The organism is Streptomyces griseorubiginosus (genome assembly GCF_017614965.1).
In the GTDB taxonomy this organism is placed as follows: Bacteria; Actinomycetota; Actinomycetes; order Streptomycetales; family Streptomycetaceae; genus Streptomyces; species Streptomyces griseorubiginosus_B.
This window is the reverse complement of record NZ_WVUG01000020.1, coordinates 1-53,679: the sequence shown is the minus strand read 5'-3', so window position 1 is coordinate 53,679 and position 53,679 is coordinate 1. Positions and strand designations below refer to the sequence as shown.

The following is a 53,679-nucleotide window of genomic DNA, read 5'->3' as shown; positions in this document are numbered from 1 at the left end:
ACCCCGCCCAACCCGCACAACGCCGGCCTGCCCGACCTGAAGCTGCCCGAGGCGGGCGTGCTGACCCCGGTCCTGCAGACGGTCCCCGGCGCGAACCTGGGCCTCGGCCCCGGCCTGTAGCCGAACGCCGCACCCACCGGGCCCGGACCACCACGACAGCTCCGGGCCCGCTCGCGTTCCCGCGCCGGGACCGGTGGCCTCCGCATCCCGTGTCCATCTGTTGGCCCCTCGACGGTGACCGCACGGGGTGGCGGTCGGTTAGCGCTTCGGAGAACCGAGCGAACCGGATCGGACGAGGAGCGAGTCATGGTTGTGAGTGCAGGCGGGGTGGCGGTGGGCGCGGAGGGGGAGCCGACGAGAGCCGGGACGCGGCGGGAGATGCTGCGGGGGCTGCTGGCGCCCGCGATGGCGCTGGCCCTCGCGCCCGTCGTCGCCGCCTCGCGGCCCGCGAGCGTGGAGCCCAGGCCCGGCGAGGAGGCCTTCGACGAGACGTATCACGGCCGGCGCATCCAGGGCTTCAAGACCGCCACCACCGCGATGGCGGCGCACGGCGCCGTCGGCGAGCACTGGCAGGTCACCGTCGACGGACGCCCGCTGCATCTGATGCGCCGGGCCGACGGCACCTGGCTGAGCATGGTCGACCACTACCGCTCGTACCCGACCCCCCTGGCGGCCGCCCGCGCGGCCGTCGACGAGATGGGACCCGGGGAGCACCTGCGGGACATGGCACCGGGGCCGGTGAGCGGCGAACAGACGGACATGGGGGGACATCTGCACATGGGGGGAGACCATGGCGTATACGCGTAAGGACGTCAGCAGGCTGACGAGCGCCGAGAAGCGGCGGTTCGTGAACGCGATGCTGGAGGTCAAACGGCGGGGGCAGTACGACGAGTTCGTGCGGCTGCACATCGAGTACTACACCTCCGACGGGGAGGACGGGCTGCGCGCCGCCCATATGACGCCCTCCTTCCTGCCCTGGCACCGCCGCTTCCTGCTGGAGCTGGAGAAGGCGCTGCGCAGGGTCGACTCCTCGGTGAGCGTGCCGTACTGGGACTGGACCCGCGACCGCACCGCGGCTTCGGCGCCCTGGACCGCGGATCTGCTCGGCGGCAACGGGCGCATCACGGACCACCGGGTGACGACCGGGCCGTTCGCGTACGCGGCCGGCCACTGGACCATCAAGGAGGGCGTCACCGACGGGAAGTTCCTGACCCGGGACCTCGGGCGGGCCCGTGACCCGATCGCACTGCCGACGCGCGGCGAACTTGAGTCGGCGCTCGCCGAGCGGGTCTACGACGTCTCGCCCTGGGACTCCACCGTCACCAGGGGCTTCCGCAACAAGCTGGAGGGGTGGGGGACCGGCCGGGGGAGTGTCGCCTGGCGCAATCACAACCGGGTGCACCGCTGGGTCGGCGGCGCGATGCTCGGCGGCGCCTCCGTCAACGACCCGGTGTTCTGGCTCCACCACGCCTTCGTCGATCTGCAGTGGACCCGCTGGCAGGCCCGGCACAAGGGCGCCCGCTACCTGCCGGCCAAGCCACCCGGCGTGGGCGACGAGCAGCACGGGCGGATCGTCGCCCGGCACGAGAAGATGCCGCCCTGGGACGTGACACCGGACCAGATGGAGGACGTCAGCCGCATCTACCGGTACGTCTGAGCCGGCCTCGGACAGCGGCCCCGGACAAGCGGCCCGGGGCACGGGAAGAGCCCCGGCGCTCGAGGTGCCGGGGCTCTTCCGTGGGTGCGCAGGGACGTCAGTTGCCGTACCCGTAGCCGCCGCTCTTGTCGTGGCCGTGGTCGCTGACGTTGGCGCAGCTGTTGCCGAAGGCCGGGTTCAGCAGGCCGATCACGTTGACGGTGTTCCCGCACACGTTGACCGGGATGTGGACCGGGACCTGGACGACGTTGCCCGACAGCACGCCCGGCGAGCCCACGGCCGCGCCCTGGGCACCGGCGTCGGCCATGGCCAGGCCGGCGCCGCTGACGACGACGGCACCGGTGCCGAGCGCGACGGCGGCCACCTTCGCGATGCGAGACATCACGTTCTCCTTCTGAATAGGCGAGTGCGCCGGCACCACTCGCCGTCGCACTCCCCCTTCAACGCCGAGCCTCGCGCAGAGTCACGGCGTTCATCGGTGCATCACCCTTTTTGAACACCCGCTCGCACGCCGTCGCTCCCCTCATCGGCCCAGCCGCCGCACCGGCTCCCCGTCCAGGAAGGCCCGGATGTCCTCGACGGCCTGCCCGTAGTACGTCTCGTAGTTCGCCCGCGACACATAGCCGAGGTGGGGCGTGGCCAGCAGCCGGGGCGCGGTGCGCAGGGGGTGGTCGGCGGGCAGGGGTTCGACGTCGAACACGTCCACGCCCGCGCCGGCGATACGGCCCTCGCGCAGGGCGGCCAGCAGGGCGTCCTGGTCGACGATGGCGGCGCGGGAGGTGTTCACCAGATAGGCGGTGGGCTTCAGCAGGGCGAGTTCGGCGGGGCCGAGCAGTCCGCGGGTGCGGTCGCTCAGGGCCAGGTGGACGGAGACGAAGTCGCTGTCGGCGAGCAACTCCTCCTTGGACGGGGCGAGTTCGACGCCCACCTCGTCGGCGTGTTCCTTGGTGAGGTGCTGGCTCCAGGCGCTGACGTGCATCCCGAAGGCGAGGCCCACCTGCGCGACCCGGCTGCCGATCTTCCCGAGGCCCAGCAGGCCGAGCCGGTGGCCGTGCAGGTCGGCGCCGACCGTCTGCTGCCAGGGGCCGCCGGAGCGCAGGGCGTTGTTCTCCGCGACGATCCCGCGGGCCAGGCCCAGCAGCAGGGCCCAGGTCAGTTCGACGGGCGGGGTCGAGGAGCTCGCCGTGCCGCACACGGTGACGCCCCGCGCCTCGGCGGCGGCGTAGTCGATGACGCTGTTGCGCATGCCGGAGGCGACGAGAAGTTTCAAGCGCGGCAGGCGGGTGAGCAGAGAGGCGGGGAAGGGAACGCGTTCGCGCAGGGTGACGACGATGTCGAACTCGGCGAGCGCGGAAACCAGTTCGTCCTCGGAGGCGAAGTGCTCGGAGAAGGAGACGGTCTCCACCCGGTCGGCCACGGACGACCAGTCGGCGATCTCGGTCGCCACCTGCTGGAAGTCGTCGAGCACGGCGCAGCGCAGGCGCACGGGGAATCCTTTCGTCGGTATGCCGGATACGGGTCGCTTTGTCGAGTACAGGTCAGTTTTAAGGTTGCGCAAACCGAGAACCGTTACACTCGCCAGCCCGTACAGCCCATCCATCGAACCATCCAACCGGGGAGAGACATGGCGGGTCGGTTCCTGTCCGTACGGGCGCTGCTCGTGCCCGGTGTCCCGGCCGCCCTCGCGGTCGTGCTGCTGACCCTCGGGGTCGCCCTGTCCTTCTTCGACGGACGTCCGTACGTCGGCGGGGGACTGATCACCGCCGGACTGATCGCCGGGGCCGCGGCGGTCGGAGCGGCGGTCGGCGATGTCGCCTGGTGCCTGTTGGTGGGCGACCGGGAGCTCCCCCGGCAGCAGGAGAAGTCCGTCGAGAGCGGTTCCGGCTGACGGCATGGCGACCGGTGGATGCCGGACCCCCTGCGGGAGATCAGCCCGTCCGTTCGTCGGCCGCCCGGTCCAGCAGGGCGCGCAGCACCTGCTCGTCGTCGGCGGGCAGCGCGGTGACGAAGCGGGCCAGTACCGCGCGGCGGTCCCGCTCGCGGTCCAGCACCTTGCGCATCCTCAGCGCGGCGAGCCCCGCCTCGTCCCCGGCCGCCTCCCAGACGAAGGAGCGGCCCTCCCGGCGACGGCTCACGGCCTGCTTGTCCAGCAGCCGGCTCAGCACGGTCATCACCGTCGTGTAGGCGAGGTCGTCGCCCAGGCGCTCCCGCACCCAGGCCGCGGTCACCGGGGCGTCGGCCGTCCGCAACACGGCGAGCACCTGCGTCTCCAACTCGCCCTGCGCCCGGCGCGGGCGGCGCTGCTCCGGTTTCGCCATGGTCGCATCGTATAGAGGGGAGGGGGCCCGGGGCCCGTGCCTTCTACTCTCCTGTAGAGGTGAGCGCGGCCCCTAGACTGGGACGGCTTGTCGGCTTGGGTGGGACGGGAGAGGGCTGTGGCAGCGGACATCGGTGGCTTCGAGGATCCCTCCGCCGAGGTACTGGCGGAGGCGGCCGCCGCCTTCGGGCTGCTCGCGTCCTCGGCCCGGCTGCACATCGTGTGGGCGCTGGCACAGGGCGAGAGCGACGTCACCCACCTCGCGGACCGGGTCGGCGGCGCGCTGCCCGCCGTCAGCCAGCACCTGGCCAAGCTGAAGCTCGCCGGGCTCGTGCGCTCCCGGCGGGAGGGGCGGCGGCAGATCTACTTCGTCGACGATCCCGACGTGGTGACCGTGGTGCGGGTGATGGTGGGTCAGCTGTCCGCGCGTGCCGAGGGCGACTTCGGGAGTCGAGGCCCCGTACGCAGGCTGCGCGGGGCCGGTGGCTGAGAGCACGGCGGCCCCGGAACCGGATCCGGGGGCGGGATCTCCGGGAGCCGGACCGGGTGCGGAGGGCACGCCGGCCGGACCGGACGTCGAGAGCAGGTCGGCCGGACCGGACGTCGAGCGCGCGCCGGTCGGGTCCTGGGCGGAGTGCGGCCCGGGTGACGACACCGAGGCGGGAGATCCGTACCGCGAGGTCGTGCGAAGGCGGCGTGCCCCGGACGACGACGGCGGCGGTGCCGTCACCGTTCTGCAGACCCTCCGGCGTCTCGAGAGCGGCCCGCGAGGGCTGACCGAGGCGCAGGCCGAGGAACGGCAGGGGCGGTTCGGGGCGAACACCTTGCCCGTGTACCGGGAGGCCTCCTGGGCGGCGACGGTGCTGCGCAGCACACGGGACCCCTTCACCGTCGTCCTGCTCTGCCTCGGGCTGGTGTCCGCGGTCGTCGCGTCGTGGGGCACCGCCTGTGTGATTCTGCTGCTGGTCGCGGTGAGCTGTGTGCTGCGGGCCTCCGGGGAGCACCGGGCCGACCGCTCGATGGCCGGGCTGCGCGGACTGGTGGCCAGCACCGCCACCGTCCTGCGCCGCCCCGAGGAGGACCTGCCGCCGGACGACCGGGAGATCCCGGTGGAGGAACTGGTGCCGGGGGACGTGATCCGGCTCGGCCCCGGCGACCTCGTACCGGCCGACGTACGGCTGCTGCGGGCGCAGGGGCTGACCGTCCACCAGGCCGCGCTCACCGGGGAGTCGGCGCCGGTCGCCAAGGACGCCGGCGACCCGGCCGCGGGCGAGGGCGGTGTCTTCGACCGGCCCGAGCTCTGCTTCCAGGGCAGCAGCGTCGCCGGCGGCAGCGCGACGGCGGTGGTCGTGGCGACCGGCGCGCGGACCAGGTTCGCCGCGGCCCACGGGCACACGGACGGAGGCCGGGAGGCCAGCGCCTTCGACCGGTCGGTGCACGGCATCTCCTGGATCCTCATCCGGTTCATGCTGCTGACCCCGCCGCTGGTCCTCATGGCCAACGCCGCCCTGCGCGACCGCGGCCTGGAGACCCTGCCCTTCGCCGTCGCCGTGGCGGTGGGGCTGACGCCGGAGATGCTGCCGGTCATCGTCACCATGTGCCTGGCGCGCGGCGCCGCGTTGCTGGCCCGCGCCCACGGGGTGATCGTCAAGCGGCTGCCCGCGCTGCACGACCTCGGCGCCGTCGACGTGCTGTGCCTCGACAAGACCGGCACCCTCACGCAGGACCGCCCCGTCCTCGAGGGCACCCTCGGCCCGGACGGCCACGACGACCCCGAGGTGCTGCGCTGGGCGGCGGTGAACGCCTGGTGGACCCTGCAACTCGCCGACCTGCCCGCCCCGGACGCCCTCGACGACGCCGTCCTGGACACGGCCGACGAGGACGCGGTCATGGCGTACGACGGGGTGGCGGCCCTGCCCTTCGATCCCGTACGGCGCCTCGCGACCGCCGTCGTGCGCACTCCCGGCCGGCTCGGCACGCACACCCTCGTGGTCAAGGGCGCCGTCGAGACCGTCCTCGCGCGCTGCGCGCTGGCGGACGAGGAGCGGGCGCGACTGCTCGCGCGTGCCGCACGGCAGGCGGACGACGGGCTGCGGGTGCTCGCGGTCGCCACCGCCGAACGCCCCGCCCGGGCCCGCGAGTACACCCCCGCCGACGAACGCGGCCTGGAGTTCCGGGGCTTCGTCACGCTCAAGGACGCCCTCGCGCCCACCGCGGCCGCCGCCCTGCGGGGCCTCGCCGAGCAGGGCGTCACCGTCAGGATCCTCACCGGCGACCACCCCGGCACCGCCGTACGCGCCTGCCGCGACCTGGGCGTCCCGGTGCCGGCCGACGGCGTCCTCACCGCCGACCAGGTCGACCGCCTCACCGACCCCGAACTCACCGAGGCCGCCGAGCGCACCGTCGTCTTCGCCCGCTGCGCCCCCGAGCACAAGGCCCGCGTCGCCGCCGCCCTGCGCGCGGGCGGACACACCGTTGGCTACCTCGGCGACGGCGTCAACGACCTGCCCGCCCTGCGCGCCGCCGACGTCGGCATCGCCCCGCGCGACGCGGTGGCCGTCGCCCGGGAGAGCGCGGAGGTGGTCCTCGCCGAGAAGGACCTCACCGCGATCGGGCACAGCATCGCCGCCGGCCGCTACTCCGGCGGCAACATCGCCACGTATCTGCGCATCACGCTCTCCTCCAACCTGGGCAACGTCATCGCGATGCTCGCGGCCGGTCTGCTGCTGCCCTTCCTGCCGATGCTGCCGGCCCAGGTGCTGGCGCAGAACCTGTTCTTCGACGCCGCCCAGCTGGCCTTCGCGCACGACCGGCCGCACCCCTCGGTGCTGCGCCGCCCGATCCTGCTGCGCCCACGCGACCTGCTGCGGTTCATCACCGGCTTCGGCGTCCTCAACGCGGTCGCCGACCTCGCCACCTTCGGCGTGCTCACGCTCACCCTGCACGGGCCGGGCGGCCTGGACGACTCGGCGGTGTTCCACTCCGGCTGGTTCACCGAGAACCTCATCACCCAGGCCCTGGTGATGGTGCTGCTGCGCGCCGGGCGCGACACGGCGGGGCGGTTGCCGGGGCCGGTCGGATGGGCGGCCGGCGCGCTGGCCGCCGTAGGACTCCTGTTGCCGGTGACCCCACTGGGCTCGCTGCTCGGACTGACCCCGCTGCCACCCCTTTATTACCTGCTCCTGGCCGCCGTCCTCGCGCTCTACACCGCCGGGCTGGTGGCTGTCAGGAAGCTGCCATGGTTGTACAGTTGCGCAACGTAGCAACCATGGCGAAGAGATTGAAGAGAATGGGGTGGGTGGGATGCTCCGGAACGGGCTCGAGCCCTGGCACCTGCTGATCGTGGCGATCATGATCATTCTGCTGTTCGGGTCGAAGAAGCTGCCCGAGGCCGCCCGCGGACTGGGCAAGTCGATGCGCATCCTCAAGAGCGAGGCCAAGGCCATGAAGGAGGAGAGCGCCCCGCAGGCCGCTGCCTCCGCCGTGCCGACCGCGGCCGCCGAGCCGGTGGTGACACCGGGAACCGCCGTGCCGGGTCCCGGCGTTGGTGACAAGTGACGACTTGAGGCTGGGAGCGGGGAGGAAGAGCCGTGGGAGTTTCCCTGGGCAAGGGCGGGAACGTTTCGCTGAGCAAGGAGGCGCCGGGGCTGAGCGCGGTCCTGGTCGGTCTGGGATGGGACGTGCGCACCACGACCGGCGCGGACTACGACCTGGACGCGTCGGCGCTGCTGCTGAACGCCTCCGGGAAGGTCGCCTCCGACCAGCACTTCGTCTTCTACAACAACCTGACCAGCCCGGACGGTTCGGTCGAGCACACCGGCGACAACCTCACCGGTGAGGGCGAGGGCGACGACGAGAGCATCAAGGTCAACCTCGCGGCGGTACCCGCGGAGATCGACCGGATCGTCTTCCCGGTCTCCATCCACGAGGCGGACGTGCGCGGCCAGAGCTTCGGCCAGGTCCGCAACGCCTTCATCCGGGTGGTCAACCAGGCCAACGGCCAGGAGATCGCGCGCTACGACCTCTCCGAGGACGCCTCCTCGGAGACGGCGATGCTCTTCGGGGAGCTGTACCGGCACGGCGGCGAGTGGAAGTTCCGCGCGGTCGGACAGGGCTACGCCTCCGGACTGCGCGGTATCGCCTCCGACTTCGGCGTCAACGTCTGACGCGGGCGGCACCGGATCCGGCGGGGGACCCACGGGCGGCGCGGGTCCCCCGACGACCAGGTGAGCAACGGGTGTGGCGTAGACCACCTGCCATCTCAGCAACAGTTGCTATATTGCGCAATCATCCGAGCCCAGGGCTCCGCCCTGACGTACGCCGCAGCGTAGGGAGTGGGAGTTGAGCGACCCCTGGGGCGAAACCCGCGGCCGATCGGCCACCCGTGACCGCTCGGCCGGCGTTCCCCGCCAACGTGGAGAGACATCCGGGCGGCGGGGCGGGACGGACGGCGGACCTCCGCAGCCGCCGTACGGCGGCCGGGCGGCCGCCCGCCAGGCGGCCCGGTCCCGCGGGCGCGGAGCGGGGCGGCGCGCCAAGCCGGTGGCCCGGCGCAAACGCGTCGCACGCATAGCCCTGCTCACGGTCTCGGCGCTGATCCTGGTCACCGCGGGCGCCGGCGCCTGGCTGTACGAGCACCTCAACGGCAACATCAACAGCGTCTCGCTCGACGGCAAGGGCGGCTCGGAGAAGGCGGACGCCTTCGGCCGCACCCCGATCAACATCCTGGTCATCGGCTCGGACGGCCGGAACAACGCGGCCGACTGCAAACTCGGCGGCGGCTGCGGCTCGGCCGGCTCCACCGTCGGCCACAACGCGGACGTGGAGATGGTGGTGCACGTCTCCGCCGACCGCTCCAACGCCACCGTGATGAGTGTGCCGCGCGACACGATGACCCAGGTCCCCGCCTGCAAGGACCCGGACAGCAACCAGTCCACGCCCGGCTACTACGGCCAGATCAACAGCGCCCTGCAGTACGGCCCGGCCTGCCAGGTCGCCACCGTCCACCAGCTCACCGGCATCACCATCGACCACTTCGTGATGCTCGACTTCGCGGGTGTGGTGAAGATGTCCGACGCGGTGGGCGGCGTCTCGGTGTGCGTCAGCGACAACGTCTACGACACCTACTCCCACCTCAAGCTCGCCAAGGGCACCCACACCCTCAAGGGCGACGCGGCCCTGGAGTTCGTCCGCTCCCGGCACGGCTTCGGCGACGGCAGCGACCTGGGCCGTACCGTCTCCCAGCATCTCTTCCTGTCCGCGATGATCCGCAAGTTCAAGAGCGCGGGCACGCTGGGAAACCCGGCGAAGGTCTACTCCCTGGCGGACGCGGCGACCAAGGCGCTCACCGTGGACGACGGCCTGGGCAGCGTGACCAAGCTGATCGATCTGGCGACGGATCTCAACAAGGTGCCGTCGAAGCGGATGACGTTCACCACGATGCAGACCGCGGCCGACCCGACCAACGCCAACCGCGTGGTGCCGGCCGCGGCGGCGAAGCAGCTGTTCGCCACCATCGCCAACGACCAGTCGCTGTCCTCCGCCGGCGGCGGCAAGAAGAAGTCCTCCGCGTCCCCGTCCGCCTCGGCCGCGGCCACCGTGCCCGCCTCCGAGGTCACGGTCCGGGTGGAAAACGGCACCACGACCGGCGGACGCGCGTCCGCGGTCGCAAACGGCCTTGTCGCCAAGGGCTTCGGCTCCGGTACCACCTCGGGCAACGCGCCGGAGCAGTCCGCGAGGACGACCGTCACCTACGGCCCCGGGCAGAAGGCCGAGGCCCAGACCGTCGCCTCCGCGATCGGCCTGCCCGCCTCACACCTCACCCAGGGCAGCACGAGCGGGGTCGTCCTGGTCATCGGCAGCGACTGGCCGAGCGGCACGACGTACGGCTCCTCGGGCTCGGGCGGTTCGTCGGCGGCCCCCGCCGACACCCACGCGGCCGTCGCCGACGCCCACGCCCAGACGGCCGACGGCGCGAAGGGCTGCGCCAAGGTCAGCCCCTACAAGACGGTGGAGATCAACGGGGTACCGATGACCCCGAGCCAGGCGTACGCGGCGGCGAGCGGGCGGAAGGATTCGGCGCCGTAAGGATTCGACGCCGTAGGGGGTGCCGGGTGGCTGTCTGCCCGGGACATCGGCGTCGGGATGCTTCGGGGCGGTGCCGCTGTCGGGAACGCACATCAGCCCGGCCCGGTCAGGCGCTCCGCCGGGTCTCCTCCCGGAGGCGGCCCGCCAGGCGGGCGTAGTCACCCCGGAAGAAGACCAGTGGGCGGTGATCGCCGGCGACCGCCAGGTCGAGTACGCGGCCCAGGACGAACAGGTGGTCGCCGGCCGGGACGACGTCCGCCACCTCGCACTCGATCCACGCGGCGACGCCGTCCAGGACCGGTGCGCCCGTGACCCCCCGGTGCCAGTCGAACTCACGGAACTTGTCGCCCCCGCTGGTCGCGAACACCGCCGACAGATGCGCCTGATGCTCCGCGAGCACGTTGGCCACGAAGGCCCCGGCTCGTTCGATGCGTGGCCAACTGGTGGAGGACAGGCTCGGGAAGAAGCCGACCATCGGTGGGTCCAGCGACACCGAGGCGAAGGAACCGACGGTCATACCGATCGGTTCTTCCCCGTCCATCGCCGAGACGGCCACCACCCCGGTCGGGAAATGTCCCAGTACCCGGCGGAAGTGCGCCGAGTCGAAGGTCGAGGCATCCGGGTGAGTTGCCATGGCTCTCCGATCACTCATGAGGAAATCGTATGAGCGAAGCCGTGCCCGGCCCGTGGCCGTTCGTGTTGGTGCTGCCAATATGACGTCTGCGAACTGGTTCGGCGCAGGTAGTCGGTGAATCATCGTTGACGGAATTCGGAAGAAACCGCAATTCCCGCCACGGCCTGATTCGCTTCGTGAAAGGAACTCTCACTCCATGCGTGCTGTCGGACTCGAACAGTACGGCGGACCCGATGTGCTGAGGGTCGTCGACCGTCCGCTCCCGGTCCCCGGCCCGGGGCAGGTTCGCATACGGGTCGCCGCCGCCGCGGTCAACCCCACCGATCTGCTGCTGCGTTCGGGGCAGTTGGCCGCCGCCACGGCCGGGCTCGAGCCTCCGTACACGCCGGGCATGGACGCCTCCGGAGTCGTCGACGCGGTGGGTGACGGCGTCGATCTGGGGATCGGCGAGCCGGTCATGACGTTCGTCAATCCCTTCCAGGCCGCGGGCGGAGCGCAGGCCGAGTACGTCGTGGTGCCCCGCGACCAGGTCGTCGCCGCCCCCCGAGGCCTCGACCTTCGCGACGTCGCCGGTCTGCCCATGAACGGGCTCACCGCACACCTCGCCCTCTCCCTCCTCGATCTGCCGCAAGGCTCGACGCTGGCCGTGACGGGGGCGCCCGGCGCGCTGGGCGGGTACGCGGTCCAACTCGCCAAGCACCGCGGCCTCCGTGTGGTCGCCGACGCCACCGAGAGCGACCGCGAACTGGTCCGTGGGCTCGGCGCCGACGTGGTCGTGCCACGGGCCGCGACCCCGGCCGAACTCGTGGGCGCCTATCGCGGCGCGCTGCCCGAAGGGGCCGACGCGGTCGTCGACGCCGCCATCCTCGGCGCCCCCGCCCTGGGCATCGTGCGCGACGGCGGCCGGCTCGCCAAGTGCCGTCCGTACGAGCTCGCTTCGGAGCGCGGCATCATCGTCCTGTCGGTACAGGTGCCGGGGCATCCCGACAAGCGCTCGGCCCTGGAGGAGCTGGCCGGCCTGGCGGAGAAGGGCGTGCTGACCCTGCGCACCGCCGCGGTGCTCGCCCCGGAGCAGGCTCCCGAGGCCCACCGGCGACTGGAGGCCGGCGGTGTGCGCGGGCGTCTGATCCTCGCCTTCTGACGGCCCGGACCGAGCGCTCCCGGTGGCCCGGGCCGGGTCACCCGTTCCCGGCCACTCGGACTGATTCTTCGTGTGTGAAGGGTGGATTGCATGAGGGTTGGCGGCATCGCTCTGGATCAGGAGGAGACCGGGAACATCAGAGACGTCGACAGGGAGCGGCGCGCGGCCCTGCGCCACTTCCTCCGCTCGCGCCGGGCGAGACTCTCACCCGGTGATGTCGGACTGAGGACGGGCGGGCGCCGGAACACACCGGGCCTGCGGCGCGAGGAGGTCGCGGTGCTGGCCGGGGTGAGCGCCTCCTGGTACACGTGGCTGGAACAGGGCAGGGCCAAGGTCTCCCAGGACGTGCTCGACTCCGTCAGCAAGGCGCTGAACCTGGACCGCACCGAGCGCGCGCACCTGTATCTGCTGGCCGGGGTCAACCCGCCCGCCGCCAGTCAGGAGGTGACCTCGGAGGAGGTGTCCCGGCTCCGGCTCGCCGTGCAGGCGTGGCAGCCTGCCCCGGCCTTCGTGGTCGACCGGTACTGGAACATCCTGGTGAGCAACGCGCCCGCGCGCACCGTGCTCGGTGTGCAGGACGGGGACTCCAACTACATGTGGTCGTTCTTCACCGACGCCCGCAACCGCAGCCGCTATCCGCACTGGCTGGAGGTGGCCGGGCGGCTCGTCGGCCAGTTCCGTGTCCAGGCCGTGCGCTTCCTCGACGATCCGCGCTTCGAACTCATGGCCAGTGGGCTGTGCTCGGCGAGTGCGGACTTCGAGCGGCTGTGGGCGCGGCACGAGACCCGGGACACGGGGATGGCGACTGTGGAGGTTCGCTCCGCTCCCGGCCGCAGAACCAGGTTCCATCATGTCGTCCTGGGGCTGCACCAGAGGTCGGAGCCGCTGCTCATGCTCTACCTGCCCGTCCCGGAGTGAGGGGAACGCACCGGGCCGGCTACCGGTTCACCTCGCGGCGGGCCGCCTCGATGATCGCGTCGAGCAGGCCCGGGAAGGCGCGGTCCAGGTCGGCGCGGCGCAGGGAGTTCAGCTTCACCGTGCCCTCGTAGTGCTGCCGGATGATCCCGGCCCGCCGCAGGACCTTGAAGTGATGGGTGCTGGTGGACCGGCTCACGGTGAAGTCGAAGGTCCCGCAGGCCATGTCCCGCTCGGAGTCGGCGAGTTGCCGGACGATGCCGCGCCGGACCGGGTCGGTCAGCGCCTCCAGCACGCCCTGGAGGGTGATGTCCTCGGCGGCGACGTGATCGGTGATGCGCTCAGTGGGCTGTGCGGTCACGTGGCTGGGCCTTCCTGGGATCCGACTCGGCGACTTCATCGTACGACAGCCATCAAAGGTTGATAGGCATCAAATTTGACGGCTATCGTCGTAGTCGGTTCAATGGTCGAGTACTCCGGAGGAAAGCCATGCCCAGTGCCGAGTCCGCAGCAGTGTCGTTGGCCAGTGACGCGGCACCGCGTCGACGGCCCGTACCACCAGGCCTGCGGTTGACCGCGCTCGCGACCGGGTTCGTCATGGCCGCGCTGGACGTGACCGTCGTCAACGTCGCGGGCTCGGCGATCCAGGAGCGTCTGCACGCCTCGCTGCCCGAGCTCACCTGGATCGTGGACGGGTACGTACTGGTCTTCAGCTCCCTGCTGTTGCTGGCCGGCGGCCTGGCCAACCGGCTCGGCGCGAAGACCGTCTACCTGTGGGGCATGGCGGTCTTCTTCGTCGCCTCCCTCGGGTGCGCGATCGCGCCGAGCGCGGCGGCGCTGATCGTCGCGCGGTTGGTGCAGGGGGTGGGAGCCGCGCTGTTCATGCCGAGTTCGCTGTCGCTGCTGGTGTTCTCGTTCCCGGAGAAGCGGGAGCGCACACGGATGCTGGGCCTGTGGTCGGCGATCGTGGCCACGTCTGCGGGCCTGGGCCCGACCGTGGGCGGGCTCCTGGTCAGCGCTTTCGGCTGGCAGAGCATCTTCGTCCTCAACCTGCCCATCGGCATCGTCGGCATGCTGCTGACCAAGCGCTACATCTCCCCGTCCGAGGTGCGCCCCACCAAACTGGCCGTCCCCGGCCATCTCCTGTGGATCGTGGCCCTCGCCGCGCTGAGCTTCGCGCTCATCGAAGGCCCGCGTCTCGGCTGGGGGGCCGGCGGGATGCTGGTCTCCTACGCCGTGCTGGCGGTGGCCGCCGGTGCGCTGGTGGTCCGCGAACGCCGTGCTGACAACCTGGTCATGCCGTGGACCCTGTTCCGTCGGCCCAGTTTCGCCGGCGCGAACCTGGTGGGTTTCCTCTTCAATCTCGCGCTCTACGGAAGCATGTTCATGCTGAGCCTGTACCTGCAGCACGCCCGGGGTTCCAGCCCCTTCCGGGCCGGGCTCGAACTGCTGCCGATGACGATCTGGTTCCCGCTGGCCAACGTCGTCTACTCCCGCATCTCCGCGCGGTTCTCCAACGGCGTCCTGCTGACCGTCTTCCTCCTTGTCGCCGGCCTCGCCTCGCTGACCATGGTCACCGTGTCCTCGTCCACCCCCTACTGGGTGCTGGCGCTGGCCGTCGGCCTCGCAAACATCGGCGCGGGCATCATCTCACCCGGGATGACCGCCGCCCTGGTGGATGCCGCCGGTCCCGAACACGCCAACGTGGCCGGCTCGGTGCTCAACGCCAACCGGCAGATCGGCACGCTCGTGGGCATCGCCGCGATGAGCGTCGTACTCGGCACCACCGCGGACTGGAACCGCGGCCCCGCGCTGTGCTTCGTGCTGATCGGCATCGCGTATCTCGCCGGCGCCGTCGGCGCGTGGCTGTTGATCGCCCGTTCCGAACGCAACGAAGTCGCCGTCGCCGTCTGAGACATGCCGTGTCGAGGGCGCTGTGCCCGGCCCCGGACCGGGCACAGCGCCCAGGAAGGACGCTCCGTCAGCCCGCCGAGACCAGTTCCAGCAGGCGGCCGGCCAGATCGATGGTGTGATCGACGCTCCGTGCCACAAAGGTGAAGTCGACGAAGAGGTCCTCGGCCGGCAACACCGAGCCGATCTTCCGCACCTCCTCGGCGACCACCGACACCGGCGTGCCGGCCGCCACGTTGACGCGCAGGATCGACCCGATCGAGTCCGGGTCCCGCCCGGCCTCCTCTGCCGCCCGCCGGATGGTCGCCCATCCCTCCGTCAGTCGCGCCGCCGGAAAGGCCTCCGGCGCCCACCACACCGGCATCCAGCCGTCGGCCCGCTCTCCGATCCGCCGCAGCGCCCGTCGTCCGAAGGCGCCCAGATAGATCGGCGGATGCGGCCGCTGCACCGGCTTGAGGTCGACGTGGCCCGCCGGAATCGTGAACAGGGGGCCCCGGTGCTCCACGGGGCCGGCGGTCCACCAGGCCAGCAGCACGTCAAGGAACTCGTCCAGCCGGGCGCCGCGACCGGCGAACGGCACGCCCGCGGCCTCGTACTCCTCGGGCGACCAGCCACTGCCGAACCCGGCCGTCAGCCGACCGCCGCTGGCCACGTCGACGCTGGTCAGCGCGCGGGCCAGCAGCGCCGGCGAGTACCACGGCGCGTTGATGCCACTGCTGCCGAGCCGGACCTCGCCGGTGACCGCCGCCGCGAGTGCCAGCGCTGTCAACGGGTCGGCCGCCACCCGGAACTCGTCCGGAATGGCGGGGGAATCGGGGGTGTATCCGACGGTCGGGTCCACCGGGGTCAACAGCCGGTCGCCGACCCAGAGACTGGTCGCACCGAGTTTCTCCGCGTCGGCGGCGAATCGCGCGATGCCGTTCATCTCCTTCGCAGCCGGACCGAACGTAGGAAGGCTGAAGCCAAGGCGCATATGTCTGCTCCGCCCGCTCTGTCTGATGTAATCGAGAATAGGACTGCCCACATTAGGGGAGCGGAAAATCTCTCTCCAGAGCGAACTGGTCCGGCTGTGGCCGGTACTGGTGGCGGTGAACATATTGGTGCGGACAATAGGAGAAACTGACTCACTCTCCGGCACCGGCACAGCGCCTACCATTTGTTCCGGTGACGCCCCGCCGAAAGCAGAGAGGGGATTTTTTGATGAATCCGGAACGACTGAAATTCGGCGCGTTTCTGGCCCCGTTCCACCCGCTCGGAGAGGACCCCACCCTCCAGTTCGAGCGGGATCTCCAATTGATCGAGCTGTTCGACCGGCTCAACTACGACGAATTCTGGATCGGTGAACACCACTCCCTGGGCTGGAACAGCATCGGCGTCCCCGAGCTGTTCGTGGCCGCCGCCGCCGAGCGGACCCGCCAGATCAAGCTGGCCACCGGCGTGATGACGCTGCCGTACCACCACCCCTTCATGGTGGCCACCCGCGCCCTGCACCTCGACCACCTGACGCGCGGACGCTTCATCCTCGGCGTCGGCGCGGGCAGCAGCCCGGTGGACGCGCACATGCTCGGCCGGGAATGGGGCGAGATGCGCCGCATGTTCGGGGAGTCCCTGGAGGCCGTCGTGGAACTGCTGCACGGTGACCAGCCGGTCACCAGGAAGACGCCGTGGTTCACCCTCCAGGACGCCAAGCTCCAACTCGCGCCCTACCGGGCGGGCAAGGTGGAGATCGCCGCCGCCAGCGTGGCCTCGCCGCACAGCGTGCGCCTGTCGGGACAGCTCGGCATCAGCACCGTCTCGTTCGGTGTGTCGCGGCCCGGTCACCGTCCCCCGGACATGAAGACGCAGTGGCGGTACGCGGAGGAGGCCGCCGCCGAGCACGGCAGGACCGTCGACCGCGCGAACTGGCGGATCACGCTGCCGATCCACGTCGCCGAGACGCGTGCGCAGGCCATCGACGACGTGCGGGCCGGCTACCGGCGCTGGGCCTACGAGTACTGGGGCGATCTGCGCGGGCTCGACGTGAACATCCCCGGCGTCGAGCCGGAGAACGCGATCGAGGCCGCCATCGAGGCGGGCAGCGTGATCGTGGGCTCGGTCGACGACGCCGTGGCGGGCATACGGCACATGCAGGAGGAGACCGGAGGGTTCGGCACCCTCCTGGTGTATCTCCAGGACTGGGCCGCCCCGGAGCCGACCAGGCGCAGTTACGACCTGCTGGCGCGGTACGTGGCTCCCCACTTCACCGGTTCGGCCCGGCCGCTGGCCGAGTCCGCGCGCTGGTACCAGGAGAACCGCGACCTGTTCGGCGGCAAGCTCACCCTCCCCGACCACGGAGCACGACCGCGCGGTCAAGCCGCCGGCTGACCAGGCGTCACCGCCGGCCGCCGCACCGGGCCATGAACCTCCCGGTGCGGCGGCAGCCGCGTGAGCGGGCTCGGCGCGGGGAGTTCACGCCGCGGCCGGCACGCGTGACTCCTCGTCGGCCAGGATCTGCTGGTGCAGTTCGTGCAGCTGCCGGCACGGCGTGATGCCCAGCTCACGGTCGAGCGTTTCACGCAACTGCTGGAAGACCCGCAGGGCCTCGGCCCGCCGGTCGGAGCGGTACAGGGCGAGCATCAGCTGACCGTGGAACGCCTCGATCAGCGGATGCCGGTTCACCAGCGCGTACAGTGGGCCCACCAGCTCGCGGTGCCGACCCAGCGTCAGCTCCGCCTCGTTGCGCAGCTCGACGCACTCAAGCCGGGTCTCCTCGGCCCAGGTGGCGAACTCCGCCACGATGGGCCCGCCGCGCACCTCGCCGAGCACGGTGCCCCGCCACAGCGCAAGCGCCCGGCCGCAGGCAGCGGAGGCCTCCTGGTGCCGCCCGGCGCGGAGCGCCGCCCGGCCCTGCCGGGCCAGCCGCTGGAACTCGTGCGCGTCCAGGTCACTGTCGCCCAGGCACAGGGCATAACCGGGGAACCGGGTGACGATCGGGCTCTCGCCCTGATGGACGCGGCCGAGCAGCTTGCGCAGCTGCGAAATATAGACGTGCAGAGCGGCGGTGGCCCGGCGCGGCGGCTCGTCACCCCAGATCTCGGTGCACATCTGGTCCATGGACACGACGTCGTCGGCACGTACCAGCAGGGCCGCGAGCAGGGACTCCATCTTCGGGGCGCTGACCGTGAACACGTCCTCGCCGTCGGTGACGCGCAGGCTTCCCAAGATCTCGAATCGCATTGACGCTGCCTTCCTTGTGGGGGGAAACGCGGGACCCGGCCACGAGGAATGTTCGAAGACGGACCTTCCCTTGATTAAAGGTTTGTCCATTTTTCGCATCGCCCGGGTCGGGCTCTCCTCATCGAGATAGGTGTAGCCTCTCAGGATCTCAATGTGCGTGCATCAGTAGAAGCACGTACGGCCATCAGTCTGGCCAGCTCGGCGCGAGAGCCGATGCCCAATTTCCGGTAAATGCGGGAGAGATGAACCTCGATGGTGCGCGGGCTCACCTTCAGCGCCCCGGCGACCTCACGAGTACGCCGGCCCATGCCGACCAGACGCGCCACATCCAACTCGCGTCGGGTCAACGAGGTGAGCTCGGGCCCGGTCGGCGCGGGTTCGGGCGACACGTCGTCGCTCCGGCAGGCGTCGGACGGCGGCCCCGCGAAGCGCAGGACACGCAGCCGGCCGGCGAGTTCCCTCGCGGCGGCCCACAGCCTCGCCGCCTCCTCGGGCCGCCCGCCGGACCCGGCCGCCCGCGCGGACGCCACGGCCGCGCACAGGCGCTGCAACCTCAACTCGGGTCCCTGGGTGAGCCGTTCGGCCTCCTGGTAGGCGGTGACCGCGGCGGTCGGGTCCTTCCGCTGGACGGACTCGTGGCCTCGGGCCATGAGCGCGTAGGCCCGGATCTGCGGCAGCGGGCAGGCCCGCAGCACCTGGGCGGCACGGTCGGCCCACGGCGCGACGGGGGTGCCGCAGGCAAGGGCGGCCAGGGCGAGCAGTTCGCAGGCCCGGGCGCGCAGCGGAAGGGTGAGGGTGTCGAGGTCGGGGGCGGCCAGGTCGAGAAGCAGGTCCGTGCAGCGCTCCGGACTGTCCGAGAGCAGCAGCGACTCGGCGATGGTGAGAACGGCGACGGCGTGCCAGGCGCCGCTCGCCGGGTGCAGGACCCGCAGCGCCTCCTGCGTGCGCGCCGAGGCGCGGGTGCTGCCCGGCGGTTCCGCGTAGGTGGCGCACAGCGCTTCCTGTGCCGTCGCATAAGCGCGCAGCCGGTCCGCGCCCAAGTGCCCGGCCAGCCGTCCGGCCTCGGCGGCCGAGCGCCGGGCGTCGCTGAGCCGGCCCTGGCGCAACTGGGCCTCGGCCCGACCGCTGAGCAGCACGGGGAGGACGACGTCGGGCGCGCCGTGCGCGGAGACGGCGATCCCGCGGTCGTAGAAGGACTCCGCCTCGCGTGGACGCCCCAGCGAGGAGGCGCACCAGCCCAGCAGGGACAGGTACTCGGTGTGCGGGCGCAGTTCGGCGTCCGGTAGCGCGTCCATCTGGCGCACGGCGGCGTAGTAGGCGGCCAGGGACTGGGTGGTGCGGCCGGCGGTCAGTTCGGCGAGGGCGTGCAGCGAGAGGGCGGCGGCCAGGGTCGCCGGGCGGCCGCCGGAGCGGGCCAGCAGCAGTGCGGTGGAAGCCATGGCGGGCAGTTCGGCGTCGTAGCGCAGGGACGCCACGGTGCCGCGCAGGACCGTCAGGCGGGCGGACGTGTCCCGATCGGTGGTGTCGGAGCCGAGCCGGGCGAGTTCGGCTCGGAGTAGCGCGTCGGCGTCGGTGAACCGTCCCTGCAGGCACTCCGCCAGCACACACAGTCGTATCGCCGCACAGCGGGCCTCGACCGGGCGGGTCCCGGAGTCCTCGCCGATCAGGTGTCGCAGTGCCTCCCCGTCGTCGAGATAGTCGGTGGACCGCAGGGCACGGGTCAGCGGCGGGATCAGGCCGAGCAGCCGGCCTGTCGACCCGTCGTCCGAGGGCAGGCCGCGCAGCGCGAGCGACAGCCACCGCACGGCGTCCTCGGGGGCGCTGAGCACCGCCTCCTCGCCGGCCCGGGCCAGCGTCTCCAGGTCCTGCCGGGTGAAGCTGTCGGTGGACAGCTCGATGTGCGCCGCCCGCTCGGTGGCCGGGGCGGCCCTGCGGTTGAGCAGAGCCAGGGCCCTGCGGTGGGCCTGCTGCTGCCAGCAGCGGTCCGCCCGGTGGTTGAGCAGTTCGCGCACCATCGGCTGACGGAAGGTGAACCGGGAGGCGGTCAGCGGCAGCGGGCGCATGATGTCGTGCCGGATCAACTCGGCGACGACCGCGCACACCTCGGGGAAGGGCAGCTCGGAGACGGCCGTCAGCTCCTCTCTGGTGAAGCGGTTGCCGAGCACGGCGCCGGATTCGGCCACCAGGCGTTCGCTCGGGCTCAGCAGCTCCAACTCGGCGGCGAGCGGGGCCAGTCGGCCCGCGACCAGGCCGGCGGACAAGTGAGGCCTGAGCGGTGCGGACTCGCCGAGCACCAGCAGGCTGAGGATGTTGCCCTCGCTCTCCCGGTGCACCGGCGGCAGCCAGTCGGTGTCGGGCCGCACGTCCAGCAGCCGGGCCGCCTGTTCGAGGCGGAGCGGGCGCAGCGCGATGCGGGTCACCCGGCCCTGCTCGGCGCCGTTGGCGAGCGTGCTGAGCAGCAGCGGGCCGGCCTGCCGGGGGCGGTGGGCGATGACGATGAGGACGGGCGCCCTGAGCGACCAGCGCACCAGGTGGTCGGCGAACTCCAGGGACAGCGGATCGGCCCAGTGGAAGTCGTCGAGCACCAGCAGCAGTCCCTCGTCGGCGGCGTCGGCCAGCAGGGCGCGCACCGCCTGGGAGAGCGGGAGCGGCCGGGGCGCGGGATCGGTACGGCCGCGCCGGGCGCACAGTCCCGCCTGGACAAGGTCGGCGTGGGCGGGGGAGAGCCGGGCCAGCCGTTTTGGAGTCACCAGGTCGCTGAGGGCCCGGGTGAAGACGCAGAAGGCGTCGCGCTCCGTGGGATGGCAGCGGCCGTCGAGCACCTGGACTCCCCGCTCCCGCGCCCGGGCCATCAGCCACGTCAGCAGCCGGGTCTTTCCCGTGCCGGGGTCGCCGTGCAGTTCGACGATGCCGCCGTGGCCTACCGCAATCCCTTCCAGCGCGCGCAGAAGCTGTGCGGATTCATCAGAGCGCACGGATGTTTCCACGATGGCTGAAACCTTTCCCCCGTCCGGCCATTTGTTTCAACCATAACCATTCCGTTGTCATGCGGGAGGGAAATTGTTGAGTGGTAACGATCGAATCTATGTGAAACAGTTCTTTTGTGGTGTTCTTGCGTTGGTGAAAGATTGATTTGACGAGCTGGAAGCCTGGTGTTCACAGTGCTGAAGCAGCCGGCCGATCACCTCCAGCGTGGCCTCGGGGAATTCGCGGTGGAAGAAGTGACCGCCCGGCATCATGTGGACCTGTACGTCGTGTGTGGTGTGCCGCGCCCACTCCCGGGCCTGCGCCGGAGTGAGCAGCGGGTCACGGGCCGACGCCAGCACGCGCACCGGTACCGGCAGCGGTACGACGGCTCGGTGCGGGCGGCTGTGCGCGAGGCACAGGTCGTCCCGCAGCAGCGCGACGGACCTCCGCAGCCACTCCGGATGCCGCAGCACCCGGTCCGGTACGCCACCCAGGTCCCGTATCCAGGACATGAGTTCCGCGTCGGAGGCATCCCACGGGAAGACGGCGGAGCGCGCCAGATGCGGCGGCGGGCAGGCTCCCACCATCAGCAGCTCCGGCGCACGCCGTCCCGTCGCCAGCCGGCGTCGGGTCAGCTCATGGGCGATCATGCCGCCCAGACTGTGCCCGTACACCGCGTACGGATCGTCCAGCAGGGGGTCGAGTTGCTCGTCGAGCCGGTCCACCAGCCTGTCGAAGTTCCGGAACCGCGGCTCGCGCACCAGGCGTTCCCGTCCCGGCAGCTGCACCGGTACCACCGCGACACCGGGACCGAGTCCGTCCCGCCAGGCGGCGAACGAGGAGGCCGCGCCGCCCGCGTGGTGGAAGCACAGCAGCCGGATGGACGCGCTGTCCCGCGGTTGCCGGAGGTCGATGACGGTCTTCACTGGTTCCTGCCCTCCCGGGCGACGTGGGCCACGGACCGGGGCATCGTTGGCGAGCGGTCTAAAGCCGGCCTAACGGCGCACAGCCTTAAGGCGTGCTTTGGCGGGCTCGACTAGAGCTTCCCGTGTGCGGCGTCGCGCCGGGCGTGCCGGCCGCGTCCGATTCGCTGACACACGGTGACTTCCCCCGGAGGAGAAGAGTGCTCGACGCTGGTTCCGTCCCCCAACGCCCGCTCGCGTACGTGCGTTTCGGTGTCCGATCATCGCGGTGTAATGCCTGCCACGTGTCGCCCATGGCAGGCGGACGAGTGGGTAGGGTGGCGTATATCTCAGTGCACACGGCTGGACAAAGGGGCGGAGTGTCATGCCGACTGGCCGTCAGTTAAAGGAACTCGGACAATTCTTGAAGGTGCGCCGGGGGCAGGTGAACCCCATTGAAGTGGGTCTCCCGGCGGCCGGAGTGCGCCGGACACCCGGGCTGCGCCGTGAGGAAGTGGCTCTCCTGGCCGGTGTGGGGGTGTCCTGGTACACGTGGATCGAGCAGGGACGGGCCGAGAACGTGTCGGCCGAGGTGCTGGCAGCGATCTCCAGAGTCCTCAACCTGGACGACACCCAGCGCCAGTACGTGTGGCGCCTCGCCGGCCTGGGCTCGTCGCACTTCGCCTCCTCGCCCGCGCCGGACGCGGAGTCCTTCAGGCCCTTCGTCGACAACTGGCTGCCCAACCCGGCCTACATCGCCGACCGGGTGTGGAACGTGGTGGTGGCCAACGACGCCGCCCGCGAACTGCTGGCCCTGGACAGCAGCTGCGGCAACCTCCTGGAGGACTTCTTCCTCAATCCGCAGACACGTTCCCGGCATCCCGACTGGGAGCAGGACTCGGCCACGGTGGTGGCGCGCTTCCGGGCGCACGCCGCGAACCACTCGGCAGATCCGCTGCTGGAGTCGATGGTGGACCGACTGCTCGCGCGGAGCGAGGAGTTCGCGAAGCTGTGGAACGCGCAGGAGGTCCAGGAGGACTCCTGCGGCATCGACCTGCTCCAGCACCCGCGGGCGGGTGAGCTGTCCCTGCGGCGCACGACACTGGACTTCACCCCCCGGCTGGGACTGCGGCTGACCGTCTTCATGCCGGTCCCCGGCACCCGGGCGGAGCGCGCCCTGCCGCTGCTCACTCTGCAGCGGAAGGTGACGGGTTCGGCAGCCTGAGGGCTGGTTGTCGTCCCGCCGAGTCGGGCGGGACGACAACCAGCCCCTTTTTGTGCCCTGTTGCTTCTTCGGGCAGCAATTCCCTCTCTTCAGAAAGTGGCCTCGTCATGTCTTCTGCGCTGCCGCTGGAGCGGCTGACGCGTCCCTCGCCCCTGCGGTCCCTCACCCTCGGGAACTTTCGGCTGACCCATGTCCCGGACGGGATGGTGCAGTTGAGGCCCGACGGCTGGTTCACCGGACTCGGTCCGGACGACCTTGCCGCGCTCGCCCCGTACCAGGATCCGGACGGTTTCCTGGTCGCCTCGGTGGGCGGCCTGCTGATCGAGCACCGGGGCCGCTCCCTGCTGATCGACGCGGGATTCGGGCCCCGGCGCCTGGAGGCGGCGCAATCCCATCCCGCCCTGGGCGAGTTGGCGGGCGGCGAGCTGATCGTGCAGCTGGACGCGGTGGGGGTGCGTGCGCAGGCCGTCGACACGCTGGCCTTCACCCATCTGCACGACGACCACATCGGCTGGGCGCTGGCGGACGGCGGGTCCCACTTCGGGGGCGTCACGTCCGTCGTGTTGTCGGCGGCCGAGTGGCGCGAGCGGGGCAGCCTGCTTCCGGCGCGGACGGCCGGACGGGTCCGTACGGTACCGGACGGCGGCGAGGTCTTCCCCGGCGTCACCCTCCGGGAGTGGCCCGGCCACACCGGCGGGCACGCGGGATACATGGTGGACGTCGGTGACGCAGGGGACGACAGTGTCCGGCGGGTGCTGGTGCTGGGGGACGCCCTGCACTCGCCCGCTCAGGTGGCGAACCCCGCCTGGCCGGTGTTCTTCGACAGCGTGGGCGGGCAGGCGATCGCGACCCGCCGGGCCGTCCTGGAGGAGGCCGCCCGGCCGGACACCGTCTGCTACGCCGGGCACTTCGCGGACGTGGTCTTCGGCAGGGTGACGGCGTCGGACGCCGGACACGAGTGGCAGCCGCTGGACTGAACAGGACGTGTTGCCAAGGCGGTTGATCGGTCGGAGGGCCGGGGTGCACATCACGCCCCGGCCCTCCGGCCGCGCTCCGGCGCGTACGCAAGAGGCCCAGCCTGTTGCGGCGACCAATATGTTGAGCGCGCACTGTCAGATGATCGCGCCCGGCGCGAGGCTTCTGGCCATGCCGAAGACACAGTCCCCACCACTCTCCATGACGGGCAGGCAGAAGACGATCCTCGTCGTCCTGCTGGGCGCGCAGTTCATGTTCGCCGTCGACTTCTCCATCCTCACCGTCGCCCTGCCGAAGATCGGCTCGGACCTCGGGTTCGGGCTCGACAACCTGCAGTGGGTGTCCACCGCTTTCGCGCTGACCGCCGCCGGTTTCATGCTCCTGTTCGGACGCATCGGCGACCTGGTGGGCCGTAAGAGGCTCTTCCTGGTCGGCATGGCGCTGCTGACCGTCTCCTCCCTGCTCGGCGGGCTCGCCACCAGCCCCGAGCTGATGATCGTGGCCCGGGTGTTGCAGGGCCTGGCCACCGCGGTTGTCACTCCGTCCGGCATGGCGCTGATCACCACGAGCTTCGAGGAGGGACCGCTGCGCACCAAGGCGCTCGGTCTGAACGGCGCCCTGCTCTCCCTCGGCTTCGCCGCGGGGGCGGTGCTCGGGGGAGTACTCACCGACGTGCTCTCCTGGCGCTGGGACTTCTTCATCAACGTCCCGGTCGGCGTGGCCCTGTTCATCGCCGGCATCGCGGTGATCCGCGAGTCGGTGGCCGAGGACCGGCCCAAGCTGGACGTGCCCGGTTCCGTCACCGTCACCGTGGGCCTGCTCGCCTTCGTGTACGGCGTCACCAGCGCCGAGCGCGAGGGATGGGCCTCGGCGCAGACCTGGGGCCCCCTGCTGGTCGCCGCCGTTCTGCTGGTGTCCTTCTACGTGATCGAACTGCGGGCCGCGGCGCCGCTTGCGCCGGTGCGCATCCTCAAGGCGAACTCCGTCAAGTGGGGCAACTTGGGCGGTCTGATCACCTTCTCCATGGAGTCCGCGCTCTCCTTCCTGCTCACCCTCTACCTCCAGCAGGTGCTGGGTCTCACCCCGTTCCAGACGGGCCTGATGTTCGGCTTCCTCGGACTCGGTGCCTTCCTCGGCGGCACCTTTGCCTCCCGGATCCTCGCCCGCACCGGCGCCAAGGGCGGCCTGGTCCTCGGCCTCGCCGTGCAGGGCGTGATGACCGGCGTGCTGTTCTGGCTTGGGGAAAACAAGGGCGGGGGCATCGCCGCCGTCCTGGTCACCACGTTCGTCGGCGGCTTCGGCCACGTCCTGGCGATCGTCTCGTACACCGTCGTCGGCACCTCCGGCATCCAGGACAGCGAGCAAGGGCTGGCCACCGGTCTGGCCGCCATGACCCAGCAGATCGGATTCACCCTCGGCATCCCGGTGATGTCAGCCGTCGCCGCCTCCCGGTACGGGCAGTTGAACAACGGCGTCGCCTCCTCAGCCGGCGTCCTCGACGGCACCACCTTCGCCATCCTCGTCGACGGTCTCGTGGTCCTCGCCAGCGCCGTCGTCATCGCCGCCCTGCTGCGCACAGCGAAGTCCGCCGCGCCCGCCGCGCTCCACGTCGCCGGCGAGGAGGAGCCCAGCCTCACCGCAGCCCAGTAACGGGCGACTCGGCCGCTCTCCCGGGTGCGGGGCACCCCACACCCCGCACCCCGCACCGACCTCGCCCACACCCGAGGAAGGAACCCGATGTCTGGTCACTCCACTTCGTCATTGCTGTCCGCCGCCGCGCCGCGGTACCTCGCGGACGTCTCCGACTACCTCGGAGCCCCCGAACGACGCTTCTTCGGGGAGGGCTACAAGCGCGCCCGGCATCATCTGACCGGCTTCCACATACCCGAGGCGGCCGGCACGGCCGCCGACGCACCCCGGCTGGGCGCCACCGCACAGGTCGTCTACCCGAGCGACTGGTCCCGCAAGGGCGAGGTCGACCAGCGGCCCCATCTGTCCACCGTCGACGTCCTGCTGCTCGGCGCCCAGCTCACCGAGGCCCTGCTCACCGCCCAACTCGGCCTGACCGAGCGGGAGCTGGCCACCGTATGGCTCGCCCGGGTCCGCATCAAGGCGGGTTCCCGCCCGGTGGAGGAGGACCTCGCCGGCTTCCCGGTCACCGCGTACGTCGCCGAGCGGCTGCCCGCGCCGAAACCCGGCCGCGCCCGCACCGCCGTGGAGGCCACCGTGGGCACCCTGCGCATCCGCCTGGAGGCCGATCACCCGGACGTCCGGCCGGGCGAGCGTCCCGGCGCCGAGCCGGCGGTCCGCGCCGGCGGCTACGGCGACACCCGCCGGCTCGGCGGCCAGCGTGTCGAGAGCGTGCAGGTCAGGCCCGGCACCGACGGCGCCACCGCGGACGTACGCCTCACCGACGGACCCGACGGCCCCCTCGGCGGCATGGAGGGCGAACACCAGCCGTCCGTGCACCTGGTGGACGCCTTCGTGACGGCCCTCCAGGTCGGACAGGTCCTGCTGTACGAACTGGACAGCGTGGAGCGGGCCGCCTCCGACACCCTGTGGATGCGCAGCACGCTGCTGGAGACCACCACCCCGCACCGGCCCCGGACCGCCGCTGACGGCGGCCCTCTGCCGCTGCGCGCGGAACTGCGCGACGCCCTGCTGCTGGGCAACCGCCATGGCGAGACCTGGCGTCGCGCGGACATCGTCGCGCACCTCGCCGACATCACGGTCGTCTGCTCGGTGGCCCATCGGCTGCCGCGATCCGCCACCTGAACCCAGGTTCCACCACTCACGGGAGAAGCACATGAAGCTCGCCATCGCCGGCACCTACTCCGTCGGCAAGACCCTGACCACGATGGCCGTCTCGCATCTCACCGGCCTGCCCCGCTCCGCCGCCAAGACCATGCGGGAACTGCTGCCCATATCCATCCCCGGCAAGTCGCTGGAGGAGTGCACCCCGCCGGAGCTGATCATGCTGATCATGCGGCGCAACCAGGAGCGCGCGGTCAACGAGTCACACCTGCCCGACGGCTTCGTCTCAGACGGCTCCTCGCTGCACGAGTGGGCCTACGGCACCGTCCGGGTCCTGGTCGGCATCAACCCCAACGAGTCGATCGACCTGGAGACGATCGAACTCACCGAGGAGATCAGCTTCTACGCCAAGGTCCTGGACCAGATGGCGGTACCCGCCAAGCAGCACGCCAAGGCCACCTACGACTCCTTCGTCCACCTGCCCATCGAGTTCCCGCTGGTCCCTGACGGTCACCGCCCGGTCAACGAGCGCTTCCGGTCCCTTGCGGACGAGCTGATGCTCAAGACGCTCAAGGAACTCAACATTCCGTACCACACGGTGGGCGGCACCATCCCCGAGCGCCTGCAGAAGATCGTCGACATCTACGGCTTCAAGCCCGTGGTGAGCATCGACGAGGCGATCGAGAAGGCACAGGCGGAGTACGCGCTCATCGACACCAGCTCGGAACTCACCCGCGCCGCCTGAACCCCGTACCCCCACAGCCGTCACTGAAGAGAGCCGCACAAGAAGAGACAACGACAACCCACAGACACAGACGGGGGACCTCCATGTCGTACGCCGTCCTGCGGGGGCTCGGAACCCACCTGCCGCCCAGACGCGTCACCAACGCCGAACTCGCCACCCTCTTCGACACCTCCGACGAGTGGATCACCACCCGCACCGGAATCAAGGAGCGCCGCTGGGTTCGCCCCGGCCAGTCCACCGGCGACCTGGCCACCGAGGCCGGCCGCCGCGCCCTGAAATCGGCCGGCCTCGATGACGGAGCCGAAATCGGCCTGCTCATCGTCGCCACCACCACACCCGACCACCCCTGCCCGGGCACCGCACCCGACGTGGCGGCTCGCCTCGGCCTCGCCAACGCCGCCGCCTACGACATCGCCGCGGTCTGCTCCGGTTTCGTCTACGCTCTCGAAGCGGTCGCCAACGCCATCGAGGCGGGCCGGGTCGAACGGGGGCTGGTCATCGGGGCCGAGACCTACTCCACCATCCTCAGCCCCAACGACCGCACCACCTCCGTGATCTTCGGCGACGGGGCCGGTGCCGTCGTGCTGGGCCGTGGCGCCCCCGACGAGCCGGGCCGGCTGCTCGGCTTCGACCTGGGCAGCGACGGCACCGGCAGGGACCTCATCACGATCCCGGCGGGCGGCTCCCGACAGCGCTCCAGCGGGGTGGCCGCATCCGATGACGACCACTACTTCACCATGCAGGGAAAGAAGGTGTTCGCCCAAGCGGTCCACCGGATGTCGGAATCGTCGCTCGCCCTGCTCGGCCGCGTCGGCTGGACCACCGACCAGGTCGGACACCTGGTCGGCCACCAGGCCAACCTCCGCATCCTCAAGGCCGTCGCCGAGCAGCTCGGGCTGGAGCCCCATCGCTCCGTCACCAACCTGGACAAGGTCGGCAACACCTCCGCCGCGTCCATCCCCCTGGCGCTGGCCGACGCGGCGACGGCGGGAGAGCTCCGCACCGGCGAGCGCCTGCTGCTCACCGCCTTCGGAGGCGGCCTCACCTGGGGATCCGCCGCCCTCACCTGGCCGGACATCACCCCCGCCTGACGGCGCCGCCACGTCGACGCCGCACCCGGCGCATCCCGCACGCACGTCACAGGCGCGGACACCCCGCGCGCAACGCACCGGAACCGTGCACCACACCGAACCGGAGAGGAAACACCCTTCCATGAGCAGCTCCGTGACGTCCGCCTCCGTCGCCGCCCTCGCCGACGCGGTCCTGAAGCTCCTCGTCGACAAATACGAGGCGCCCGCCGAGACCATGACCGTCGACACCGAGTTCGAGGCCCTCGGCTTCGACTCGCTCATCCTCGTCGAGGTAGCCGTGGACCTCAGCCGCCGCTACGGCATCGAGGTCGCCGACGACGAGCTCCAGGAGGCCGGCACCGCCGCCCGGACCGCCGAGCTCCTGGCCGCCAAGGGCGCCGGCGCCTGACCCGGCCGTCCCCCTGACCACCCGCGCGGCCGGCCCCGCCCGGGCCGGCCGCGCCCTTCCATCGGGATGGACCGCCATGACCTCCGCCGAGCACCGCCCCGCGGCCTTCTTCGACGTCGACAACACCCTGACCCGCGGCACTGCCCTCTTCCGCTTCCTGGAGTACTGGTACGCGGCCCGGGGCAGACCTCCGCACGACGCCGTACGGGAACGGCAGCGGCTGAAGGCCATGACCACGGCCGGCGTCAGCCGGGAGGAGACCAACCGCGCCTACTTCCGGCTGCTGACCGGAGCCCCGGCCGCCGCGATCGCACGGTATGCCGAAGACTGGTTCCAAGCCGAGCTGGCCCAGGGCGCCTTCTTCCACGAGCCCGTCCTCCAAGCCCTGCACGCCCACCGCCGGGAGGGCCACCCGGTCGTCCTGGTCTCCGGTTCCTTCCCGGCGGTGCTCCTGCCCCTCCTGGAGCACTGCGGAGCGGATCATCTGCTGTGCACCGAGCCCGAGATCACCCCGGTCGCCCGCACCTACACCGGTCGGCTCGCCGATCGGCCGCACCAGCCGATGATCGGCGACGCCAAGGCCGCGGCCGTACGGGAACTGGCCGCCGCCCATCGCATCGATCTGACCGCCTCCACCGCCTACGGCGACCATGTCTCCGACGCCCCCCTGCTGTCCCTGACCGGCCGCGCCGTGATCGTCGGCGACGACCCGGACCTGCGGCGCCTCGCCGCCCACCACGGCTGGCACCGGCTGCCCAAGGCGCCCGCGCCCCTCGCCGTACCGCTGCCCGAACCGAACCCGTCCCCGCCAGGAGCACTGCTGTGAGGATTGCCGTCGTCGGCGCCTACGGAGCCGGTAAGACCACCCTGATCAGGGCCGCCACCGCCCGCACCGGGCTGCCCGCCGCCCATGGCACTCCCATGCGCGACCCCCACGGCAGTCGGCCCAAGCCGCTGGAGGAGGCCAGTGAATCCGAACTCATCCAGCTCGTCGTGCGCCGCCACGCCGAACGACTCCTCGCCGAGGCCGCGCACCCGGAGGGGTTCCTCTCCGACGGCTCCCTCCTCCACGAATGGGTCTACGCCACCGTACGGCTCGCCGTCGGCCTGCATCCCGGGAGCGATCGGGGACCGCAGCTCGTGACGGCCGCCCCCGACAACCCCTACCGCAGTGTGCTCGACCATCTGGGCCGGGAGTTCCTGCACCGCGCGCTCGCCTCGTACGACGCCTTCGTCCATCTCCCGGTGGCGTTCCCGCTCCACGACGACCCGCCGCCGATCGGCGAGCACTTCCGCACCCTCTCCGACCGGCTGCTCCTGGACACCCTCCACTCGTCCGGTGCCGCCGTCCACACGATCACCGGCGGCCCCGAGGAACGGCTCGACACGCTGCTCGACCTGACCCTGCCGGCCGTCCGGGCCCGCTGAGACATCCGGCTCGCGGTCAGCCGTTGGCGCGGACGAACACGGGCTCGAGGTGCTTCCGAGGGAGCGTGTCGGGGCTGTGCCCACGGATGTCGTCGCGGGCGACGCGCAAGGTTCGCAAACACCTTCCGGGACAGGGCACTTGCCGACCGCGGACAGCCGGTGGCCGGAGGTTCCGAGTCGCGGGCGATGTCGCAGGCGTACAGGCCGATACCGCCGCGTGCGCCGGGCCGCGTACCCGATGCCGGGTGATCTTCGGCCAAAGAATTTCGACGGGTATTCGACAGAGCCACCCGCAAAAACCCGGTGACAGCCGGACAGCCCCGGAGTCCTCCCTTGATCGTCAGGGGAGGGGCCGGGGCTTTGTCGTGTCGAGCGATGCTGGCCCTGACCAGCAAAAACGCCCTCCCGGAGGAGGGCGGAGACTGGGCGCCCCCGGCAGGACTCGAACCTGCGGCCAAGCGCTTAGAAGGCGCCTGCTCTATCCACTGAGCTACGGGGGCCGAGTGTGTGGCCTCTGTCTTGGGTGCCCGGGTGTGGGCCGATCCGTGACGTCGCCGGGGACAAGGATAGGGCTCCCGCATCCGTGTCCCTGTTGCTTCGCCTCCGTGGCTCGATGTGGAGGTTCGGTGAAGCGGTCCTGATAATCGCAGGCAGGTACGAATCGTGCATCGCTTTTGGCGCCACGCGCACCGGGTGTTGTGCACTCGTTATGCCTGGACTGTGCCCTCGCCCCAGTCGTCCCTTCTGCCCCTTGTGTCCGGTCGGCGCGCAGACATGCCTATATGCTTCAGAATTCCCCTAAAATTGGGCATTCTTCGCATGTGGTGACCTTGGACGTACGGCCTCAGCTGCTCGACGCACTCTCCGCCCTGCGCGACCGTGTCGCCGCCGCACGCTTCCCGCTGCCCCTGGCGGGGGCTCCACGCGCGCGTGCCAACCGCGACGAACTCCTCGCGCAGCTCGACGACTACTTGGTGCCCCGCCTGCGGGAGCCCGAAGCCCCGTTGCTGGCCGTGGTGGGGGGATCGACCGGGGCCGGGAAGTCGACCCTCGTCAACTCCCTTGTGGGGCGGCGCGTGAGCGAGGCCGGCGTGCTGCGGCCGACCACACGGACACCGGTGCTCGTCTGCCATCCGGAGGACCATCACTGGTTCAGCGGCATGCGGGTGCTGCCCGACCTCACACGCGTGTGGGTGCCCCATCAGGAGGCGGCGGAGGACCTGTTGCTCCCCGGCGAGGACCCCACGCGCGTCCTGCGCGTCGAGACCGCCGACACACTGCCCCGCGGCCTCGCCCTCCTCGACGCCCCCGACATCGACTCCCTGGTCGCCGACAACCGCGTCCTGGCCGCCGAACTCATCTGCGCGGCCGACATCTGGGTGATGGTCACCACGGCCGCGCGGTACGCCGACGCCGTCCCCTGGCACCTGCTGCGCACCGCCAAGGAGTACGACGCCACCCTGGTGACCGTCCTCGACCGCGTGCCGCACCAGGTCGTCTCCGAGGTGTCCCGCCAGTACGGCGCACTGCTCACCAAGGCCGGCCTCGGCGACGTACCGCGCTTCACCGTGCCCGAACTGCCCGAGTCCGCCTGGGGCGGCGGGCTGCTGCCGGCCACCGCCGTGGCGCCGCTGCGCACCTGGCTCGTCCATGTGACGCAGGACCCGGCGGCGCGGCAGCACGTCCTGGCCCGTACCGCGCACGGGGTGCTGAACTCCCTCAAGGCCCGCCTGCCCGAACTCGCCGGAGCCGCCGCCGCCCAGTACGCCGCCGCCCTGCGGCTCACCTCCGCCGTCGAGGGGGCGTACGACAGCGAGCACACGCGCGTGCGTGGGCGGTTGCAGTCGGGGGCCGTACTCGCCGGCGACGCGCTGAAGCGGTGGCGCGCGTTTCCGCTCGACTGCAGCGCCGGTGAACTGCTCGACGCGCTCGTGGAGAGCCTGGCCGCGCTGCTGCTGTGCGCCGTGACCGCCGCCGACGAGCGCGTGGACGACGCCTGGCGGCGCGAACCCGCGGCGGGCGCCCCGGAACTGGCGGACCGTGACCCGTCCCTGGAGAGCGCCGAGCACCGGATCGGGATGGCCGTACGGCGGTGGCGGCGGGAGCTCGAGGAGTACGCCGAGGACGAGGTGCGTGCCCTCGACCGGAGCGTGGCGCCCGACCCCGAGGCGGTCGCCGCCCTGGTCGCCACGGCGCTGCTGGGCGGGCGCCGGGCGCGTTCGGCGGGCGAGGGACTCGCCGAGCGGATCGGGGCGCACGGGGCGCTGCGGCTGCGCGACCGGGGCGGACGGCTGCTCACCGAGCACGTGGACCGGGTGATGCACACCGAGCGCGAACGCCGGCTCGCCCCCCTGGACGCCCTCGACGTCCACCCCGAGCCCCAGGCCGAGCTCATCGCCGCGCTGTCCGTACTGCAGAAGGAGAGGTGACCGGTGACCGCCGTCACTGACCAGGACCACACCGAGCACGCCGACCACGCGGGGGACACGGTGCCCAAGGACGACGACCGGGAGAACAGCCTCAAGGGCGAGAGCTCTTCCGGGAAGGGCCACCAGGAGGCCAACGGCGACGACAGCCACCGGGCGGAAGCCCGCGAGCACCACGCGCGCGTGGAGAGCGGCGACTCAGGCCGTACGGACTCCGGGCATTCCGGGGACACCAAGGCCTCAGCGGACCCCGCGGACTCCTGGGACGACGGGCTCATCGCTCGCCGGGTGACCGAGGGGGCCGCCGCCGAGCACGCGGCCCTGGCGGAGAGCCGGGCGCACAGCGCACAGTCCGCCGCCCCGCTCACGTACGACAGCACGCTCCGCTCGCGTCTCGTCGCCCTGCGGGAACTGGTCGGACTCTCCCGCACCCGCGTCGACAGCCGGACGCTCGCCGAGGCCGGACGGGTGCTGGACGAGGCGGCGGCGCGGCACAGGCTCTCCGGGCAGCACACCGTGGTCGCCATCGCGGGCGCGACCGGCAGCGGCAAGTCGCAGCTGTTCAACGCGCTTGCCGGAGTGCCCATTTCGGAGACCGGGGTACGGCGGCCCACCACCGCCGCGCCCATCGCGTGCAGTTGGAGCGACGGCGGCGCGAGCCTCATCGAACGGCTCGGCATCCCGCCGCGACTGCGCCGCCGCCCCCTGCAGAACGGCGACACCGACGCGCAGTTGCGCGGGCTGGTCCTGGTCGACCTGCCCGACCACGACTCCGCCGCGGTGCAGCACCGCCAACACGTGGACCGCATCCTGACGCTCGTCGACGCCGTCATCTGGGTCGTCGACCCGGAGAAGTACGCGGACGCCGTGCTGCACGAGCGCTATCTGCGGCCCATGGCGGGCCACGCGGAGGTCATGTTCGTCGTCCTCAACCAGGTCGACCGGCTGCCCGGCGAGGCCGCCGACCAGGTCCTCGACGACCTGCGACGGCTCCTCGACGAGGACGGCATCGCCCTGGGGGAGTACGGCGAACCTGGCGCGACCGTGCTCGCCTTGTCCGCGCTCACCGGGGACGGCGTCGGCGAACTGCGTGAGGCGCTGGGCCAGTTCGTGGCGGAACGCGGCGCCCCGGCACGCCGGATCTCGGCCGACGTGGACGCCGCCGCGGTCGGCCTGTGGCCGGTGTACGCCACGCGGCGGCGGACGGGGCTGAGCGAGGAGGCGCGCGACGAGTTCGCCGCCCGGCTCGCGGACGCGGTGGGCGCCACGGCCGCGGGCGAGGCGGCCGAACGGGCGTGGCTGCGCAACGCCAACCGCGCGTGCGGGACGCCCTGGCTGCGGCTGTGGCGCTGGTACCAGGACCGGTTGGAGCCGCAGACCGGGCGGCTGCCGGTGCGCGCGCAGCCCGATGAGGAGGCCACGGCACGTCAGCGCGTCGAGCAGGCCGTACGGACACTGGCGGACCGGGCCTCGGCCGGGCTGCCGGCGCCATGGGCGCAGGCGGTGCGCGAGGCGGCCGTACGGGGCTCTCAGGGGCTGCCCGAGGCACTCGACGAGCTCGCGGCGCGGGCCGGGCTGCCGCCGGGGCGCCCGCCGCGGCCGGGCTGGTGGCCCGCCGCCGTGCTCGTCCAGGCGTCCATGACCATCCTGCAGATCGTGGGCGGGCTGTGGCTGTTGGGGCAGATCATCGGGTTCATGGCGCCCAATCTCGGCGTGCCGGTGCTGTTGATGGTCACCGGCATCGTCGGCGGCCCGCTCGTCGAGTGGAGCTGCCGGATGGCGGCACGCGGCCCGGCCCGGCGGTACGGCACCGACGCGGAGCGGCGATTGCGGGAGGCGGCCGCCGGATGCGGGCGGGCCCGGGTGCTGGATCCGGTGGCGGCCGAACTGCTGCGCTACCGGGAGGTGCGGGAGCAGTACGGGCGGGTCACGGGGGTCGGAGCGACGGCGAGGTGAGCCACGGGCCGCGGCCGGGGGGCAGGTGAGACGGGGTGACGGTGGACCGGCCTCCCGAGGCTCACTCGTACGGGTGAGGGAGTTTTCCACAGGTCAGCGGTGGTCCACAGGGCTCGGCGGGCTCGGGCCGAACGGAGGCAGTCTGGTCGTGCGGCGATCGCGAGGACGTGATCGACGCGGCGGCGACAACGCGAGAAACGCGTGGTCGTCGTGGCAGACGCAGCCGTACGGGACGGGCCCGTGGGCATGTCCGTCCGGCCCTCCGCGGCCGGGCGAGGGAGGGGTTCACCATGAACGAGACGATCATCTGCGCCGTCGGCAACGTGGCCACGCGGCCGGCCTACCGGGAGACGGTGACGGGGCCGTCGGCGCGGTTCCGGCTCGCCGTGACCGCGCGGTATCTGGACCGGGAGAAGAACGTCTGGACCGACGGGCACACCAACTTCTTCACGGTGTGGGCCAACCGGCAGATGGCGGTCAATGTGGCGGCGTCGCTCAACGTCGGCGACCCGGTCGTGGTCCAGGGCAGGCTCAAGGTCCGTTCGGAGCAGCGTGAGGGGCAGAACTGGACCTCGGCCGACCTCGACGCGACGGCGATCGGACACGACCTCGCACGCGGTACGTCGGCCTTCCGGCGCCCGGTGCGGACGGAGACGGCGTCGGGCGTACCGGCACAGCAGCAGGACGAACCCAACTGGGAGACGGCACCCGGGGAGTCGGGGGTGGAGGCGGGGCAACGGGAGCCGGAACCCGCCGCTGTGACGTGATGTCAGACCAACGCCCGGGCTGACATGTCGGACAGCGCCCTGAGCCGACCGGATTGCGGCTTATCGACGAATGGGCTCCGAACGAGCGGGTGTATTTGTCGATAAGCCCTGCTCACAGGCCGTGTCGGTGATGTCTTGGCGATAACGATTCCGAGTCGGGTGGCTTGTGTGACGGTATGACCGGGAGGCTCGGTGCGTGGCTTCCCTAGGATGCCGGACATAGCTCTTGGGGCTTCTGATGCTGCTGATGTGACCACGCCCCCCATGTCAACGGTTCCTGCACGAAGGGGAATTCGTGTTTGCTTCGTTCTCAGCGCGGTGGACGCGCGGCCGAGGGACGTTCCGTCTCGCCGCCGCGACGCTGGTGTCCGGACTCGTGGCCGCCGGCGCGCTCGCCGGGGCGGGCACGGCGACCGCGCAGGAGCCGACACAGACCCAGGCCGGGGCGAGCGCCACGATAGGCGGCCTGAAGACGTACGGCGCCGCGGTGATCCACGATGCCACGGGGGACGTACAGGTCTCAGCGGGTCTGTTCGAGATGTCCGTCGACGGCGGCGGCATGTTGCAGACGTACTGCGTCGACCTCCACAACCCCACCCAGCGGGACGCGAAGTACCAGGAGACGTCCTGGAGCGGGACCTCGCTGGGCACCAACAAGAACGCGGGCAAGATCCGCTGGATCCTCGAGAACTCCTACCCCCAGGTCAACGACCTCGCGACGCTCGCCGCCGAGGCGGGCGCCAAGGGGCTGACCGAGCAGGACGCGGCGGCCGGCACCCAGGTGGCGATCTGGCGCTACTCGGACGGCGCCCAGGTCGACGCGGTCGACCCGCAGGCGGAGAAGCTCGCCGACTACCTGGAGAAGGCGGCCGTCTCCGTGCCCGAACCCCAGGCGTCGCTGACCCTCGACCCGCCCGCGGTCTCCGGCCACCCCGGCGAACTGCTCGGCCCGGTGACCGTGCACACCAACGCGACCGGGGTGACGCTGACGCCGCCGGCGGACGCGGCCACCACCGGGGTACGGATCGTCGGCAAGGACGGCAAGCCGCTGACCTCGGCGGTCAACGGCAGCCAGGTCTTCTTCGACGTCCCCGAGGACGCTGCGGCCGGCTCCGCCGAGCTGACCGTGCAGGCCTCCACGACCGTGCCGGTGGGGCGGGCCTTCACCTCCGACAGCCGTAGCCAGACGCAGATCCTGGCCGGCTCCAGCGAGTCCACGGTCTCGGCGACGGCGAGCGCGACCTGGGCGAAGAAGGGCGCCATACCGGCCCTGGCCGCCGCGAAGAACTGCGCCAAGGGCGGCCTGGACATCACGGCGGCCAACCAGGGCGACGAGCCGTTCACCTTCTCGCTCATGGAAGCCACGTACAGCATTCCGGCGGGCGAGTCGCGCACGGTGACGATCCCGCTGCAGGAGGACCAGCAGTACGACTTCACCATCACCGGGCCGAACGGCTTCGACCAGCGGTTCACCGGGATCCTGGACTGCCGGACGCAGGGCAGCGGGAACGGCGACGTGGTGCAGACCCTCGCCGAGCCCAGCCCCGCCACGGTGGGCGGCACCGCCGACGACGCCAACCTCGCCGCGACGGGTGGCTCCAGCGTCACCCCGCTGATCGCGGGAGTGGCCATCGGACTGGTGGTGATCGGCGGAGCGGCGCTCGTCCTGGTGGGAAAGAAGAACGCGCCCACGGGGGAGTAACGCGCCCACGGGGGAGTGAGGGGCGGGCAAGATGACTTCATGACCAAGTCATCCGTACCGCCCGTGCAGCAGTCCACCTGCTCCGGTTCCGTGCTGTCCCTGTGGTCGCAGGACTCCGTGCTGTCGATCGGCTCGGTCGGCTCGGTCCTGTCCATCGGGTCCGTCGGGTCGGCCCTGTCCTTGGGCTCCATCGGGAGCGCGCTCTCGGCCGGCTCGATCGGTTCGGCGCTGTCGCTGGTCTCGGCGGGATCGTGGCTGAGCACGGGTTCCGTGCTCTCGGCCCAGTCGCGCTGGTCGGTCCTGTCGTGGCGTTCCTCCCGGGCGTTCCGCTCCGCGGGGGTCGCCGGGGCCGCCGGGGTGGTGGTGGCGACCGCCCTGCTGGCCGCACGGGCGACGCGCAAGGATTGAGTGACGTAGTGACGTAGCATGCACCGACCCGAGAAGGGCCCGAACTCGTGATCATCTTTGGCACCAAGGGATACCTGTACCAGCTCGCGATACTGACGCTGGTGTGCGGGCAGTGCGGCAATCCGGCCGCCCACACGCTCAGGAAGCGCGTCATGAAGTTCACGCTGTTCTTCGTGCCGCTGTTTCCCATCTCGACGAAGTACGCGACGCAGTGCACCTTCTGCGGCGCGGAGCAGAAGCTGAGCAAGAAGCAGGCCGAGCAGCTCCAGGCCCAGGCCGCGGGCGCCCCCGGCGCGCCGGCGTACGGACAGCCGCAGCAGCCGTACCAGCACCCAGGTGCCTGACGGGGAGGGGGCGATCTGATCTCCCGTGGACCCGCCGACCAGCCACTCCTCGAGGGCGATCCCCTGGAGCCAGAGATCTCCTTTGGCCTCGTCGTCGGTCACGGTCCCGGCCTCTCCTGCCAAGGCGCGAAAACTCCCAGGTCAGGTCCTCCCGGCCATACGCGTTTCCGCCCAGGGGTGGCGGTACGGCAAGATGGGGTGTTACTTACCGCCGCAGGGCATGAAACAGCCCCTCACCAGCGGTTCTTCCACCGATGAGGGGCCGTGTCAGGCGGCTTGGGCCGTCTCTGGGCCGTCGTGAGCGTGACCGGCGGCCCGGTACATCGCGGAGATGGCTTTCCGGGTGCGCGTCTCGCTGGACGGCATGAGGTGCGTGTAGACGCGGAGCGTGAACCCCGGATCGCTGTGACCGAGGTAGAGGCTCAGTGCCTTGATGCTCTCTCCGGCGTCCAGGAGGACCGAGGCGTAGAAGTGGCGTAGGGCGTGCATGCCGTGTTCGCGGGCTGGTGCGTACCGCTGCCCCTTCTCGGGAACGGGGATGATCCCGGCGGAGGCCAACGCGGGCTTCCATGACTGGTCGTTGAACCCCTGGCTCCAGATGGCGGAGTCGACGCCGTTCGTGAAGACCAACCGGTGCGTGACCTTCGGGCCGTCCGGCCGGAGCCACGGCAAGGTGACGTCGACAGGCGGGAACAGCTTCATGTGCTCCTCCAGCGCGGCCGAGACCTCGGGATCGAGGGGGACGTCACGGAGCTTGCCGCGCTTGGGTGGGGCGAAGACGAGCGTTCCGCGAACCTTCTTGACCTGTTGGCGGACGTAGAGCCAGCCAAGGTCACCGATGTTGTCGACTGCCAGCCCGAAGATCTCACCCTGTCGCAGGCCGCACCCGGCGCCGACGTCGACCGTGGCCTGGTAGCGGTCGGGCAGCCCGGCCCGTACGCCGAACACCTGCTCAGCGGACCACGGATGGACGCGTGTCGGCAGGGGACGGGGTGCCTTGACCGATCGGGCTCGGCAGGGGTTCGAGGCCAGCAGGCGGTCATCTACGGCCGCGTTGAGCACCGAGGAGACCGCGTCGAAGATCAGGCGTCGGTACTGGGCTGACGACACGGCCCCTTCGAGCTGGCGGCTCCACTCGCGGATGTGCTCCGGCTGGAAGGAACCCACGGGGCGCGTACCGAGGTAGGGAAGCGCGTGAAGCCTCAACCGGCCTTCCACGGCGGCCCGGCTCGTGAGTTCAGTCGTGAGCGCGGCCAGCCACTTTTCCGCGTACTCCCGGAAGGTGATCCGTGCCGCTCGCGGGTCGATGTACTGCCCGCGCGCCATGTCCGCTTCGATGTTGGTCAACCAGGCGTCGGCCAGCCGCTTTTGCTTGTCGGGGAAGCCCTTTGACTTCTCCGTCCCGTCCGGGGCGACGTAGCGGGCGCGGTATCGCAGGCCCGTGCCATGGCGATCGGTCTTGACCTTGCGGGTCTTGCCGTCCGGGCCGGTCTCGGTCTTGTACCAGCGGTCTTGGATGTGTCCAGCCATCAGGCAGCTACCCCCTCACGCTGGGAGTCCACCCAGGCCCGTACGTCCTCCGGGTCGAAGCGGAGATGCCGGCCGACGCGGAAGCCGCGGGGACCGGTGCGCTTGCGACGCCATTGGTAGACCGTCTCGACGCTGGGGAGCTTGAACATCACGACCAGGTCGTCAGGAGTCAGGAAGCCGTCCGGCAGCTCCGATGCCATGGTCACCCCTCCCTCTCGTCGACGAGCGTGCGCAGCTCTTCACGGGCGGTTTCGCGGTTGAGTTGGAGGTCGCGGGCGATGGTGGTGGCGAGGGCGGATTCGCCGGGGGTGTGGCCGTGCCCGGCGTATTGCCAGTCGGCGAGCACGAGGACGGTGTCCGGCTCGCGGTCGTCCAGGCCGAGCACGTCACGCTCTTGGGCGGCGCGATAGTCGGCGCGGGCCCGGCGGAGGGCGCCGAGGGTGGTCGAGTAGCGGCGGGACTTGGAGCTGAAGTGGCCCCGGAAGCCGAGCATGTGAGCCCAGGCCCAGAGGCGACGATCCGGGTAGATCGGGTCGAGGGTCTTGCACGCTTCGATCAGGCGGCGGGTGTGGTCGGGGACCTGGTGGCGGTCGAGTTCGGAGAGTTCGCCGATGCGGCGGTCGAGGGTGCCGGTGTTCTCGGCGGCTTTGGTGGCGTACTTGGCGACGTAGGAGGCGACGGCCTGTTCGGTGATGTCGGAGCCGTCACCGAAGGCCTTAACGGGGCGTACGTCGAGCTGTGTGCCCCAGCGGAAGGTGCGGGCGGGTTGGTCGTCGGCGGCCGGGACCGAGACCGAGGTGTAGGAGTGCGCGACGGCGGCGCGGATGGCGTCGGTGAGGAGGTCGGTCGTGGCCCAAACGGGTGGGGGAGTGTCGGGGCCGTCCGGGCCGTCGAGGCGGATCACGGCATGGAAGTGCAGGGCACCGCGCTTCTGGAACTCGGCGACCTTGCCGTAGGAGACGCGGGCGTGGTCGGGGAGTTCGCTGCGTGTGAGTCCGGCGCGGACGGCTATCTCGCGGCGCAGGCGGGTGGTGAAGCGCTGCCAGAGGTCGCCTGCGTGGTTGTTGAAGAGGACGGCGCCCGCGTAGTCGTACGTCGTCGGGTCGAGGGCCGTGCCGAGGTCGGGAGCGTCGGCTGGGTGGCGAGTTCCGCAGCGGCAGACGCCTCGGTCGGGGCGGTTGTGGACCGGGCCGAAAGACGGGGCGGTGAAGGTCGCGAAGACGCGGGGGTGGTCGCGGACGGTGCCGGGGATGTCGCGGTCGTCGTCTCCGGCCAGGCCCGCGCGTATGAGGTGGTAGGTGTCGCCCGCGTACGTCCAGGCGCAGGCCGGGCAGCGGGAGGCGCGGCGGTTGCCACAGGCGACCCGGAGGCGCCCGCCGGGTTCATTCTCGGTGGAGTAGTGGTGCAGGGTCTCGCCGGTCGTCTTGTCCTTGTGTAGGACCCAGCCGCGCAGGTGGATCGGGTCGGCGCAGCCGCCGGTACGGCGGATCTGGTCCTGCCAGCGGTCGAAGTCGGAGGCCGAAGCCACCCTCAGCAGGTCGCCGAGGGTGATCGGGTCGAGCAGCTCGTCAGACACGGGCACCCTCCCGCATGCGGCGGGTGCGGGTGACGCCGAGACCGTTGCAGGCCGGGCAGTGCGCCGTGATGGTGCGCAAGTGGCCGTGCCGGTCGCGGCCGCCGAGAGTGATGGCGGCGGAGGCGAAGCCGTCGCAGTTCGGGCAGATCCGGGCGGTCGTACTCGTGGCTGGGGTGGGGCCGGTCATGATGGAGGTTCCTTCCGGTTCAGTGGATCGGGTAGGGACGGCGCCCGGAGCGGACGAAGTTGGCAGACCGATGCCGCTCCGGGGGCCGGTCAGCGTCGCTTGGCCTCGGAGGCCAGCAGGGAGCGCAGGACGACGGCGCAGACGGCGACCGAGACACCGGTGATCGCCACGGCGAGCAGCAGCGAGACGAGGACGGCGCCGACGACCAGGACCACGGCGGTGCCACCGCCGACGAGGGCTACCACGGTGCCGGGCGTGAGCTGAACCACTGGTCGGGATGGCGCCGGAGCCGCCGGGGCGGGCGGCGGAGTCTGGGCGGCCGGGGCGACGGCGGTCGGCTCGACGACGGCGGGCGGAGTCACGCGGCCGGTCGGCGTCGGCATGGTCGGGATCTTCGGGCGGAGCATGGGTGAACTCCCTTCTGGAGTGGGCTACTTGACGAGGGCGTTTATGGCGGGGGCCAGGACACTGTCGGCGAGGAGGAAGCCGCCGAGCAGCAGGACGGCGATGAGCCAGGCGGGCGGGCGGATGAGCTTGACGCCGAGGTAGCCGACGACGAGGAGGGCGAACCAGAGCGGGACGTCCATGGCGGTCTCCTAGCGGACGCGGCAGCGGTGGGTGCGGGCAGCGAGCTGGGCGGCGGTCTGGCTGGTGTAGTCGGCGGACCAGCCGCAGCGATCGGCGCTGCACACGGCGGCATGCTTGGTCTGGCCGTTGCGGTCGCGGTGGGTGCCGATCTGCACGGGGCCGATCTGCATCAGCGAGTGGAAGTGGTCGCGAGCGGGCATGGCGGGTGGTTCTCCCTTCTGATCAGGCGAGTTGGGCGGCGATGGCGTCGGCGAGGTGGGGCGGGACGCCGAGGCGAGCGCGCAGGGTGTCGGTGTCGATCGGGGAGCCGGTGCGGGTCTGGTGGTCGTCGGCGACCTTGCGGGCGTGGTCGACCAGCGCGGCCGGGACCGCCGGGGCAGGGTCGGCGGCCGGAAGGGCCGGGGCCTCGTCGGCGGCCGGGACCGGCTCCGGATCCGGGATCGGTTCGGGTTCGATGTCGGGCGCGGGGGCCGGGGCTGCGGGCGCCGGCGGAACCGGCACCCGGTCCCCGGCCGGAGTCGGCGAATGGGCGAGGAGCGTGCCCCCGAGGAAGGCGAGGGCGGGCCACCCGGCGACGCCGAGGCGGAGCAGGGCGGGCGGGTTGGCCAGGTCGAGGAATCCGGCGGTAGCGACGTTGGCGCCGAGCGAGGCGACCAGGGCGACGAGGAACCAGCACCAGGCCAGCCGTGACGGCCCGTCGGAGCGAAGCCGTCGCCAGGCGGCGACCAGCAGGAGGTCGACCGAGACCGGGTAGGCCCAGGCCTTCCAGCCGGACTGTCCGGCCGCTGCGGCGAGGTCGTGCAGGTGGGCGAAGGACAGCGCTCCGGCGATCACGGCCTGTACGAGCACGGCGTCCGGGCGGATCGAGCGGGACACGGTCACCACCCCTCGCCGGGGTACTCCGGGCCCTCGTTGGGGTCGTAGCCGGGCGGGAACAGGCCGGGCGGCGGCTCCGGAAGCGACGCGGCCAGGCACGGGCCCACGGTCTCGACGAAGTCGAGGTCTGCGGCGAAGCTGTCGGCGTAGAGAGCGAGTTGGCCGAGCATCACCACGGTGCGGGCGAAGTCCTCGCAGTAGGGGCACATGGCGGGTGATCTCCTTCTTCGGGCATGGCTCGGGTAGGGACCTGGCGCGAGACGGGCGCGCCGACCGTGGAACGGGAGAGATCAGACAGAGGCCGGGATGGACTCGACAGCCGGGGCATCCACCGGCTTGAGGCTGCGGAGCGCGGGCCGGAAGGGGGCCAGGGCGGGCAGGTCGGGGGTGCGGTCGGCGTGCCGGTTGCAGGTGTTCACGGCCTGCCGCAGCGAGGTGTGCGGAGCACGGATGCGGTGCCAGCCGCCCGTCGAGTCGCCCGCGATGGCGACGCCGCGCATGTCGGCGGGGATCTGGATGGCGGCGATGACGGCGTCCGGAGAGATGTCGCCGAAGGCCATGTTGGCGCTGGATTCGTCGTTGACGCGGTGTGCGGTGCGACCGGTGAGCTGGGCCCGGAGCATGGTGATGCCTTTGCCGAGTTCGGAGCCGAAGCGTTGCCCGCAGATCTCCAGGTAGATCCCGGAGGCACGGCCGAGCTGGGCGAGGCGGGCGAGCGCGGTGATGATCCGGTCCCGGCGCTTCTCCTCCTCCTTGTTGGCGAACAGGGCTAGTTCGGCGACCTCGTCGACGAGGACCACGATCGGGGTCGGTCGTAGGTCGGCGGGCAGGTCCCAGATGTCGGCGGCGATGTCCGCGTCCGGGACGTCGGCGGTGATGCGCTGTTTGGCGCGGATGAGCTGGTAGACGCTCTCCATGTGGGTCACGAGCGCGTCGAGCAGCTCGGCAGCGGTGTCGGGGTTGTCGGCGAGTGCGGAGAACCGGCGGGCCAGCGGGAAGAGTTCGACGCCCTGCTTGCAGTCGATACCGACGAGGGCGACGTCCATCGGAGCCAGCCCGGCGACCAGGTTGCGCTGATAGACGGACTTGCCGGACTCGGTGGCACCGAGGGTGAGCGCGTGGGGTATCGCCCGGTAGTCGCGGTAGTGGACGGCGCCGTCCTCGCGCAGGGCCACAGGGACCCGCATCGGCGCAGCGTCGGTCTTGGCGGGCATCTGCACCCGCTTGAGGACGTCGTAGCCGGTCATCCTCAACTCAACGACGCCGGACCGGAGTTCACGCGAGGTGACGCCGTACATCGAGAAGGAGTGGCGCAGCCGGTCGGAGGCGGCGGCGATGTCGAAGGCGTCCTGTCCGGGCCGGAGCTTGAGCCGCAGGACCAGGCCGGTGCGGGTGGGCCGCAGCCGCAGGATGCGCGGCGGGCGGGACTCCGGCACGGGCCGGTTGGTGACCCGAGCGAGAGTGAGACGCCAGCGCGAGGGCGGGACGGTCAGCCCGCACGCGTCCATGACCGAGCCGTACCGGACCAGGACGCGTGCCATGGCGAGGGTGACCCCGAAGGTCAGCCAGTACCAGGCGGGGCGCCGCCACCGCAGGAGACCCGCAGCGGCGACGACCAGCACCAGCGCGACCATGAACCAGGTCATGGTCAGGCCGCCTTGGGCTTCGATGCAGCAGCGGCGAGCGAGGTCACGGCAACCGCGCGGAAGGCGATGCCGTGCCGCTTCTGGCCGTTGAACTCGTTCTCCCACGGCCGGGCGATCAGACCGGTCAGCGCGACCGGCGTACCCATGCCCAGCTCACCGGAGATGCCCGGCTCCGGGACGGTGATGGACAGGATCTCGACCTCGTCGTTGGCCGCGAACATCACGTCCACGGTCATCATCTTCGCGCCGGTCTCGGCGTCGGTGGCGATTTCGCCGGTACGGCGGTCCTTGACCTTGGGCTGCGGGGTCTTGGCGACCATCACGGTCGCGGCGGAGGTGTCGACGGGAATCTGACGCACAGCAGATCACTCCTGTAGAGATGCTGGACTCCGTCACTCATGTATATGAGTGATATGAAGAAGAGTGCCTGACTCCTGTACATGAGTCAACCGGGCGCGAAGAAGAACTCGCGACGGGCTGCGGAGAGTTGAGCGCGCGTCAGTCGGCGGCGGGGATCCGGTACTCGAAAACGAACTGGTCAGCGGCCATGAGCGTGTCGCAGACCTCGACCACGAGACCCTCGGTCGTACGGGCCTCACGGATCAGGTGAACTACCGGCGCACCGGGGCTGAGCGCCAGCTCGGATGCCTCCGCCTTGGAGGCCGGACGCGCCTGCAGCGTCTCGACGAACTCCGCGAACTCGTGTCCGTGGTCCTCGAGTCGGGCGTAGATGCCACCGCCGCCGGGGTTCTCGGCGAACAGCTCCGGGATCTCCTTGACGACGTCCCACGGGAGGTACGACGTCGCGGTCTCGACGGGTGTGCCGTTGCGGAAGTAGAGCCGCCGCCGGGCGAGCACCTGGGTGCCGGCGGGGACTCCCAAACGCTGGGCAGCATCCTCCGGGGCCTCCATCGGGCCGATGTAGAGGACGCTCACCTTGGCCGTGGCGCCGGACTGTGCGGACTCGGCGAGGTACGCGGCCTTGCCGCCCTGGCGAAGCGAGCGCCGGAAGCGATCGGAGGAGCGGTGCCGTACCGGCGGCCGATCCTTCACGATCGAGCCCTTGCCGTGCCTGGTCTCGACGAGTCCGCTCGCGCGCACCTCGACCATGGCCTTGCGGATCGTGCCGCCGGAGACGTTGTAGCGCTCGACGAGTTCCGACTCGCTCGGCACCATGTCACCAGGCTTGATGATGCCCGCCCGGATCTGCTGGACGATCTCCTCGGCGATCTGTACGTACCGAGGTACGGACCGCTCTCCTCCTACTGCGGTTCCCATAGTCCTTCTCTGCCTCCTATGCTCCTGTACATGAGTACATCACGGGAAGCAAGGTCGTCGATGCCGCTGCACTCCGTATCTGTGGCCGGAGTGGTGGTACGCGATGACGGCCGCCTCCTGGCGATCCGCCGCGCCGACAACGGCACTTGGGAGCTCCCCGGCGGCGTACTCGAACTCGACGAGACCCCCGAAGCGGGTGTTGCCCGCGAGGTCTTGGAGGAGACCGGCATCCAGGTCGAGGTGGACGAGCTCACCGGCGTCTACAAGAACACGACCCGAGGCATCGTGGCCCTGGTCTTCCGCTGTAAGCCCTCCGGCGGCATCGAGCGGACATCGAGCGAGTCGACGGCCGTCGCATGGCTCACGCCTGACGAGGTCGCGGAGCGCATGGCCGAGGTCTTCGCGATCAGGCTCTTGGACGCCTTGGACGGCAACGGCCCGCACGTACGGAGCCACGACGGCAAGCGCCTCATCTCAGCGGGATAAGACTTTCCCTACTTCATCAAGGCCCGCGCACGGCGCGGGCGCGCGCCGCCTCGACGGCGCGGCCTGCCTCTGTCTTCGCCCCGGCTGGCCGCGCCAAGGCGGCGCGCTGGCGAGCTGCGGGCATGAGATGGGAGACACCCTCTGTGGCTGGGGCGGTCGGCTCCGCGACTTTAGCCAGCCACTTTGGCGCGAGCCTCGAAGATCATGGCCCCAACGTCGTGCTTTAACGGGCAGGTCCACAGACTGCCCGACGCGCCGGAAGCTTACGGGGCCATGATCACTCGCGCCAAAGCAGCTCCCGGCCAAAGTCGCTCCACCGACCTCGGATTTTCGTCAGCAGTTCTGGTCCAGCATCGTAACGATATGCTCAATCGTGGTTATGGCGTCGAGCGCATCAGTCGACGTGATTGGCGTGGTAGTGCCCCCTGGCAGTGGATCGAGGTCGCATTGATGCACTATTCGATTTCGCCGACTTACGACCACACCCAAGGCGGTCTTCTGTGAGTGGGCGTCGTTGGGGAAAGCTGTCGACCAGATCTTTGGAATCCCCACCATTGAAAGGGCTGACGCAATGTCATCTGGGCGCTGGTATGTTTCAAGCCCGAGGCGCTCTGCCACGTAAGTGCGAGCGGCCAGCTCGATAGCGGCACTTCCGGATGGCCCTGCTGACATAATCTGCCCGATAGTCGCGAAGCTCAAGCCGACTTTCGACGACGCGGCAACTTTGAGTCGTCCCATCAAGATGTCGACAGCGCGGTCAAGCACCACACCGTGGACGTATGAATCTAGAGCGGCTACGGCATGCACCAGGGCCGATCGAAAGTGATCTTCGCCTCCTATGAGGCCATTCGTGATCGATGACAGTGACTGTCCGATCCCTACCAGGTCACGCGCACGCTTTATCTCTCGCTCGAATTCAGGGAAGCGGCGAGTTGCCATTACGCTTCCTGCTCTGTCAGCGACTCCACGCGACTGGCCAAGCTGTCGAAAGTGTCGCGGAACTTCTGGATATTGACAGCTGTGAGTTCCCACACGCTGCCGCCGCGCCCGACGTCTTGCTGTGTAAGCTCGAAGACAGGCTTTCGACTTTGTTGCGAGTTGGCAATCAGTGTATTGAAGTCCGGAATTGACGCCAGCCTGTAAGGAGGCTCTTCCCCTACGCCGCTGTAGAGCGAGTCGTCGAACATTAGGTTGCTGGATCGTAGGGCAGGGACCAATGTGTCCTTGATGGCGCCGTCCAGGGCGTCGAAGTATTCCTGGAAGGCGATTGTGGGGGCCCCATTCTTGAGGCGATACCGCTGCACGATCGTGCCCAGGAACTTCAGCTTCGGACGAGGGAATACATAGTCGGCCTTTGCTAGGGCATCCAACTCTGCGGCACGTTCTGCCCAACGAATCCATTTCGGCAATACGCGAGCCAGGGAATCCATTGCCATGACAGAAAATACGTCTGGGCTTGCCGGGACGATGAAGTAATCGGAAATGGATACGAGGTTTTGGTTAATGGAGCCAAGTCCCGGACTCAAGTCGAGGATTACGTAATCTGCCTTGTATTTCTCTGCCGTGATTTGAAATAGGTGAGAGAAGCTACCCGGCAGGTTCTTGAGTGCTTGGATTGATTCAGAGAGTTGCTGGGCAACGCCGAGAGAAACTTCGTCCTCAGCTAGTCCAACGTGTCCAGGAATGAGAAACAATCCGTCCCGTCCGGAAACCGGTACGCACTCTACCGGGACGAGAGGGCGAGGGCGAGACTGGAAAGCCGGGTCAAGGGCGTCGCGAAGGTTCTGATTGGGGTTCTCCAGGTAGAACTTGTCGAGCGCGTCGACTTGAGTGAGATCCAAAACCATGCCTGTGAGATTGCACTGTGGATCCGCGTCGACCATGATTACAGTCTTTCCCCGCTGAGCAAGCATCCAGGAAAGGTTGAAGCACGTGGTCGTCTTGCTTACGCCACCCTTGTTATTAAACATGGCGATGATCTTTGCCACGGGTCCCCCCGTAATTCGCGACTCAGGTTATGAGTCTTGGCGCGGCTCGTCCGGTTATCGTAGCCCTGGTTGCCGGTCCTAGCGCGGTGAAACCAGAATTCTGTCTGTGGACTCGTGTGCGGCTGTTGACGGGCTGGGCTGCCCACCGCAGGCCCGCGCGACGTCGTACGCATGGGCCCAACGCCCTGGTGTGGCTAGATCGCTCCCTTGTGGGTGCTTCCTCCGCCTGTCACACAGTTGATAGGCGGACGATCGGGGGAGGGGCGCTGCATGGCTGGAGCAGATGACAGGCGGGGCAGGCCTTCGGCTTGGGCTGTGGAGCGGTTCGGGCAGCAGGCCGGCAGGCTCGCTGAACTGGTCCCTGTACAGCTGGCCAAGGCGCATGCGAAGGCTCACGCCACGCATCTCACGGCTGGGCTGAAGAAGCGAAGTCCGTACGGGGTCACTCTCGCGGAGGCTGTGCGCGAGAACCTGGCCGACATGGCGCGAGAGCTCGGTGAGTCTGTGCGTGACGTACGCGGATACGAGTACGCGGTGATCAACGAGCACGCCCTCTTCCCCTATAGATACGCGGACCGGCCGAGGGCGCTCGATCGTGCCCGACTGCCCTCCAATGCTTCCCCTACGCGGCGGCGACTGTTCCGGGCGCACGGACCGCAGTCGCCAGAGGGACTGTTCGAGCTCGACGACGACCTCACGACGGAGGAGTACGTCGACCTGCACGAGGCGTTCGAGGAACTCGGAGCCTCCACCAAGCTCGTATGCGTGTTCTTCACGGCCGACGTGGAGGGGGGTATCCACGTCATCTACTGGGGAGAGGCTCACCTCGAACCCGACCGCACGTTCACGTGGCCGTACAGCGAACAGCTCCCGATCGCTCCCGTACCCCTGGAGTGATCGCAGGGCTGTCGCTGCCCGCCCGTGCACAGACGTGAGACGGCTGTTGCCTGGGCCGTCCCTGGGCCGTCCGACGCCCCCCGAGGGCACTCGACGACGACCGACAGTGACAGTCGAGCCACGGCCGCCAGCAACGAACCCCCAGGTCAGAGCCGCCCGACCATACGCGTTTCCCCCCAGGGGTGGCGGTCAGGCAAGATGGGGTGTATCTGCCCACTGCCAGATTTCAAGCTGCCGGACGGTTTCTCTTGGCTGAGTTCATTTACACCATGCGCAAGACGCGCAAGGCGCACGGCGACAAGGTGATCCTCGATGATGTCACCCTGAACTTCCTGCCGGGAGCGAAGATCGGTGTCGTCGGTCCGAACGGGGCCGGTAAGTCGACGGTTCTGAAGATCATGGCGGGTTTGGAGCAGCCGTCGAACGGTGATGCCTTCCTGTCGCCCGGTTACAGCGTCGGGATCCTGCTGCAGGAGCCCCCGCTGAACGAGGAGAAGACGGTCCTGGAGAACGTCCAGGAGGGTGTCGCCGAGATCAAGGGCAAGCTCGACCGGTTCAACGAGATCGCCGAGCTGATGGCCACCGACTACAGCGACGCCCTGCTCGACGAGATGGGCAAGCTGCAGGAGGAGCTGGACCACGCCAACGCGTGGGATCTGGATGCCCAGCTGGAGCAGGCCATGGACGCGCTCGGGTGCCCTCCCGGGGACTGGCCCGTGACCACCCTCTCCGGTGGTGAGAAGCGGCGTGTGGCGCTGTGCAAGCTGCTGCTCGAGGCCCCCGACCTGCTGCTCCTCGACGAGCCCACCAACCACCTCGACGCCGAGTCGGTGAACTGGCTGGAGCAGCACCTCGCCAAGTACGCGGGCACCGTCGTCGCGATCACCCACGACCGGTACTTCCTCGACAACGTCGCCGAGTGGATCCTCGAGCTCGACCGCGGGCGTGCCTACCCGTACGAGGGCAACTACTCCACGTACCTGGAGACCAAGCAGACCCGTCTGAAGGTCGAGGGGCAGAAGGACGCCAAGCGCGCGAAGCGGCTCAAGGAAGAGCTCGAGTGGGTGCGGTCCAACGCCAAGGGGCGGCAGGCCAAGTCCAAGGCGCGTCTCGCCCGGTACGAGGAGATGGCCGCCGAGGCGGAGAAGATGCGGAAGCTGGACTTCGAGGAGATCCAGATCCCGCCGGGCCCGCGGCTCGGCAGCATCGTCGTCGAGGTCAACAACCTCAACAAGGCCTTCGGCGAGAAGGTCCTCATCGAGGATCTCTCCTTCACGCTCCCGCGCAACGGGATCGTCGGCGTCATCGGTCCGAACGGCGCCGGCAAGACCACCCTCTTCAAGATGATCCAGGGTCTGGAGACCCCGGACTCCGGCACCATCAAGGTCGGCGAGACCGTCAAGATCTCCTACGTCGACCAGAGCCGCGAGAACATCGATCCGAAGAAGACCCTCTGGGCCGTCGTGTCGGACGAGCTGGACTACATCAACGTGGGCCAGGTCGAGATGCCCAGCCGGGCCTACGTGTCCGCCTTCGGGTTCAAGGGCCCCGACCAGCAGAAGCCCGCCGGCGTGCTCTCCGGCGGTGAGCGCAACCGGCTCAACCTCGCGCTCACCCTGAAGCAGGGCGGCAACCTGCTGCTCCTCGACGAGCCGACCAACGACCTCGACGTCGAGACGCTCAGCTCCCTGGAGAACGCGCTGCTAGAGTTCCCCGGCTGCGCCGTGGTCGTCTCCCACGACCGGTGGTTCCTGGACCGGGTCGCGACCCACATCCTCGCCTACGAGGGCGACTCCAAGTGGTTCTGGTTCGAGGGCAACTTCGAGTCGTACGAGAAGAACAAGATCGAGCGGCTCGGCCCGGACGCGGCGCGTCCGCACCGTGCCACCTACAAGAAGCTGACCCGGGGCTGATCGGTCTTGCGCCACATCTACCGCTGCCCCCTGCGCTGGTCGGACATGGACGCCTACGGCCATGTCAACAACGCCGTCTTCATCCGGTACCTGGAGGAAGCCCGTATCGACTTCCTGTTCCGGCCGGAGAAGGACTTCAAGCAGGGGTCCGTGGTGGCGCGCCATGAGATCGACTACAAGCGCCAGCTCGTCCACCGGCACCACCCGGTGGACATCGAGCTGTGGGTCACGGAGATCCGGGCCGCGTCCTTCACCATCGCCTACGAGGTGAAGGACGACGACCTGGTCTACGTGCGCGCCTCGACGGTGGTCGTGCCGTTCGACTTCGAGCACGAGCGGCCGCGCCGGCTCACCGCCGAGGAGCGCGAGTTCCTCAGCGAGTACCGGGACGACGACGAGGCCGTCGCCGCATGACGGTGCTCCACCTCGCCGACGAGGGGGAGGCCGCGGACCTCGCGGCCTTCCTCTCCCGGCTGCTGCACTACGACCGCGGGGCCGCTGTCCGTCTGCAGGCCGCCGGCACCGCGCTGGCCGTCTTCGGGCGGCCGCCGTCCTTCGAGGTGCTGGCGATCCGCGCGGTGCGGCTCGCGAAGCCGTACGAGAACGGGCTGGACGTCACCCTGGACGTGACCGTCTCCGCGGGTGAACTCCTGGAATCCGTGGACGAGTCGGCGGCCACGGCCGTCGTCCCGGACGCGGTGACCGGGCCGCCGTGGGCGGGAGTGCTGCCCCCGCGCGGTGGCTGGCGGCCCGAGCCGGGACTGCCGGCGCCGGACGCGCTGCGGGCCATGGTGTCCGCCGCGGTCGCCGAATTCCGGTCCCGGACCGAGGAGTTGGCGCCCGAGCGGCGTAACCGGGCCGAACTCGACCGGATCGGGCGGGAGATATGGTCCCGCACGGCCGGAGACACCCACCTTCCGGTACGGGCCGTGCACGCGGCCCAGTCCCTGGGGTTCCTGCGCGCCGGGGGCACCGAGCCGGCGTTGTTCTCGTCGGGGGCGTGGCTGCGGCTGCGGACCCCGTACGGGTCGATCGCCGTACGGCGGGCGGGACTCGGCGCGCTCGACGTCAGCGTCCGCTGACCGTCCACCGCCTCACTTCCGGTCGCTGTCGTCCGGCCATACGGCGATGTGGTCCGGTTCCAGTTCGAGGGCCACGCGGTCGCGCATGCCCAGGGCCTGTGTGTACTCGGCCGGGAGCTGGAGGCGGCCGGCCCGGTCCAGCATGGCGTACTCGCGGGCGACCACCGTCTCGTGGCCGGTCGTCTCGTCGACCTCGCTGCGGCGCAGGACCTCCGTGGAGGTGCGGCCGTCGCGGATGGCGACCGTGCGGCGGACCTCCCCGGCCACGGCCTGGTCGTGGGTGACGATCACGATGGTCGTGCCGAGGCGCTCGTTCGCGGTGCGGAACGCGGCGAAGACCTGCTCGGCGGTGTGGGAGTCGAGTTCACCGGTGGGTTCGTCGGCGAGCAGGACCGCGGGGTCGTTGGCGAGGGCCACGGCGATCGCCACGCGTTGCTGCTGGCCGCCGGAGAGCTGGTGCGGGCGGCGGTCCGCGCAGTCGGGGATCTCCAGCAACTCCAGGAGTTCGAGGGCGCGTTCGGCCTGCTTACGGCGCTTGCCCGGGCCGGCCAGCTGCATCGGGAGGGCGATGTTCTGGGCCGCGGTGAGGTAGGGGAGGAGGTTGCGGGAGGTCTGCTGCCAGACGAAGCCGACGGTGCTGCGGCGGTAGGTGAGGCGGTCCTTCGCGGTCATCGTGAGGAGATCCTGCCCGGCGACGCGGGCGGCTCCGGCCGTGGGGGTGTCGAGGCCGGCGAGGATGTTCATGAGGGTGGACTTGCCGCTGCCGGACGCGCCCACCAGCGCCATCAGTTCGCCCTCCCGCACGAGGAGGTCGAGGCCTTGCAGCGCCTGGACCTCGATGCCGTCCGTGGAGAAGACGCGGACCAGCCGGTCGCAGGTGATGAGCGCGTCCTGGCCGTAGACGGGCTGCTCACGGGCGGACCGGGCGCGGGCCGCGAGATCGGCGAGGGTGGGGTCGGTCCCTGTCATCACACGCTCCCAGCTGTCGGCGTCGGTATCCGAAGGGCACCACTCGTCATCCGAAGGCCACCACTCGCCGTCCGAAGGCCACCGCTCGTCATCCGAAGGCCACCACTCACCGTCCGAAGGCCACCGCTCGTCATCCGAAGGCCACCACTCATCGCGCATCCCCCGCCCGCAACTCTCCGACCGTCCCGCGCCGCCCCGTCCACCACGCCTGGACTCCCGCCACTCCCACCGTCACCAGCACGATCGTGACCGCCGGGAGGACCAGGGAGAAGACGTCCGTGCGCAACGCCGCGTCTCCGACCGGGGCTTGGTGGCCGGCCACCGCCACCGTCGTCAGGTCCAGCCCCGGGGACAGGAGCCGGATCGTCGCCCAGCCCGTCAGGGTTCCGCCCAGCGCCGCCAGCCCCGCCTGCGGCAGGGACTCCAGGACGAGCAGACGACGGCCGGCGGAACGGGGGAGGCCCATCGTGCGCAACCGCGCCAGCAGGGCCGTGCGTTCGGGGGACGTACGCAGGAGCGTGAGGAGGAGGGACAGGACGGCGTAGCCCGCGCCCGCCGCCACCGCCGCCGTGTAGACGTGTTCCGCGCCGGACTGGAGCGGGGAGTCGGCGTAGCGGGCGCGTTCGGCGGAACGCAGTTGCAGCGGCGCCGAGGTGCCGACGGCCCGGCGCAGGGCGGGGACGTCGAGGTGGGAGCCGGTCAGGAGG

The 53,679-nt window shown here is 70.5% G+C and carries 56 protein-coding genes, 1 tRNA gene and 1 pseudogene; 33 read left to right on the top strand and 25 right to left on the bottom strand.

Annotation, left to right across the window (positions count from 1 at the left end; genetic code table 11):
• Nucleotides 1-306 precede the first annotated feature (306 nt).
• Complete coding sequence (locus tag GRC12_RS06580) at nucleotides 307-807, top strand: tyrosinase cofactor (protein WP_208778123.1); 501 nt, start codon at nucleotides 307-309, stop codon at nucleotides 805-807.
• Entirely contained in the window at nucleotides 791-1,657 is an 867-nt protein-coding gene (locus GRC12_RS06575) for a tyrosinase family protein (RefSeq protein ID WP_208778122.1), read from the top strand. The genes GRC12_RS06580 and GRC12_RS06575 overlap by 17 nt, the downstream gene beginning before the upstream one ends.
• Nucleotides 1,658-1,754: 97 nt before the next feature.
• Here GRC12_RS06575 and GRC12_RS06570 read toward each other — a convergent pair whose 3' ends face one another.
• Both GRC12_RS06570 and GRC12_RS06565 read right to left on the bottom strand, forming a co-directional pair.
• Nucleotides 1,755-2,039 (bottom strand): chaplin, encoded by a 285-nt coding sequence (locus GRC12_RS06570; RefSeq protein ID WP_208778121.1) that lies wholly within the window; start codon nucleotides 2,037-2,039, stop codon nucleotides 1,755-1,757.
• Between the two features lie 141 nt (nucleotides 2,040-2,180).
• Complete coding sequence (locus GRC12_RS06565; protein ID WP_208778120.1) at nucleotides 2,181-3,143, bottom strand: D-2-hydroxyacid dehydrogenase family protein; 963 nt, start codon at nucleotides 3,141-3,143, stop codon at nucleotides 2,181-2,183.
• A 138-nt stretch (nucleotides 3,144-3,281) separates the two neighbouring features.
• Here GRC12_RS06565 and GRC12_RS06560 point away from each other — a divergent pair, with 138 nt between their 5' ends.
• On the top strand, nucleotides 3,282-3,545 hold the full coding sequence (locus tag GRC12_RS06560; protein WP_208778119.1) for a hypothetical protein: 264 nt from the start codon (nucleotides 3,282-3,284) through the stop codon (nucleotides 3,543-3,545).
• A 40-nt stretch (nucleotides 3,546-3,585) separates the two neighbouring features.
• Here GRC12_RS06560 and GRC12_RS06555 read toward each other — a convergent pair whose 3' ends face one another.
• The gene (locus GRC12_RS06555) at nucleotides 3,586-3,975 is read right to left on the bottom strand and encodes a BlaI/MecI/CopY family transcriptional regulator (protein ID WP_208778118.1); all 390 of its coding nucleotides are present in this window, start codon (nucleotides 3,973-3,975) and stop codon (nucleotides 3,586-3,588) included.
• Nucleotides 3,976-4,092: 117 nt separating this feature from the next.
• Between GRC12_RS06555 and GRC12_RS06550 the strand changes: the two genes are divergently transcribed.
• The 5 genes from GRC12_RS06550 to GRC12_RS06530 all read left to right on the top strand — a co-directional run bounded on the left by GRC12_RS06550 (nucleotide 4,093) and on the right by GRC12_RS06530 (nucleotide 10,061).
• Nucleotides 4,093-4,464 (top strand): ArsR/SmtB family transcription factor, encoded by a 372-nt coding sequence (locus GRC12_RS06550; protein WP_208778117.1) that lies wholly within the window; start codon nucleotides 4,093-4,095, stop codon nucleotides 4,462-4,464.
• Between the two features lie 193 nt (nucleotides 4,465-4,657).
• Nucleotides 4,658-7,237 carry a magnesium-translocating P-type ATPase gene (gene mgtA, locus GRC12_RS06545; RefSeq protein WP_208778127.1) on the top strand — a complete coding sequence of 860 codons (2,580 nt, stop codon included), beginning with the start codon at nucleotides 4,658-4,660 and terminating at the stop codon, nucleotides 7,235-7,237.
• Nucleotides 7,238-7,277: 40 nt separating this feature from the next.
• A complete protein-coding gene (gene tatA / locus GRC12_RS06540) occupies nucleotides 7,278-7,532 on the top strand; it encodes a Sec-independent protein translocase subunit TatA (protein WP_208778116.1) in 255 nt (84 codons plus the stop codon).
• 32 nt (nucleotides 7,533-7,564) lie between these two features.
• Nucleotides 7,565-8,140, top strand: coding sequence for a TerD family protein (locus GRC12_RS06535; RefSeq protein WP_208778115.1), 576 nt, complete (start codon nucleotides 7,565-7,567; stop codon nucleotides 8,138-8,140).
• A 175-nt stretch (nucleotides 8,141-8,315) separates the two neighbouring features.
• Nucleotides 8,316-10,061 (top strand): LCP family protein, encoded by a 1,746-nt coding sequence (locus GRC12_RS06530; protein ID WP_244372125.1) that lies wholly within the window; start codon nucleotides 8,316-8,318, stop codon nucleotides 10,059-10,061.
• 106 nt (nucleotides 10,062-10,167) lie between these two features.
• Here the strand turns inward: GRC12_RS06530 and GRC12_RS06525 are convergent, their stop codons facing one another.
• Nucleotides 10,168-10,713: a flavin reductase family protein gene (locus tag GRC12_RS06525; RefSeq protein WP_208778114.1), complete on the bottom strand. Its 546-nt coding sequence runs from the start codon at nucleotides 10,711-10,713 to the stop codon at nucleotides 10,168-10,170.
• Between the two features lie 178 nt (nucleotides 10,714-10,891).
• On the opposite strand from GRC12_RS06525, the gene GRC12_RS06520 reads away from it, so the two are divergent.
• Both GRC12_RS06520 and GRC12_RS06515 read left to right on the top strand, forming a co-directional pair.
• Complete coding sequence (locus tag GRC12_RS06520) at nucleotides 10,892-11,836, top strand: NADP-dependent oxidoreductase (protein WP_208778113.1); 945 nt, start codon at nucleotides 10,892-10,894, stop codon at nucleotides 11,834-11,836.
• A gap of 90 nt (nucleotides 11,837-11,926) precedes the next feature.
• On the top strand, nucleotides 11,927-12,754 hold the full coding sequence (locus GRC12_RS06515) for a helix-turn-helix domain-containing protein (RefSeq protein WP_208778112.1): 828 nt from the start codon (nucleotides 11,927-11,929) through the stop codon (nucleotides 12,752-12,754).
• 19 nt (nucleotides 12,755-12,773) lie between these two features.
• Here the strand turns inward: GRC12_RS06515 and GRC12_RS06510 are convergent, their stop codons facing one another.
• A complete protein-coding gene (locus tag GRC12_RS06510) occupies nucleotides 12,774-13,151 on the bottom strand; it encodes an ArsR/SmtB family transcription factor (RefSeq protein ID WP_208778111.1) in 378 nt (125 codons plus the stop codon).
• A gap of 89 nt (nucleotides 13,152-13,240) precedes the next feature.
• Here GRC12_RS06510 and GRC12_RS06505 point away from each other — a divergent pair, with 89 nt between their 5' ends.
• On the top strand, nucleotides 13,241-14,665 hold the full coding sequence (locus GRC12_RS06505) for an MFS transporter (protein WP_208778110.1): 1,425 nt from the start codon (nucleotides 13,241-13,243) through the stop codon (nucleotides 14,663-14,665).
• Nucleotides 14,666-14,732: 67 nt separating this feature from the next.
• On the opposite strand, the gene GRC12_RS06500 is transcribed toward GRC12_RS06505, so the two are convergent.
• The gene (locus GRC12_RS06500) at nucleotides 14,733-15,758 is read right to left on the bottom strand and encodes a TIGR03619 family F420-dependent LLM class oxidoreductase (RefSeq protein WP_244372124.1); all 1,026 of its coding nucleotides are present in this window, start codon (nucleotides 15,756-15,758) and stop codon (nucleotides 14,733-14,735) included.
• Nucleotides 15,759-15,862: 104 nt separating this feature from the next.
• Here GRC12_RS06500 and GRC12_RS06495 point away from each other — a divergent pair, with 104 nt between their 5' ends.
• Complete coding sequence (locus GRC12_RS06495; protein ID WP_208778109.1) at nucleotides 15,863-17,026, top strand: LLM class flavin-dependent oxidoreductase; 1,164 nt, start codon at nucleotides 15,863-15,865, stop codon at nucleotides 17,024-17,026.
• Nucleotides 17,027-17,110: 84 nt separating this feature from the next.
• On the opposite strand, the gene GRC12_RS06490 is transcribed toward GRC12_RS06495, so the two are convergent.
• The 3 genes from GRC12_RS06490 to GRC12_RS06480 all read right to left on the bottom strand — a co-directional run bounded on the left by GRC12_RS06490 (nucleotide 17,111) and on the right by GRC12_RS06480 (nucleotide 21,771).
• On the bottom strand, nucleotides 17,111-17,878 hold the full coding sequence (locus GRC12_RS06490) for an AfsR/SARP family transcriptional regulator (protein ID WP_208778108.1): 768 nt from the start codon (nucleotides 17,876-17,878) through the stop codon (nucleotides 17,111-17,113).
• 140 nt (nucleotides 17,879-18,018) lie between these two features.
• A complete protein-coding gene (locus GRC12_RS46660; protein WP_208778107.1) occupies nucleotides 18,019-20,853 on the bottom strand; it encodes a helix-turn-helix transcriptional regulator in 2,835 nt (944 codons plus the stop codon).
• A gap of 108 nt (nucleotides 20,854-20,961) precedes the next feature.
• Complete coding sequence (locus tag GRC12_RS06480; protein ID WP_208778106.1) at nucleotides 20,962-21,771, bottom strand: thioesterase II family protein; 810 nt, start codon at nucleotides 21,769-21,771, stop codon at nucleotides 20,962-20,964.
• 361 nt (nucleotides 21,772-22,132) lie between these two features.
• On the opposite strand from GRC12_RS06480, the gene GRC12_RS06475 reads away from it, so the two are divergent.
• From GRC12_RS06475 to GRC12_RS06435, 9 genes are all read left to right on the top strand, one after another.
• On the top strand, nucleotides 22,133-22,972 hold the full coding sequence (locus GRC12_RS06475; RefSeq protein WP_244372123.1) for a helix-turn-helix transcriptional regulator: 840 nt from the start codon (nucleotides 22,133-22,135) through the stop codon (nucleotides 22,970-22,972).
• A 107-nt stretch (nucleotides 22,973-23,079) separates the two neighbouring features.
• Nucleotides 23,080-23,949: an MBL fold metallo-hydrolase gene (locus tag GRC12_RS06470; protein WP_208778104.1), complete on the top strand. Its 870-nt coding sequence runs from the start codon at nucleotides 23,080-23,082 to the stop codon at nucleotides 23,947-23,949.
• 169 nt (nucleotides 23,950-24,118) lie between these two features.
• Nucleotides 24,119-25,597 carry an MFS transporter gene (locus GRC12_RS06465; protein WP_244372122.1) on the top strand — a complete coding sequence of 493 codons (1,479 nt, stop codon included), beginning with the start codon at nucleotides 24,119-24,121 and terminating at the stop codon, nucleotides 25,595-25,597.
• Between the two features lie 87 nt (nucleotides 25,598-25,684).
• The gene (locus GRC12_RS06460; RefSeq protein ID WP_208778103.1) at nucleotides 25,685-26,722 is read left to right on the top strand and encodes an AvrD family protein; all 1,038 of its coding nucleotides are present in this window, start codon (nucleotides 25,685-25,687) and stop codon (nucleotides 26,720-26,722) included.
• Between the two features lie 31 nt (nucleotides 26,723-26,753).
• On the top strand, nucleotides 26,754-27,446 hold the full coding sequence (locus tag GRC12_RS06455; RefSeq protein WP_208778102.1) for an AAA family ATPase: 693 nt from the start codon (nucleotides 26,754-26,756) through the stop codon (nucleotides 27,444-27,446).
• 83 nt (nucleotides 27,447-27,529) lie between these two features.
• A complete protein-coding gene (locus tag GRC12_RS06450; RefSeq protein ID WP_208778101.1) occupies nucleotides 27,530-28,537 on the top strand; it encodes a beta-ketoacyl-ACP synthase III in 1,008 nt (335 codons plus the stop codon).
• A gap of 121 nt (nucleotides 28,538-28,658) precedes the next feature.
• Nucleotides 28,659-28,925, top strand: coding sequence for an acyl carrier protein (locus GRC12_RS06445; protein WP_208778100.1), 267 nt, complete (start codon nucleotides 28,659-28,661; stop codon nucleotides 28,923-28,925).
• A 76-nt stretch (nucleotides 28,926-29,001) separates the two neighbouring features.
• Complete coding sequence (locus GRC12_RS06440) at nucleotides 29,002-29,751, top strand: HAD family hydrolase (protein WP_208778099.1); 750 nt, start codon at nucleotides 29,002-29,004, stop codon at nucleotides 29,749-29,751.
• Nucleotides 29,748-30,353 (top strand): AAA family ATPase, encoded by a 606-nt coding sequence (locus GRC12_RS06435; RefSeq protein ID WP_208778098.1) that lies wholly within the window; start codon nucleotides 29,748-29,750, stop codon nucleotides 30,351-30,353. Before GRC12_RS06440 ends, GRC12_RS06435 begins: the two co-directional genes overlap by 4 nt.
• Nucleotides 30,354-30,780: 427 nt before the next feature.
• On the opposite strand, the gene GRC12_RS06430 is transcribed toward GRC12_RS06435, so the two are convergent.
• Nucleotides 30,781-30,853: transfer RNA gene (locus tag GRC12_RS06430), tRNA-Arg, on the bottom strand.
• Nucleotides 30,854-31,174: 321 nt separating this feature from the next.
• Between GRC12_RS06430 and GRC12_RS06425 the strand changes: the two genes are divergently transcribed.
• From GRC12_RS06425 to GRC12_RS06400, 6 genes are all read left to right on the top strand, one after another.
• Nucleotides 31,175-32,782 carry a dynamin family protein gene (locus GRC12_RS06425; protein WP_208778097.1) on the top strand — a complete coding sequence of 536 codons (1,608 nt, stop codon included), beginning with the start codon at nucleotides 31,175-31,177 and terminating at the stop codon, nucleotides 32,780-32,782.
• Nucleotides 32,783-32,785: 3 nt separating this feature from the next.
• Nucleotides 32,786-34,735 (top strand): YfjP family GTPase, encoded by a 1,950-nt coding sequence (locus tag GRC12_RS06420; protein WP_208778096.1) that lies wholly within the window; start codon nucleotides 32,786-32,788, stop codon nucleotides 34,733-34,735.
• Nucleotides 34,736-35,025: 290 nt separating this feature from the next.
• Complete coding sequence (locus GRC12_RS06415) at nucleotides 35,026-35,502, top strand: single-stranded DNA-binding protein (protein ID WP_208778095.1); 477 nt, start codon at nucleotides 35,026-35,028, stop codon at nucleotides 35,500-35,502.
• 295 nt (nucleotides 35,503-35,797) lie between these two features.
• Nucleotides 35,798-37,204, top strand: coding sequence for a Cys-Gln thioester bond-forming surface protein (locus tag GRC12_RS06410; protein WP_208778094.1), 1,407 nt, complete (start codon nucleotides 35,798-35,800; stop codon nucleotides 37,202-37,204).
• Between the two features lie 39 nt (nucleotides 37,205-37,243).
• Complete coding sequence (locus tag GRC12_RS06405) at nucleotides 37,244-37,612, top strand: hypothetical protein (protein ID WP_208778093.1); 369 nt, start codon at nucleotides 37,244-37,246, stop codon at nucleotides 37,610-37,612.
• 47 nt (nucleotides 37,613-37,659) lie between these two features.
• Entirely contained in the window at nucleotides 37,660-37,956 is a 297-nt protein-coding gene (locus GRC12_RS06400; protein WP_208778092.1) for a zinc-ribbon domain-containing protein, read from the top strand.
• 267 nt (nucleotides 37,957-38,223) lie between these two features.
• On the opposite strand, the gene GRC12_RS06395 is transcribed toward GRC12_RS06400, so the two are convergent.
• The 12 genes from GRC12_RS06395 to GRC12_RS06340 form a co-directional block, all read right to left on the bottom strand.
• The gene (locus tag GRC12_RS06395) at nucleotides 38,224-39,486 is read right to left on the bottom strand and encodes a tyrosine-type recombinase/integrase (protein ID WP_208778091.1); all 1,263 of its coding nucleotides are present in this window, start codon (nucleotides 39,484-39,486) and stop codon (nucleotides 38,224-38,226) included.
• On the bottom strand, nucleotides 39,486-39,686 hold the full coding sequence (locus GRC12_RS06390) for a helix-turn-helix transcriptional regulator (protein WP_208778090.1): 201 nt from the start codon (nucleotides 39,684-39,686) through the stop codon (nucleotides 39,486-39,488). The genes GRC12_RS06395 and GRC12_RS06390 overlap by 1 nt, the downstream gene beginning before the upstream one ends.
• A gap of 2 nt (nucleotides 39,687-39,688) precedes the next feature.
• Nucleotides 39,689-41,062, bottom strand: a complete 1,374-nt coding sequence (repSA, locus tag GRC12_RS06385) for a replication initiator protein RepSA (protein WP_208778089.1) — start codon at nucleotides 41,060-41,062, stop codon at nucleotides 39,689-39,691.
• Nucleotides 41,055-41,249, bottom strand: a complete 195-nt coding sequence (locus tag GRC12_RS06380) for a hypothetical protein (RefSeq protein ID WP_208778088.1) — start codon at nucleotides 41,247-41,249, stop codon at nucleotides 41,055-41,057. Before GRC12_RS06380 ends, repSA begins: the two co-directional genes overlap by 8 nt.
• Nucleotides 41,250-41,338: 89 nt before the next feature.
• Nucleotides 41,339-41,656: a SpdD-like protein gene (locus GRC12_RS06375; protein WP_208778087.1), complete on the bottom strand. Its 318-nt coding sequence runs from the start codon at nucleotides 41,654-41,656 to the stop codon at nucleotides 41,339-41,341.
• Between the two features lie 24 nt (nucleotides 41,657-41,680).
• Nucleotides 41,681-41,836 carry a hypothetical protein gene (locus GRC12_RS06370; RefSeq protein ID WP_208778086.1) on the bottom strand — a complete coding sequence of 52 codons (156 nt, stop codon included), beginning with the start codon at nucleotides 41,834-41,836 and terminating at the stop codon, nucleotides 41,681-41,683.
• 9 nt (nucleotides 41,837-41,845) lie between these two features.
• Nucleotides 41,846-42,037 carry a mobile element transfer protein gene (locus GRC12_RS06365; RefSeq protein ID WP_208778085.1) on the bottom strand — a complete coding sequence of 64 codons (192 nt, stop codon included), beginning with the start codon at nucleotides 42,035-42,037 and terminating at the stop codon, nucleotides 41,846-41,848.
• Between the two features lie 22 nt (nucleotides 42,038-42,059).
• Nucleotides 42,060-42,713, bottom strand: coding sequence for a DUF2637 domain-containing protein (locus tag GRC12_RS06360; protein ID WP_208778084.1), 654 nt, complete (start codon nucleotides 42,711-42,713; stop codon nucleotides 42,060-42,062).
• Between the two features lie 2 nt (nucleotides 42,714-42,715).
• Nucleotides 42,716-42,922 carry a hypothetical protein gene (locus GRC12_RS06355; RefSeq protein ID WP_208778083.1) on the bottom strand — a complete coding sequence of 69 codons (207 nt, stop codon included), beginning with the start codon at nucleotides 42,920-42,922 and terminating at the stop codon, nucleotides 42,716-42,718.
• An 81-nt stretch (nucleotides 42,923-43,003) separates the two neighbouring features.
• Nucleotides 43,004-44,359: an FtsK/SpoIIIE domain-containing protein gene (locus tag GRC12_RS06350; protein ID WP_208778082.1), complete on the bottom strand. Its 1,356-nt coding sequence runs from the start codon at nucleotides 44,357-44,359 to the stop codon at nucleotides 43,004-43,006.
• A gap of 2 nt (nucleotides 44,360-44,361) precedes the next feature.
• A complete protein-coding gene (locus tag GRC12_RS06345) occupies nucleotides 44,362-44,718 on the bottom strand; it encodes an SCO3933 family regulatory protein (protein ID WP_208778081.1) in 357 nt (118 codons plus the stop codon).
• Between the two features lie 139 nt (nucleotides 44,719-44,857).
• Nucleotides 44,858-45,637: a GntR family transcriptional regulator gene (locus tag GRC12_RS06340; RefSeq protein WP_208778080.1), complete on the bottom strand. Its 780-nt coding sequence runs from the start codon at nucleotides 45,635-45,637 to the stop codon at nucleotides 44,858-44,860.
• An 18-nt stretch (nucleotides 45,638-45,655) separates the two neighbouring features.
• Here GRC12_RS06340 and GRC12_RS06335 point away from each other — a divergent pair, with 18 nt between their 5' ends.
• Complete coding sequence (locus GRC12_RS06335) at nucleotides 45,656-46,123, top strand: NUDIX hydrolase (RefSeq protein WP_208778079.1); 468 nt, start codon at nucleotides 45,656-45,658, stop codon at nucleotides 46,121-46,123.
• Nucleotides 46,124-46,396: 273 nt separating this feature from the next.
• On the top strand, nucleotides 46,397-46,627 hold the full coding sequence (locus GRC12_RS06330; RefSeq protein WP_208778078.1) for a hypothetical protein: 231 nt from the start codon (nucleotides 46,397-46,399) through the stop codon (nucleotides 46,625-46,627).
• 434 nt (nucleotides 46,628-47,061) lie between these two features.
• Here GRC12_RS06330 and GRC12_RS06325 read toward each other — a convergent pair whose 3' ends face one another.
• On the bottom strand, nucleotides 47,062-48,111 hold the full coding sequence (locus GRC12_RS06325) for a ParA family protein (protein ID WP_208778077.1): 1,050 nt from the start codon (nucleotides 48,109-48,111) through the stop codon (nucleotides 47,062-47,064).
• Between the two features lie 270 nt (nucleotides 48,112-48,381).
• Here GRC12_RS06325 and GRC12_RS06320 point away from each other — a divergent pair, with 270 nt between their 5' ends.
• The 4 genes from GRC12_RS06320 (at nucleotide 48,382) to GRC12_RS06305 (ending at nucleotide 52,003) form a co-directional block, all read left to right on the top strand.
• Complete coding sequence (locus GRC12_RS06320; RefSeq protein ID WP_208778076.1) at nucleotides 48,382-49,008, top strand: hypothetical protein; 627 nt, start codon at nucleotides 48,382-48,384, stop codon at nucleotides 49,006-49,008.
• Nucleotides 49,009-49,256: 248 nt separating this feature from the next.
• Nucleotides 49,257-50,921, top strand: coding sequence for an energy-dependent translational throttle protein EttA (ettA, locus tag GRC12_RS06315; protein ID WP_208778075.1), 1,665 nt, complete (start codon nucleotides 49,257-49,259; stop codon nucleotides 50,919-50,921).
• A 6-nt stretch (nucleotides 50,922-50,927) separates the two neighbouring features.
• Nucleotides 50,928-51,335 carry an acyl-CoA thioesterase gene (locus tag GRC12_RS06310; protein ID WP_208778074.1) on the top strand — a complete coding sequence of 136 codons (408 nt, stop codon included), beginning with the start codon at nucleotides 50,928-50,930 and terminating at the stop codon, nucleotides 51,333-51,335.
• Nucleotides 51,332-52,003 carry a hypothetical protein gene (locus tag GRC12_RS06305; RefSeq protein ID WP_208778073.1) on the top strand — a complete coding sequence of 224 codons (672 nt, stop codon included), beginning with the start codon at nucleotides 51,332-51,334 and terminating at the stop codon, nucleotides 52,001-52,003. Before GRC12_RS06310 ends, GRC12_RS06305 begins: the two co-directional genes overlap by 4 nt.
• Nucleotides 52,004-52,015: 12 nt before the next feature.
• On the opposite strand, the gene GRC12_RS06300 is transcribed toward GRC12_RS06305, so the two are convergent.
• Both GRC12_RS06300 and GRC12_RS06295 read right to left on the bottom strand, forming a co-directional pair.
• Nucleotides 52,016-52,972, bottom strand: a complete 957-nt coding sequence (locus tag GRC12_RS06300; protein ID WP_208778072.1) for an ABC transporter ATP-binding protein — start codon at nucleotides 52,970-52,972, stop codon at nucleotides 52,016-52,018.
• Between the two features lie 148 nt (nucleotides 52,973-53,120).
• Nucleotides 53,121-53,679 (bottom strand): annotated as a pseudogene (locus GRC12_RS06295) (ABC transporter permease); the annotation flags it as partial.

Coding starts and splice junctions, on each gene's coding strand:
- GRC12_RS06580 (WP_208778123.1), top strand. CDS start 307: ATGGTTGTGAGTGCAGGCGGGGTGGCGGTGGGCGCGGAGGGGGAGCCG.
- GRC12_RS06575 (WP_208778122.1), top strand. CDS start 791: ATGGCGTATACGCGTAAGGACGTCAGCAGGCTGACGAGCGCCGAGAAG.
- GRC12_RS06570 (WP_208778121.1), bottom strand. CDS start 2,039: ATGTCTCGCATCGCGAAGGTGGCCGCCGTCGCGCTCGGCACCGGTGCC.
- GRC12_RS06560 (WP_208778119.1), top strand. CDS start 3,282: ATGGCGGGTCGGTTCCTGTCCGTACGGGCGCTGCTCGTGCCCGGTGTC.
- GRC12_RS06555 (WP_208778118.1), bottom strand. CDS start 3,975: ATGGCGAAACCGGAGCAGCGCCGCCCGCGCCGGGCGCAGGGCGAGTTG.
- tatA (WP_208778116.1), top strand. CDS start 7,278: ATGCTCCGGAACGGGCTCGAGCCCTGGCACCTGCTGATCGTGGCGATC.
- GRC12_RS06525 (WP_208778114.1), bottom strand. CDS start 10,713: ATGAGTGATCGGAGAGCCATGGCAACTCACCCGGATGCCTCGACCTTC.
- GRC12_RS06520 (WP_208778113.1), top strand. CDS start 10,892: ATGCGTGCTGTCGGACTCGAACAGTACGGCGGACCCGATGTGCTGAGG.
- GRC12_RS06515 (WP_208778112.1), top strand. CDS start 11,927: ATGAGGGTTGGCGGCATCGCTCTGGATCAGGAGGAGACCGGGAACATC.
- GRC12_RS06510 (WP_208778111.1), bottom strand. CDS start 13,151: ATGAAGTCGCCGAGTCGGATCCCAGGAAGGCCCAGCCACGTGACCGCA.
- GRC12_RS06505 (WP_208778110.1), top strand. CDS start 13,241: ATGCCCAGTGCCGAGTCCGCAGCAGTGTCGTTGGCCAGTGACGCGGCA.
- GRC12_RS06500 (WP_244372124.1), bottom strand. CDS start 15,758: ATGTTCACCGCCACCAGTACCGGCCACAGCCGGACCAGTTCGCTCTGG.
- GRC12_RS06495 (WP_208778109.1), top strand. CDS start 15,863: ATGAATCCGGAACGACTGAAATTCGGCGCGTTTCTGGCCCCGTTCCAC.
- GRC12_RS06490 (WP_208778108.1), bottom strand. CDS start 17,878: ATGCGATTCGAGATCTTGGGAAGCCTGCGCGTCACCGACGGCGAGGAC.
- GRC12_RS06475 (WP_244372123.1), top strand. CDS start 22,133: ATGCCGACTGGCCGTCAGTTAAAGGAACTCGGACAATTCTTGAAGGTG.
- GRC12_RS06470 (WP_208778104.1), top strand. CDS start 23,080: ATGTCTTCTGCGCTGCCGCTGGAGCGGCTGACGCGTCCCTCGCCCCTG.
- GRC12_RS06465 (WP_244372122.1), top strand. CDS start 24,119: ATGCCGAAGACACAGTCCCCACCACTCTCCATGACGGGCAGGCAGAAG.
- GRC12_RS06460 (WP_208778103.1), top strand. CDS start 25,685: ATGTCTGGTCACTCCACTTCGTCATTGCTGTCCGCCGCCGCGCCGCGG.
- GRC12_RS06455 (WP_208778102.1), top strand. CDS start 26,754: ATGAAGCTCGCCATCGCCGGCACCTACTCCGTCGGCAAGACCCTGACC.
- GRC12_RS06450 (WP_208778101.1), top strand. CDS start 27,530: ATGTCGTACGCCGTCCTGCGGGGGCTCGGAACCCACCTGCCGCCCAGA.
- GRC12_RS06445 (WP_208778100.1), top strand. CDS start 28,659: ATGAGCAGCTCCGTGACGTCCGCCTCCGTCGCCGCCCTCGCCGACGCG.
- GRC12_RS06440 (WP_208778099.1), top strand. CDS start 29,002: ATGACCTCCGCCGAGCACCGCCCCGCGGCCTTCTTCGACGTCGACAAC.
- GRC12_RS06415 (WP_208778095.1), top strand. CDS start 35,026: ATGAACGAGACGATCATCTGCGCCGTCGGCAACGTGGCCACGCGGCCG.
- GRC12_RS06405 (WP_208778093.1), top strand. CDS start 37,244: ATGACCAAGTCATCCGTACCGCCCGTGCAGCAGTCCACCTGCTCCGGT.
- GRC12_RS06395 (WP_208778091.1), bottom strand. CDS start 39,486: ATGGCTGGACACATCCAAGACCGCTGGTACAAGACCGAGACCGGCCCG.
- GRC12_RS06390 (WP_208778090.1), bottom strand. CDS start 39,686: ATGGCATCGGAGCTGCCGGACGGCTTCCTGACTCCTGACGACCTGGTC.
- GRC12_RS06380 (WP_208778088.1), bottom strand. CDS start 41,249: ATGACCGGCCCCACCCCAGCCACGAGTACGACCGCCCGGATCTGCCCG.
- GRC12_RS06375 (WP_208778087.1), bottom strand. CDS start 41,656: ATGCTCCGCCCGAAGATCCCGACCATGCCGACGCCGACCGGCCGCGTG.
- GRC12_RS06370 (WP_208778086.1), bottom strand. CDS start 41,836: ATGGACGTCCCGCTCTGGTTCGCCCTCCTCGTCGTCGGCTACCTCGGC.
- GRC12_RS06365 (WP_208778085.1), bottom strand. CDS start 42,037: ATGCCCGCTCGCGACCACTTCCACTCGCTGATGCAGATCGGCCCCGTG.
- GRC12_RS06355 (WP_208778083.1), bottom strand. CDS start 42,922: ATGTGCCCCTACTGCGAGGACTTCGCCCGCACCGTGGTGATGCTCGGC.
- GRC12_RS06350 (WP_208778082.1), bottom strand. CDS start 44,359: ATGACCTGGTTCATGGTCGCGCTGGTGCTGGTCGTCGCCGCTGCGGGT.
- GRC12_RS06340 (WP_208778080.1), bottom strand. CDS start 45,637: ATGGGAACCGCAGTAGGAGGAGAGCGGTCCGTACCTCGGTACGTACAG.
- GRC12_RS06335 (WP_208778079.1), top strand. CDS start 45,656: ATGCTCCTGTACATGAGTACATCACGGGAAGCAAGGTCGTCGATGCCG.
- GRC12_RS06330 (WP_208778078.1), top strand. CDS start 46,397: ATGATCACTCGCGCCAAAGCAGCTCCCGGCCAAAGTCGCTCCACCGAC.
- GRC12_RS06320 (WP_208778076.1), top strand. CDS start 48,382: ATGGCTGGAGCAGATGACAGGCGGGGCAGGCCTTCGGCTTGGGCTGTG.
- GRC12_RS06305 (WP_208778073.1), top strand. CDS start 51,332: ATGACGGTGCTCCACCTCGCCGACGAGGGGGAGGCCGCGGACCTCGCG.
- GRC12_RS06300 (WP_208778072.1), bottom strand. CDS start 52,972: ATGACAGGGACCGACCCCACCCTCGCCGATCTCGCGGCCCGCGCCCGG.